This is a genomic window from Nostoc sp. MG11, from assembly GCF_014904695.1.
Taxonomy (GTDB): Bacteria; Cyanobacteriota; Cyanobacteriia; order Cyanobacteriales; family Nostocaceae; genus Komarekiella.
In genome coordinates this window covers 519,045-576,594 of the sequence record NZ_JACXXN010000002.1, presented here as the reverse complement: position 1 = coordinate 576,594, position 57,550 = coordinate 519,045, and the positions used below count along the sequence as shown (strand labels likewise).

Annotated in this window: 59 protein-coding genes and 1 pseudogene (1 of these 60 running past the window's edge); 19 read left to right on the top strand and 41 right to left on the bottom strand. The window is 40.6% G+C overall.

Going from position 1 to position 57,550, the window contains the following annotated elements:
* Positions 1–484: 484 nt before the first annotated feature.
* Together HCR01_RS05175 and polA are read left to right on the top strand one after the other, a co-directional pair.
* Positions 485–1,321, top strand: coding sequence for a DUF4114 domain-containing protein (locus HCR01_RS05175; protein ID WP_193195118.1), 837 nt, complete (start codon positions 485–487; stop codon positions 1,319–1,321).
* Between the two features lie 48 nt (positions 1,322–1,369).
* The gene (polA, locus tag HCR01_RS05170; RefSeq protein WP_193195116.1) at positions 1,370–4,309 is read left to right on the top strand and encodes a DNA polymerase I; all 2,940 of its coding nucleotides are present in this window, start codon (positions 1,370–1,372) and stop codon (positions 4,307–4,309) included.
* A 1-nt stretch (position 4,310) separates the two neighbouring features.
* Here polA and HCR01_RS05165 read toward each other — a convergent pair whose 3' ends face one another.
* From HCR01_RS05165 to HCR01_RS05150, 4 genes are all read right to left on the bottom strand, one after another.
* Complete coding sequence (locus HCR01_RS05165) at positions 4,311–5,810, bottom strand: family 10 glycosylhydrolase (RefSeq protein ID WP_193195114.1); 1,500 nt, start codon at positions 5,808–5,810, stop codon at positions 4,311–4,313.
* Positions 5,811–6,220: 410 nt separating this feature from the next.
* On the bottom strand, positions 6,221–8,572 hold the full coding sequence (gene recJ, locus HCR01_RS05160; protein ID WP_193195112.1) for a single-stranded-DNA-specific exonuclease RecJ: 2,352 nt from the start codon (positions 8,570–8,572) through the stop codon (positions 6,221–6,223).
* Positions 8,573–8,709: 137 nt separating this feature from the next.
* Positions 8,710–9,348 carry a GNAT family N-acetyltransferase gene (locus tag HCR01_RS05155; protein WP_193195110.1) on the bottom strand — a complete coding sequence of 213 codons (639 nt, stop codon included), beginning with the start codon at positions 9,346–9,348 and terminating at the stop codon, positions 8,710–8,712.
* A 75-nt stretch (positions 9,349–9,423) separates the two neighbouring features.
* On the bottom strand, positions 9,424–10,254 hold the full coding sequence (locus HCR01_RS05150) for a PD-(D/E)XK nuclease family protein (RefSeq protein WP_193195108.1): 831 nt from the start codon (positions 10,252–10,254) through the stop codon (positions 9,424–9,426).
* Positions 10,255–11,025: 771 nt separating this feature from the next.
* Between HCR01_RS05150 and HCR01_RS05145 the strand changes: the two genes are divergently transcribed.
* Together HCR01_RS05145 and HCR01_RS05140 are read left to right on the top strand one after the other, a co-directional pair.
* Positions 11,026–12,504, top strand: coding sequence for a DUF2079 domain-containing protein (locus HCR01_RS05145; RefSeq protein ID WP_193195106.1), 1,479 nt, complete (start codon positions 11,026–11,028; stop codon positions 12,502–12,504).
* Positions 12,505–12,602: 98 nt separating this feature from the next.
* Positions 12,603–13,844 carry a glycosyltransferase gene (locus HCR01_RS05140; RefSeq protein WP_193195104.1) on the top strand — a complete coding sequence of 414 codons (1,242 nt, stop codon included), beginning with the start codon at positions 12,603–12,605 and terminating at the stop codon, positions 13,842–13,844.
* Between the two features lie 156 nt (positions 13,845–14,000).
* Here the strand turns inward: HCR01_RS05140 and HCR01_RS05135 are convergent, their stop codons facing one another.
* Positions 14,001–14,204, bottom strand: coding sequence for a hypothetical protein (locus tag HCR01_RS05135; protein WP_193195102.1), 204 nt, complete (start codon positions 14,202–14,204; stop codon positions 14,001–14,003).
* Positions 14,205–14,216: 12 nt separating this feature from the next.
* On the bottom strand, positions 14,217–14,780 hold the full coding sequence (gene def, locus HCR01_RS05130) for a peptide deformylase (RefSeq protein WP_193195100.1): 564 nt from the start codon (positions 14,778–14,780) through the stop codon (positions 14,217–14,219).
* Between the two features lie 279 nt (positions 14,781–15,059).
* Between def and HCR01_RS05125 the strand changes: the two genes are divergently transcribed.
* The gene (locus HCR01_RS05125) at positions 15,060–15,962 is read left to right on the top strand and encodes a cell division protein FtsX (RefSeq protein WP_193195098.1); all 903 of its coding nucleotides are present in this window, start codon (positions 15,060–15,062) and stop codon (positions 15,960–15,962) included.
* Between the two features lie 179 nt (positions 15,963–16,141).
* Complete coding sequence (locus tag HCR01_RS05120) at positions 16,142–16,951, top strand: DUF3598 family protein (protein WP_193195095.1); 810 nt, start codon at positions 16,142–16,144, stop codon at positions 16,949–16,951.
* A gap of 294 nt (positions 16,952–17,245) precedes the next feature.
* Here the strand turns inward: HCR01_RS05120 and HCR01_RS05115 are convergent, their stop codons facing one another.
* From HCR01_RS05115 to aat, 6 genes are all read right to left on the bottom strand, one after another.
* Positions 17,246–17,590: a hypothetical protein gene (locus HCR01_RS05115; RefSeq protein WP_193195093.1), complete on the bottom strand. Its 345-nt coding sequence runs from the start codon at positions 17,588–17,590 to the stop codon at positions 17,246–17,248.
* Positions 17,591–17,818: 228 nt separating this feature from the next.
* On the bottom strand, positions 17,819–18,037 hold the full coding sequence (locus HCR01_RS05110) for a type II toxin-antitoxin system HicB family antitoxin (protein WP_193195091.1): 219 nt from the start codon (positions 18,035–18,037) through the stop codon (positions 17,819–17,821).
* Positions 18,034–18,258: a type II toxin-antitoxin system HicA family toxin gene (locus HCR01_RS05105; RefSeq protein ID WP_193195089.1), complete on the bottom strand. Its 225-nt coding sequence runs from the start codon at positions 18,256–18,258 to the stop codon at positions 18,034–18,036. Before HCR01_RS05105 ends, HCR01_RS05110 begins: the two co-directional genes overlap by 4 nt.
* A 90-nt stretch (positions 18,259–18,348) precedes the next feature.
* Positions 18,349–18,612 carry a type II toxin-antitoxin system RelE family toxin gene (locus HCR01_RS05100; protein ID WP_193195087.1) on the bottom strand — a complete coding sequence of 88 codons (264 nt, stop codon included), beginning with the start codon at positions 18,610–18,612 and terminating at the stop codon, positions 18,349–18,351.
* Positions 18,609–18,839 carry a hypothetical protein gene (locus HCR01_RS05095; protein ID WP_193195085.1) on the bottom strand — a complete coding sequence of 77 codons (231 nt, stop codon included), beginning with the start codon at positions 18,837–18,839 and terminating at the stop codon, positions 18,609–18,611. Before HCR01_RS05095 ends, HCR01_RS05100 begins: the two co-directional genes overlap by 4 nt.
* 206 nt (positions 18,840–19,045) lie before the next feature.
* Positions 19,046–19,621, bottom strand: a complete 576-nt coding sequence (gene aat, locus HCR01_RS05090) for a leucyl/phenylalanyl-tRNA--protein transferase (protein WP_193195083.1) — start codon at positions 19,619–19,621, stop codon at positions 19,046–19,048.
* 95 nt (positions 19,622–19,716) lie between these two features.
* Here aat and HCR01_RS05085 point away from each other — a divergent pair, with 95 nt between their 5' ends.
* Positions 19,717–20,046, top strand: a complete 330-nt coding sequence (locus HCR01_RS05085; RefSeq protein ID WP_193195081.1) for a hypothetical protein — start codon at positions 19,717–19,719, stop codon at positions 20,044–20,046.
* A 62-nt stretch (positions 20,047–20,108) separates the two neighbouring features.
* Here HCR01_RS05085 and rpsN read toward each other — a convergent pair whose 3' ends face one another.
* The 6 genes from rpsN to HCR01_RS05055 all read right to left on the bottom strand — a co-directional run bounded on the left by rpsN (position 20,109) and on the right by HCR01_RS05055 (position 25,283).
* Complete coding sequence (gene rpsN, locus HCR01_RS05080) at positions 20,109–20,411, bottom strand: 30S ribosomal protein S14 (protein ID WP_191758068.1); 303 nt, start codon at positions 20,409–20,411, stop codon at positions 20,109–20,111.
* A gap of 76 nt (positions 20,412–20,487) precedes the next feature.
* Entirely contained in the window at positions 20,488–21,156 is a 669-nt protein-coding gene (gene nth, locus HCR01_RS05075) for an endonuclease III (protein WP_193195079.1), read from the bottom strand.
* 347 nt (positions 21,157–21,503) lie between these two features.
* Positions 21,504–22,601 (bottom strand): RIP metalloprotease RseP, encoded by a 1,098-nt coding sequence (gene rseP, locus HCR01_RS05070; RefSeq protein ID WP_193195077.1) that lies wholly within the window; start codon positions 22,599–22,601, stop codon positions 21,504–21,506.
* A 152-nt stretch (positions 22,602–22,753) separates the two neighbouring features.
* Positions 22,754–24,034 (bottom strand): serine--tRNA ligase, encoded by a 1,281-nt coding sequence (gene serS, locus HCR01_RS05065; protein WP_193195075.1) that lies wholly within the window; start codon positions 24,032–24,034, stop codon positions 22,754–22,756.
* Between the two features lie 175 nt (positions 24,035–24,209).
* On the bottom strand, positions 24,210–24,509 hold the full coding sequence (locus HCR01_RS05060) for a hypothetical protein (protein ID WP_193195073.1): 300 nt from the start codon (positions 24,507–24,509) through the stop codon (positions 24,210–24,212).
* 195 nt (positions 24,510–24,704) lie between these two features.
* Positions 24,705–25,283: a DUF3611 family protein gene (locus HCR01_RS05055; RefSeq protein ID WP_193195071.1), complete on the bottom strand. Its 579-nt coding sequence runs from the start codon at positions 25,281–25,283 to the stop codon at positions 24,705–24,707.
* A 99-nt stretch (positions 25,284–25,382) separates the two neighbouring features.
* Here HCR01_RS05055 and HCR01_RS05050 point away from each other — a divergent pair, with 99 nt between their 5' ends.
* Complete coding sequence (locus HCR01_RS05050) at positions 25,383–25,544, top strand: hypothetical protein (protein WP_193195069.1); 162 nt, start codon at positions 25,383–25,385, stop codon at positions 25,542–25,544.
* A 107-nt stretch (positions 25,545–25,651) separates the two neighbouring features.
* Here HCR01_RS05050 and HCR01_RS05045 read toward each other — a convergent pair whose 3' ends face one another.
* Positions 25,652–25,873 (bottom strand): hypothetical protein, encoded by a 222-nt coding sequence (locus HCR01_RS05045; RefSeq protein WP_193195067.1) that lies wholly within the window; start codon positions 25,871–25,873, stop codon positions 25,652–25,654.
* 77 nt (positions 25,874–25,950) lie between these two features.
* Here HCR01_RS05045 and HCR01_RS05040 point away from each other — a divergent pair, with 77 nt between their 5' ends.
* Together HCR01_RS05040 and HCR01_RS05035 are read left to right on the top strand one after the other, a co-directional pair.
* A complete protein-coding gene (locus tag HCR01_RS05040; RefSeq protein WP_193195065.1) occupies positions 25,951–26,298 on the top strand; it encodes a PadR family transcriptional regulator in 348 nt (115 codons plus the stop codon).
* A gap of 53 nt (positions 26,299–26,351) precedes the next feature.
* Positions 26,352–26,882, top strand: coding sequence for a cofactor assembly of complex C subunit B (locus HCR01_RS05035; protein ID WP_191758062.1), 531 nt, complete (start codon positions 26,352–26,354; stop codon positions 26,880–26,882).
* Between the two features lie 427 nt (positions 26,883–27,309).
* Here the strand turns inward: HCR01_RS05035 and HCR01_RS05030 are convergent, their stop codons facing one another.
* The gene (locus tag HCR01_RS05030) at positions 27,310–27,627 is read right to left on the bottom strand and encodes a DUF3155 domain-containing protein (protein WP_191758061.1); all 318 of its coding nucleotides are present in this window, start codon (positions 27,625–27,627) and stop codon (positions 27,310–27,312) included.
* Positions 27,628–27,909: 282 nt separating this feature from the next.
* Between HCR01_RS05030 and HCR01_RS05025 the strand changes: the two genes are divergently transcribed.
* Positions 27,910–29,259, top strand: a complete 1,350-nt coding sequence (locus HCR01_RS05025; protein ID WP_193195063.1) for an ATP-binding protein — start codon at positions 27,910–27,912, stop codon at positions 29,257–29,259.
* A 115-nt stretch (positions 29,260–29,374) separates the two neighbouring features.
* Here the strand turns inward: HCR01_RS05025 and HCR01_RS05020 are convergent, their stop codons facing one another.
* The 5 genes from HCR01_RS05020 to HCR01_RS05000 all read right to left on the bottom strand — a co-directional run bounded on the left by HCR01_RS05020 (position 29,375) and on the right by HCR01_RS05000 (position 36,372).
* Positions 29,375–32,245: a protein kinase domain-containing protein gene (locus HCR01_RS05020; RefSeq protein WP_193195062.1), complete on the bottom strand. Its 2,871-nt coding sequence runs from the start codon at positions 32,243–32,245 to the stop codon at positions 29,375–29,377.
* Positions 32,246–32,251: 6 nt separating this feature from the next.
* Positions 32,252–33,028 (bottom strand): hypothetical protein, encoded by a 777-nt coding sequence (locus tag HCR01_RS05015; RefSeq protein ID WP_193195060.1) that lies wholly within the window; start codon positions 33,026–33,028, stop codon positions 32,252–32,254.
* Between the two features lie 279 nt (positions 33,029–33,307).
* Positions 33,308–34,549 (bottom strand): S-layer homology domain-containing protein, encoded by a 1,242-nt coding sequence (locus HCR01_RS05010; RefSeq protein WP_193195058.1) that lies wholly within the window; start codon positions 34,547–34,549, stop codon positions 33,308–33,310.
* Between the two features lie 389 nt (positions 34,550–34,938).
* Positions 34,939–35,676, bottom strand: a complete 738-nt coding sequence (locus HCR01_RS05005; RefSeq protein ID WP_193195056.1) for a conjugal transfer protein TrbI — start codon at positions 35,674–35,676, stop codon at positions 34,939–34,941.
* Between the two features lie 441 nt (positions 35,677–36,117).
* The gene (locus HCR01_RS05000; RefSeq protein WP_193195054.1) at positions 36,118–36,372 is read right to left on the bottom strand and encodes a hypothetical protein; all 255 of its coding nucleotides are present in this window, start codon (positions 36,370–36,372) and stop codon (positions 36,118–36,120) included.
* Between the two features lie 919 nt (positions 36,373–37,291).
* On the opposite strand from HCR01_RS05000, the gene sbcC reads away from it, so the two are divergent.
* Complete coding sequence (gene sbcC / locus HCR01_RS04995; protein ID WP_193195052.1) at positions 37,292–40,318, top strand: exonuclease subunit SbcC; 3,027 nt, start codon at positions 37,292–37,294, stop codon at positions 40,316–40,318.
* Between the two features lie 673 nt (positions 40,319–40,991).
* The gene (locus HCR01_RS04990; protein WP_193195050.1) at positions 40,992–43,292 is read left to right on the top strand and encodes a GGDEF domain-containing phosphodiesterase; all 2,301 of its coding nucleotides are present in this window, start codon (positions 40,992–40,994) and stop codon (positions 43,290–43,292) included.
* 73 nt (positions 43,293–43,365) lie between these two features.
* On the opposite strand, the gene HCR01_RS04985 is transcribed toward HCR01_RS04990, so the two are convergent.
* The 9 genes from HCR01_RS04985 to HCR01_RS04945 all read right to left on the bottom strand — a co-directional run bounded on the left by HCR01_RS04985 (position 43,366) and on the right by HCR01_RS04945 (position 50,018).
* Complete coding sequence (locus tag HCR01_RS04985) at positions 43,366–43,902, bottom strand: SH3 domain-containing protein (RefSeq protein WP_193195048.1); 537 nt, start codon at positions 43,900–43,902, stop codon at positions 43,366–43,368.
* A 117-nt stretch (positions 43,903–44,019) separates the two neighbouring features.
* Positions 44,020–45,534: an AAA family ATPase gene (locus HCR01_RS04980; protein WP_193195046.1), complete on the bottom strand. Its 1,515-nt coding sequence runs from the start codon at positions 45,532–45,534 to the stop codon at positions 44,020–44,022.
* Between the two features lie 382 nt (positions 45,535–45,916).
* Positions 45,917–46,432 carry a YceD family protein gene (locus HCR01_RS04975; RefSeq protein ID WP_193195044.1) on the bottom strand — a complete coding sequence of 172 codons (516 nt, stop codon included), beginning with the start codon at positions 46,430–46,432 and terminating at the stop codon, positions 45,917–45,919.
* 106 nt (positions 46,433–46,538) lie between these two features.
* Entirely contained in the window at positions 46,539–47,060 is a 522-nt protein-coding gene (locus HCR01_RS04970; RefSeq protein ID WP_193195042.1) for a protein jag, read from the bottom strand.
* Positions 47,057–48,208 (bottom strand): membrane protein insertase YidC, encoded by a 1,152-nt coding sequence (gene yidC / locus HCR01_RS04965; protein ID WP_193195040.1) that lies wholly within the window; start codon positions 48,206–48,208, stop codon positions 47,057–47,059. The genes HCR01_RS04970 and yidC overlap by 4 nt, the downstream gene beginning before the upstream one ends.
* A 202-nt stretch (positions 48,209–48,410) precedes the next feature.
* The gene (locus HCR01_RS04960; protein ID WP_193195038.1) at positions 48,411–48,803 is read right to left on the bottom strand and encodes a PH domain-containing protein; all 393 of its coding nucleotides are present in this window, start codon (positions 48,801–48,803) and stop codon (positions 48,411–48,413) included.
* Positions 48,790–49,212 carry a ribonuclease P protein component gene (rnpA, locus tag HCR01_RS04955; RefSeq protein ID WP_193195037.1) on the bottom strand — a complete coding sequence of 141 codons (423 nt, stop codon included), beginning with the start codon at positions 49,210–49,212 and terminating at the stop codon, positions 48,790–48,792. Before rnpA ends, HCR01_RS04960 begins: the two co-directional genes overlap by 14 nt.
* A gap of 25 nt (positions 49,213–49,237) precedes the next feature.
* Positions 49,238–49,372 (bottom strand): 50S ribosomal protein L34, encoded by a 135-nt coding sequence (gene rpmH, locus HCR01_RS04950; protein WP_015081067.1) that lies wholly within the window; start codon positions 49,370–49,372, stop codon positions 49,238–49,240.
* Positions 49,373–49,505: 133 nt separating this feature from the next.
* Positions 49,506–50,018 (bottom strand): DUF2808 domain-containing protein, encoded by a 513-nt coding sequence (locus HCR01_RS04945; protein WP_193195035.1) that lies wholly within the window; start codon positions 50,016–50,018, stop codon positions 49,506–49,508.
* Positions 50,019–50,828: 810 nt separating this feature from the next.
* Here HCR01_RS04945 and HCR01_RS04940 point away from each other — a divergent pair.
* The 4 genes from HCR01_RS04940 to HCR01_RS04925 all read left to right on the top strand — a co-directional run bounded on the left by HCR01_RS04940 (position 50,829) and on the right by HCR01_RS04925 (position 54,833).
* Positions 50,829–51,995 carry a Re/Si-specific NAD(P)(+) transhydrogenase subunit alpha gene (locus tag HCR01_RS04940; protein WP_193195222.1) on the top strand — a complete coding sequence of 389 codons (1,167 nt, stop codon included), beginning with the start codon at positions 50,829–50,831 and terminating at the stop codon, positions 51,993–51,995.
* A gap of 59 nt (positions 51,996–52,054) precedes the next feature.
* Positions 52,055–52,348 (top strand): NAD(P) transhydrogenase subunit alpha, encoded by a 294-nt coding sequence (locus HCR01_RS04935; protein WP_162396735.1) that lies wholly within the window; start codon positions 52,055–52,057, stop codon positions 52,346–52,348.
* Positions 52,345–53,751, top strand: a complete 1,407-nt coding sequence (locus HCR01_RS04930; protein WP_193195033.1) for an NAD(P)(+) transhydrogenase (Re/Si-specific) subunit beta — start codon at positions 52,345–52,347, stop codon at positions 53,749–53,751. Before HCR01_RS04935 ends, HCR01_RS04930 begins: the two co-directional genes overlap by 4 nt.
* Positions 53,752–53,849: 98 nt before the next feature.
* A complete protein-coding gene (locus HCR01_RS04925; RefSeq protein ID WP_193195032.1) occupies positions 53,850–54,833 on the top strand; it encodes a GUN4 domain-containing protein in 984 nt (327 codons plus the stop codon).
* Positions 54,834–54,892: 59 nt separating this feature from the next.
* On the opposite strand, the gene HCR01_RS38430 is transcribed toward HCR01_RS04925, so the two are convergent.
* The 7 genes from HCR01_RS38430 to petN form a co-directional block, all read right to left on the bottom strand.
* Positions 54,893–55,033 carry a hypothetical protein gene (locus tag HCR01_RS38430; RefSeq protein WP_226889120.1) on the bottom strand — a complete coding sequence of 47 codons (141 nt, stop codon included), beginning with the start codon at positions 55,031–55,033 and terminating at the stop codon, positions 54,893–54,895.
* 13 nt (positions 55,034–55,046) lie between these two features.
* Positions 55,047–55,211, bottom strand: a complete 165-nt coding sequence (locus HCR01_RS38425; protein WP_226889119.1) for a hypothetical protein — start codon at positions 55,209–55,211, stop codon at positions 55,047–55,049.
* A 31-nt stretch (positions 55,212–55,242) separates the two neighbouring features.
* A complete protein-coding gene (locus HCR01_RS04915; protein ID WP_226889118.1) occupies positions 55,243–55,689 on the bottom strand; it encodes a type II toxin-antitoxin system PemK/MazF family toxin in 447 nt (148 codons plus the stop codon).
* A 100-nt stretch (positions 55,690–55,789) separates the two neighbouring features.
* Complete coding sequence (locus HCR01_RS39845) at positions 55,790–55,921, bottom strand: hypothetical protein (protein ID WP_264299880.1); 132 nt, start codon at positions 55,919–55,921, stop codon at positions 55,790–55,792.
* A 31-nt stretch (positions 55,922–55,952) separates the two neighbouring features.
* Positions 55,953–56,075, bottom strand: a complete 123-nt coding sequence (locus HCR01_RS39840) for a hypothetical protein (RefSeq protein WP_264299879.1) — start codon at positions 56,073–56,075, stop codon at positions 55,953–55,955.
* A gap of 113 nt (positions 56,076–56,188) precedes the next feature.
* Complete coding sequence (locus tag HCR01_RS04905) at positions 56,189–56,353, bottom strand: hypothetical protein (RefSeq protein ID WP_193195030.1); 165 nt, start codon at positions 56,351–56,353, stop codon at positions 56,189–56,191.
* A 4-nt stretch (positions 56,354–56,357) separates the two neighbouring features.
* Positions 56,358–56,447 (bottom strand): cytochrome b6-f complex subunit PetN, encoded by a 90-nt coding sequence (gene petN / locus HCR01_RS04900; RefSeq protein WP_010998401.1) that lies wholly within the window; start codon positions 56,445–56,447, stop codon positions 56,358–56,360.
* A 153-nt stretch (positions 56,448–56,600) separates the two neighbouring features.
* Here petN and HCR01_RS04895 point away from each other — a divergent pair.
* Both HCR01_RS04895 and HCR01_RS04890 read left to right on the top strand, forming a co-directional pair.
* Positions 56,601–57,086 (top strand): annotated as a pseudogene (locus HCR01_RS04895) (hypothetical protein).
* A gap of 33 nt (positions 57,087–57,119) precedes the next feature.
* On the top strand, positions 57,120–57,550 hold the 5' portion of the coding sequence (locus HCR01_RS04890) for a 3'-5' exonuclease (RefSeq protein ID WP_193195028.1). 136 nt of this gene lie beyond the right edge of the window; only the first 431 of its 567 coding nucleotides appear in the window; it begins with the start codon at positions 57,120–57,122; its stop codon lies off the right edge, out of view.

Here is a 57,550-nt window from a genome sequence, read left to right as displayed (position 1 = left end):
AAAATGAATTGACTAGAACATGCAACTGAACTTCTACGGTAATGCTGAAAAAATCGAATACATAGTATAAATAGGAATTGAGGTTATTATAGCAAAATATTGTATAAATAGTATTGATAGCAGCAAGTGTTACTACGAATAAATATGTATGTATGAATTAGTAATTTGTTTTTGGAGGTAATTAACCCTGTAATATTACTCATATCTTTCAGTAATTATCCTTTTGAATTCAAAAAAAAAAGAACAAAATAGGAAATAATTTTCTTTTTTATAATCCAAAGTCTTAACAATATAAAGAGTGTTCTAAACTAGTTAACAAATATAGACATTTAGTTCTTTCTAGAGTTATCAATTAAGTAATCAACCTAACTCACTTCAATACAACTAAGCCTTCAAGGCTGAATTGAGTACTTTTTAAAAGCCCATTTATGGGTCAAATGAAGTGAACAATTCGATAACTCAAGTGAATAATACAAGGATTTTCATGAACAATAAAGGCTTGACTGGACTCATTGCAGCGGCGGCAGCTACTTTAACTAGTGTAATTTCTGTTATGGCTCCTGCAAGTGCGGCTGACTTTACCTGGGGTAATTGGAATGCCACAACTTCCAGCGTTCAAAGCGCAACGACTGATACATCTGGTTTCCAATCTTTGATTCCTAATTTCCAACAATTGGTGCAACCAGAGGGAATAGCATTACAAAATCTCAATAAACTAGACCCCACTAAGCTTTTTTTGAAATCTGAGAGCAATGTTCGCCTTTGGTTTCTCAATGAAGGTGCTAGCTATAAAAATCAGTTAGCTTATCAAGCAATCAATGGTAGTCAATCCCAAAAAGGATTGATTTTTGAAGACGCCTCTTGCAAAACAGGTAATTTATGCGAAAAAGCCAGTAACGATGGAATCTTGAATGTTGGTGATTATGTTGATCTAGGGACAATAGCTGGTGGTACACAAATCAACTTTTGGTTGAACGCGGATGGTGCTAACCAAAACAGAAGTTTTAACAACGTCTACGGTGCTCCTGATGCTGCGAATCCAGACGGATTAGAACACTTAGTTGCTTACGAATATAATGGTTATCTTCTAATTGGGTTTGAAGATTTGTATGGTTCACTAGGTTCCACAGATGGCGGTAATATCAGTCCTACAGATCGCGACTTCAATGACGTAGTGTTTGTTGTGGATTTTGGGAAAGACAACATACTAACTTCTTCTGTTCCAGAACCATCTACAGCAGCAGCGATGTTGGGTGTAGGATCAATTGGGATGATAAAACTGCGTCGCCGTCGCCAAAACAAAGCAGAAAAGTCAGCTTAAATAACACTATTTGTTCATGCAGCGGAAGCCACTGGTTAAAATAGGGCTATGTCCCAAACTTTTTCTAACCAGTTGACTTCCGATTCTGCAACCGTAACACGCCCCACGTTCATCCTCGTAGATGGACACTCCCTCGCTTATCGTTCGTATTTTGCTTTCGCTAAAGGGCGAGATGGAGGACTACGTACAAAAACGGGCATTCCTACTAGTGTATGTTTTGGTTTTCTGAAGTGCCTGCTGGAGGTAATGGCAACACAACAGCCACAAGCAATGGCGATTGCTTTTGATTTGGGCTTGCCAACCTTCCGCCACGAAGCTGACGATACTTATAAAGCTGATCGTCCAGACACACCAGAAGACTTTGTTCCCGACTTAGCAAACCTACACGAATTGCTTAACGGCTTTAATCTCCCAATTTTAACTGCCCCTGGTTACGAGGCAGATGATGTTTTGGGAACCTTAGCACAACGAGCAACTGCTGCTGGGTACAGAGTAAAGATTCTGACTGGCGATCGTGATTTATTTCAGCTGATTGACCCTAATAAGGAAATCACTGTTCTAAATTTTAGTCCAGATGCCCTCAAGCGTTCCACCAATAGCATCACTGAATTTGGGATAGAACAAGTCAAAGAAAAACTAGGTGTTTTACCTTCGCAAATTGTTGATTTCAAAGCTCTTTGCGGTGATAAATCAGATAATATTCCAGGGGTCAAGGGAATTGGCGAAAAGACAGCTGTACAACTGCTGGACACCTATGGTTCCCTTGACCATATTTATGCTGCTTTAGATGAAATTAAAGGAGCGACTCATAAAAAACTGGCAGCAGGTAAAGAAGACGCTGATAGATCTCGTTATCTAGCAACCATAGTTATAGATGTTCCTATAGAAATTGATTTAGAAGATTGTAAATTAAAAGGATTTGACACAAGTGTCCTAGCGTCAATTTTAGAAAAGTTAGAATTCAAAACTTTTTTAAGCAAAATTAACGAACTTCAGCAGCGGTTTGGTGGCAAAGTTGAAGCAACGCCAAAAATAGAAACAGCCGATACAGAATCAGAATTTGAAGGCGAAGATCTTGCGTTTTTTAGTTTTGCGGAGACACAAGCTGCACAACAGCAATCTGCATCGCCAATTCAGCCGCGTATCATCGACACAAAAGACAGACTAACTAAGTTAGTAAAACTTTTACAAAAATTCACCAACCCAGAAACACCAGTTGCTTGGGATACTGAAACCACTGACTTAGAACCAAGAGACGCTGAGTTAGTGGGAATCGGTTGTTGCTGGGGAATGGAACCAGATGAATTAGCTTATATTCCTATTGGACATAAAAACGGGGATAACCTAAACAAAGATGTAGTACTAGAAGCACTACGCCCAATTCTCGAAAGTGCCGATTATCCCAAAAGTTTACAGAATGCCAAATTTGACCGCTTAGTTCTTCACTGTCAAGGAATTAACTTGGCAGGAGTGGTGTTTGACCCCATGCTAGCAAGTTACCTCTTAAATCCAGACGCTAGTCATAATCTGAGTAGCCTAGCGCAGCGATACTTAGGATTGATAGGTAAAAGTTATGTAGATTTAGTTCCTAAAGGTAAAACTATTGCGGATATAGATATTCCTGCTGTAGCTGATTACTGCGGCATGGATGTTTATTCTACATTTGGTTTAGTACCAAAATTGCGAGAGGAACTGGAAAAAATTCCAGCTTTGTATCAGCTATTGGTGGAAGTAGAGCAGCCGCTAGAAGCAGTTTTAGCGGAAATGGAATATACAGGTGTCCGCATTAATTCAGCTTATCTTCAAGAGCTTTCTCAGAATTTAGAAATAGATTTAGCGCAGTTGGAACAGAAAGCTACTGAAATAGCTGGGGAAAAATTCAACTTAGGTTCCCCTAAACAATTAAGTCAAATATTGTTTGAAAAATTGGGATTAAGCACTAAGCATTCTCGCAAAATCCAAACAGGTTATTCTACAGATGCGGCGACACTAGAAAAACTCGGAGAAGTTGATGAAACAGGGTTTGTTGATGCCATCATTGAGTACCGCACCCTATCTAAATTAAAGTCTACTTATGTTGATGCTCTGCCAGCATTAGTACGTTCAGATACCCAGCGGGTGCATACTGATTTTAACCAAGCTGCAACATCAACTGGTAGGTTGTCTTCTTCTAATCCAAATTTACAAAATATCCCCATTCGTACAGCTTTTAGTCGTCAGATTCGTAAGGCATTTTTGCCAGAACCAGGCTGGTTAATGGTGGCTGCTGATTACTCACAAATTGAGTTGCGGATTTTGGCTCATTTGTGTCAAGAGCCGATATTGGTGCAAGCATATCAACAAAATGAAGATATTCACACAGTAACGGCTCGTTTGGTATTTGAAAAAGAAGATGTAACAGCAGATGAACGAAGGTTAGCGAAAACCATCAACTTTGGTGTGATTTATGGAATGGGTTCTCTCAGATTTTCACGTTCAACAGGGATAGATAAAGCTATTGCTAACGAGTTTATTAAGCGGTTTAATGAACGCTATCCCAAAGTTTTTGCATATTTAGAAGGGGTAAAAAAGCAAGCGATCGCCCAAGGTTATGTAGAAACTATTCTCGGACGTCGTCGTTATGTTGAGTTTACTAGCAATAGTTTACGTCAATTAAAAGGGAAGAACCCAGAAAAGATTGAGTTGAGTAAATTGAAGAATTTAGGGGCTTATGATGCAGGTTTACTACGCGCCGCTGCTAATGCACCAATTCAAGGTTCGAGTGCTGATATCATCAAGATTGCGATGGTAAGATTGCATGAGGTTTTGCATAAATATCAGGCGCGTTTGTTGTTACAAGTTCATGATGAATTAGTGTTTGAAGTTCCCCCTCAAGAATGGGAAGAATTGCAACCGCAAATTAAGTCTGTGATGCAAGATGCGGTGCAATTAAGTGTGCCGTTAGTGGTGGATGTACGTGCAGGTGATAATTGGATGGAGACGAAGTGAACTACCTAGTGCGACAGAATTTGCGATCGCCATCATGTTCAGGGTATTGCCAAGAATAGGCAAAATGGCTAACTCCCTTCAACTGGGGGGCAAATTGGCGAAGTGCCTGCATTTGCGCTTCTAGGGATGGACGATTACTGATGGGTTGTCCCCATTTGCCAGCTAAAGCTGGAATTACTTGTGTACCGGGTTTTGCCATACTCAAAACTCGCTGTGCTTGCGCCACAATACAACTGACGTTACCGCAAGTTGCGTACAACATGGGATGCCACTCTAGCTTACTAGGAAATCTATCCCAAGGTTGCAAGCGGGAATCATACCCTTTTCCTAATGTTTGGTTGCCATCAGAAAAAAACACCACCCCTGCGGGAATACCTTGTTGCTGTGCTGGGTAACTAGCTATGGTTACAAAATCTAGGATGCCTTGCATGGCATGAGCAACAGAGAGTTGCCACAACTCCCATTGCAAAAGTGGTTGTCTGTCAGTTGCAGGCAGAATTGACTTTTGCTGTGGTGGAGGAATGCGTCCTTGCCATAGAGGTTCTTGTTCTTGGGGATAAAGTTTATCGACTTCAGCTATATCTCCTGCTGTGATGTATCCCCGACTCAAAAAGCGGCGAATCATGTCCAGCCCTTTGTAATTCAGTGCCCGTCGGAATAAAGCTTCTTGAGTTGCTGGGCTAAATAGCCACAAATCTGTGACTTTGGTGGCAATGGAATTACTTCCTGTCTGTCGCGGATAACGCACATAGTCAAATAGCAATCCATCTGGGCGACGGCGCAGTACTTCCTGTACCATTTGGTAGTAGTCACGTTTTGCTTGCGAGTTGTAGGGATCGATAAATACTTGACTACCGTCATCTACTACATATAGGCTTGTTTGACCCTTGCCATTACGGGCGATCGCTGCTTCCCTATCTCGACGCTGAGCATAGGTATAACCAAAGTTTGTGGTAAACATCCAGGCATAAACCTTTAAACCGCGTTGCCGGCCTTTTTGAATCGCTACAGAAAGCAAATCGATATTTTCGGCTCCTGGGGTGCGAATCACAGAAGGCCAAGCTGTAGGGTTAGCAGTCGTTGGTAATAATACCTGTCCATCGTAAAATACTTCTAAATAAACTTGGTTATAGCCGCGATCGACAATCCGATCCATAATTTGCTCAATTGCACCCGGACGAATGTCGCAGGGATACAAGCGCAACCAGATTGCTTGGATTTGCGGCCAAGTACGAGTGCGGCACTCTTTTAATTCCTGTGCTTGTTCTTGGACTAGCCTTTGATAGCTAGTTTGGGCATCTTGATTACCTTTAATGGCTGACAAACGTAAGTTTTCTTTTTTTTGCGCTGCTGCTGGTGATAACTGACAAGATTGCGTGACTTGGGCCTCTGCTGGTTGACTCCCAAAGTAGGGAATTAACAAATTACTACTGAAAACGACAACCCACAGGTGTCGCCAAAATAATATTGGTTTTGCAACGTTCGATGGACGATTAAACATACGTATAGGTAAATGGACAAGAAAATTGTTGATCCCAAATTCAGATCATTATGGCGTGACGTGTATTAAATTCTTTAGTTCAGTAATCAGGATTTTAAGCTTACTTTTTCACGACTGCCAAACTCCTATTTCTGTTGCCAAATTTTTTGAGAAAAATATAGCAGAAAATGCAAAGTGTCTGAAAAAAAAGCAGGCCTAGCCTGCTTTTGGGAAGATACTACTTCTACTTTGATTTAATGAAATTCCGTCTAACCAAGAATCTCTTTAGCTTGTAGCCCTTATCATTACTCACATCTTCACTTCAGTAGACCAAAACCTTTACTCAGTTTTCTTTGAAATATTTTAGCTATTAGCCTCAAAATGAATTTTGAGACGGTTGTGAGAACTTATGCAAAATCTGCATAAACTGACTACTGACTATTTATCATCGCAATAATGGTAGATAGAGGCACTTCGGCAAAATACTGTTGCTGAAATTGTTCTTCTCGTACAGCGGCTAAAAATTGTACAATGGCAGCATCAGCAACGTTTTTTGGGATATCAATTTCACACCAGCTAATTTGTAAACAACGGTCTTGTCGTTTAACTGTAAATCCCAAATATTTTAAAGCTTTGAATCCCAAAAGTAAGCTTTGGTTGCCTATGCCGAGTTTCTTCAAAAGCTGTACGCGAGTAACTAATTGATTAGTGCGACTGAGATATTTAGCAACTCCCACAAGAGTTAGCCAAATTTGGCTGGGTGGTTGCAGGTTGGGTTTAGACCAGGCGATCGCTAATTGTTGTTGATTATATTGCGTAGACGCAGAGCGATTTGTCGCTAGACATCGCCGCAACCATGCACGTAAATCATCCCAGCTAGTGGGACACTCTTCAATAATTAGTGCTGAGTGCTGAGTGATGAGTCTTGAGTATTCTTGATTTCGCCAGTCTATTATGAGTTCTGAATTCTGAGTTTTGAGTTCTGTGTTAGCAGCAGGACGCACGGCAATTAATCTGATTTCATAGCGTTTTTTGAAGGTGTTGTAGTCTAGTTCGGCTATGCAATCACATCTTCCTATTGGTAATTCATCTTTGTAGTGTCCCCACCAGATACCAGGAAAGGCACTTCTGTTAGAGTCATCTCGGATCTCAAACTCAGTTTTAATATACTGTACCTTTTTGCCCTGCCAATCTTGCTGATTGCGATTCCAAGCATTTTCAAACCAGCAATTTTGGATTAGCAATTTCGGGACAGGATTGCCCATACCACAAGGTTCTAGCAATTTAAGTTCCAAAAATAATTCTTTTCCTAAATCTGCAACAGTTACCACCAAGTCTGCTTGAACTGTTGGCGTTAGGTTTGTACCACCCAAAGATTGCCGTAACTGCTGATTAATAGCTGCCGTAAATAAAGGAATATTCTCCGCTAACAAACTCAAACCTGCTGCAAAGGGATGTCCACCAAAGCGATGCAACAAATGTGCTTGGTCTTTTACTAATTGATATAAATCGACGGAATTCACTGAACGGGCGGAACCCCTTGCAAGAGTAGAGAGAGAATTCTCCTTATCTCCTTGAGTCCCTATTCCTTCGGTACTCAACAAAATTGTGGGGCGGCCTGTTTCTTGTGCTACTTGCCCAGCGACTAGACCTAAAACGCCTGCTGGCCATTGGACATCTTCTAGCACAATCACGCTGGTGGTTGATAAATCTAATTGAGTAAGTTTTTGTACTACTTGCTTTTGCACATCTTTCTGTAAAGACTTGCGGCGGGCGTTGGCTAGTTCTGTAATTTCAGCTAGTTGGTTACAACGTTTGCTATCTTGACTAGTCAGCAATTCAACGCAGAAACTAGCATCGCCTTGAATACGGCTGACGGCATTGATTCGCGGGCCTAAACCGAAGGAAATATCTGTGGGGCGATCGCCACTTTTCTGGCATAATTCCAATAATCGCCCTACCCCTGGTCGCCGTCTTGCTGTTGCTGGCTGTTGAAAATCTGCTTGCAATCGTTGAATTCCCAACTGCGCCAAATAACGACAATCTCCACTTAACTGTACTAAGTCGGCAATTAGCCCTACCGCCACTAAATCTAATAAATCCTCTAACGGATGTTGCGGCACATCAGGCAGACTTTGATACAGGGCTTCGACCAACTTATAAGCTACTGCCACCCCAGAAAGATGAAACAGTTGATGTTCACTAGACAAGTAGCGAGGGTTGATAATCGCTGAGACTGATGGGCGTTCTGCGGGTAAGGTGTGGTGATCTGTAACTATGACATCTATGCCTAGCTGTTTAGCATAAATAATCTCATTAATATTTGTGCTGCCTGTATCGCAAGTGACAATTAACTTACAACCTTGTTTTTTTAAGTTATTAATCCCTTGATTATTGAGCCCGTGAGACTCTGTAAGGCGATTAGGAATGTAGTAAGTTAACTGGGTATTTTGAGCAAAAAACTCTCCCAAGCCATCCCATAATACAGCTGTGGCTGTGATACCATCAGCGTCGAAATCTCCCCAGATAGCAATCTTTTCGTTAGCACTGCGAGCCTGTTTTAACCTTGTCACCGCTAAATACATTTCTTGCCCAAACTCAAACGGACTAGCTGGTTGATAAGATTTATGATTGATAAAAGCTGCTAGTTGTTTATCATTTTTAATTCCTCGTTGCCACAACAATTGTGCCGCATACAATCCATTCGATGCGGGTGTATGTTGTTTCACTGCTTGAATGAAGCACTCTGGTGGTTGTTCTATTGCTGATAAAATCCACTGCATTTAAAATATTTTAAAGTTTAAAAACTTTCTAATGCTATATTTGCTAGTAAATCGTCATTAAATTGAAGTTGACTTGTGCGTTATTTGGTTATAAGCCCAGCACTAGGTTGAGCATACGTCATACATTTAATCAGCGCTTAAATTGGGGATTCTTCTTCATTAGTTTGAGATTTAACAAGGGGATTGAGGACGATTTCATTAGCAGCACTATCGGGTTTGCGGGCGCGAATTGCTGGACGCGATCGCCTATAACCTGCTCTTTCAGCTTTTTGGTGTTCGTAGTCAATTAGTCTGCCATAATATTCGTGCTTACTTAAATTCATTGACAAGAAAATATGCTGACGAACATTACCAAAACCTTTACGATTAAAAAACTTTAATGCTGAAGTATTGGTTGGGTCAGTATCCACTAACATAAACCTTGCCCCGTCTTCAATCATCCGGGCAACAACTTTATCAACTAACTTATCTGCTACTCCCCGACGCTGAAACTTCGGACTAACTCCTAGCCATAAAATGTATCCATAAGTCCAGGATGTTTTAGTGATAATGGTTCCTAAAATAAATCCTGCTAGTTCCCCATCTGTTTCAGCAACAAGGCAATATTCTGCATCTGTGTTGTAAAGTCCAATTACCTCCCATTCGTCCCAGGTACGGTACAAATAAGGATATAAATCACTAGTAAATAGTTCTTCTCCCAAGTGGTAAACGGGAGCAATGTCATCAATTCCTAATTCACGAACATAAACCATGTCATTTCCATCATAGTTTGTCATAGCTGTAGAAGTTGTGATTTTTTAATATGAAAATCTATTTTCAAGTTATGAGTATCAAGTCGTTGGGTACTAACATTAAACTGATACTTCTTGAATGTTAGCCAGATTTGGTAACAAGCTTGTGCCGTCTACACTTATCTGATTGTCATCAGAAATGTCTTGTTCGGTAGCTTGTTTACGTTCGCATCGTGTAGCAAACTGACAATAATTACAAGCTTTACTATCTTCTACCACTTGTGGAAATTGCTCGTTATTTTGATAATGTTCTAGCCAATTTGTTAACTTGCTTAATAGTTGATTAAGTTTCCTAGCTGTGTGTTCATGCTGGACAGCATTGTAATTAAATTTAATACTTTGTGGTTTGCCTTCAGACTGGACAAACCAGTAAGTCATCGAAATTTTTTCTGGTAAGTATTCGCTAGTTTCCGCTAACACGTACATATAAAGACGTGTTTGCCAGTTCTGTGCTAACTTGCTTTTATTTGGTGGCTTAGGATAAGTTTTCCAATCAAGAATTTGCGCTTGCTGGTTATCTGCAATTAATAAATCATAGATAACCGTCAGTAAATAGTCTTGAACTTGCAGGGTGCGATAGTGTTCACTTTCACGGAAAGTTTGGTTATTGGTTGCAGGCGTTAAAACTTCTGGTGCAGCATTGGCAAAAGCTGACATCCATTTTTGTAGTTGAGCATTTACTTGCAGGAAACTATCAATTGGCAAACCCATTTCTCGCTGCTGCATCAGCAAGTGAAAACGACTACCCAAAGTCTGTCGTTCCTCGTGTTCGGGATCTAAGGGAGAACTGAGTTTTTCTAAGTAGGTGTGTTGGAATTTACGCGGACAAGCTTCTAACAAGTTCAGCTGTCCTTGAGACAGTCGCAATAGTTGAGTTGTAGTTGATAGCATTCTTATATTTTAGAAGCGCTATCAAAAATATAGGCAAATTGAGGCACTAAACTAAATAGTTTCTATAGCTCGGTAAGCATTACACTGCTTGTATTCGGAACAAAGCAGAAGTACTTGGAGTTTAAAAAAGCTGAGCCAGTCCTAGGCGAGTGCATTACTCAGTATTGGCGATTTTGCAAGGGTCAGGACTTGTCAAAAGCATTGATTATTTGCAGATGTTTCAGTGTATTATATGCATTTATTGTTTTAGTTTATATCTTGGTTACTTTGTTAGTGCGTAAATCCTAAATGCTAGGCTTTATTGAAATTTTACACAAACGAAGTGGCTGTAAAAACTATCAGCTTCCCGTAATATTTTTTTTATAAGTAAAAAATTTATTGTGTTTTTCTGATGAAGAACTCGAATAGTAGTTGCTTTTTGAGTATCTTACAGGCATATTAGTATACTGTGCAACGTAACACAGTATTTTTATTGAGAATTAACCAGTAATAGTCAGTAATTGGAAGACATTTATGTATACTTAGGTACAAATGTTTTCTATCGCTCTACTCATCCCCAGCAGTGCCTTATAGGTAAAAAAGAACCCGACTTAGTGGCACTAAGTTGCAGATATGTACGTATGACTTAGTTGTGGCTTAGTTCAGTAACTAGTTTGAGTTTTGATAACTCCAATAAAATATCCAATTATTCCGGCACGTGCATAGACAAGGTGAGCATGACCTATGACTTAGCAGAAATCCCCTAAGCAAATCAAAAGATAGTGCAAGACTATGCCTAGCTTAATCCCTCAAGAACTAAAACTCTCTCAGGAACTACAACCTAAGACTGTGGGTTGGATAATTGGTTTGAGCGCTTTGGTATTGTTCACTTTCAGCAGTTTGAGACATGCGTTTTTTCGTTCCGGCGCTTGGGACTTAGGAATTTTTGATCAAGCGGTTTACTTAATTAGTCAGGGGCAAACACCTGTTTCATCTTTACTAAATGTTCATATCTTGGCGGATCACGCAGCATTAATCCTCTATCCGTTGAGTTTGCTATACAAAATTTTCCCAGATGTTCATTGGTTGTTAGCTGTGCAAGCAGTGGGTTTAGCTTTGGGAGCTTGGCCAATCTGGGGTTTAGCTCGCCAAGCTGGGTTAAAGCAGGAACAAGCAATAGGTTTAGCAGTAGCCTATCTGATGTATCCGGTAGTTCTGACTAGCAATCTGTTTGATTTTCATGCAGAAGTTTTAGCAGTTCCCGCACTTTTGGGAGCAGTTTGGGCTGCGCGTTTGGGTAAGACAGTATGGTTTGGATTAGCTATTGTTCTTACTTTAATCTGCAAAAGTGTATTGTCACTGACTGTATTTGCAATGGGGATCTGGCTTTTCTTCTTTGAAAAAAAGCGTTTATACGGCGCGATCGCATTATTTGCGGGTGTAAGCTGGTATTTAATTGCTACTCAGGTAATCATCCCATTTTTTAGTTCTGATGCAGTAGGGGATGTGACTATAGGTTATCTAAATGGATTAAATCGTTATAGATATTTAGGTGAAACTCCTCTAGAATTTGTCCAGAATTTGTTCCTCAGACCTAACATAATCTTGAGCAAAGTTATCTCTCTGGACACACTCAAATATTTAGCTTTGTTGGTGTTGCCAATAATCTGGGGATTATCACCTCGGCATCTATCTCCGTTAATTGGAGCACTTCCCACACTGGGATTAAATATCCTCTCTATCTATTCTTCTCAACGAGCAATAGACAACCAGTATTCTGTACCCATCATCCCCTTTCTATTTTTGGCCATAATCTCTACTCTGGCTGCTAATAGAGGATGGCTAAAACAGGGGCGGAAAATAATCTTATTTATGTTAATGATTTTGTTATTAGGTCTGGCAACAAGGTTATCCCGAATAGATTTTAATAACTCTCCTTTTGATTGGTCAAATTGGCAAGCAACAAACACCGTAATTACACGAATTCATACTCAGGGAGGTATTTTAACAACTCATGAAATTGTTCCTCATGTCAGCCACCGTGCCTTGGTTAATTATTATGGATCTTGGGGCGGTAATCCTGATCTTGCTAAGGATTTAGATAATTTTGAGTATGTATTACTCAATTTGAATCATTCAAGTTTTAGGAACAATTTTAAAACCAATGATTCTGTAAATAGCTTTATCAATCAATTAAAAGATAATCCACGTTTCAAATTGAACTATGAGCAGCACCAGGTTTACTTGTTTGAAAGGAGATCACAGGAGTAAAACAAAGTATTCAATTTGAGTAAAAATATGTATAAGATTTAAACCTATTAAAGCAATATTGACAAAAAATTACTCTTTTACAACCTGGATTCTGCTTTATGAGTAACGACCAACTTACTTCATTGTTGTCAGTACCATCTGGCACTTTGCAGATTTCTGAACTGACTCCTACTAGAGGTGTAGGTAGTAAATTTATCCATCTTTCTCTAGTAATTCCCACTTATAAAGAACGAGACAATATTAAAAATGTTGTCAGAATATTGAGCCAGTTGTTAGATGAAGCTATTCCAGGAAATTACGAACTGATTATAGTAGACGATGATAGTCCAGACCGCACCTGGGAGGTAGCACAATCTCTGATGGAAGTGTACCCGCAGTTGCAGGTGATGCGAAGACAACAAGAGCGAGGGCTATCCTCAGCGGTGATTCGTGGGTGGCAAGCGGCTAGAGGACGTGTGCTAGGGGTGATTGATGGGGATTTGCAGCATCCGCCAGAGATATTGACGCAACTATTCAGTGCAATTGAACAGGGAGCAGATTTGGCTGTAGCCAGTCGTCATGTAGAGGGAGGCGGTGTTAGTAGCTGGAGTGTTGTTAGGCGTTTTTTATCCCGTGGCGCACAGGTGTTGGGATTAACTATTTTACCAGGGGTATTGGGCAGGGTTTCTGACCCCATGAGTGGTTATTTTATGGTGCGTCGGAGTGCGATCGCAGGTGTAATACTTAATCCAGTCGGATACAAAATCCTCCTTGAGGTAATTGGACGGGGAAAGGTAGGCGAAATTGCCGAAGTTGGTTATGTGTTCTGTGAGCGTAAAGAAGGCGAAAGCAAAGTGACATGGAAGCAATATGTGGATTACATACACCACTTATTGCGGTTGCGTATTTCTACAGGACGACTAGGCAAAATTAGTCAAAAAGTCGATTTTCCTATTGGTCGATTCCTGCGCTTTGGTTTAGTAGGATTGAGTGGCGTATTTGTGGATATGACAGTACTTTACTTGCTTAGCGATCCAACAACCTTAGCTTGGCCTTTGACACGCAGCAAAATTATTGCTGGTGAAATTGCGATTTGCAATAATTTCTTATGGAATGATGCTTGGACTTTTGCTGATGTAAGTGTAAACCAGCAGGAATGGCATCATCGCCTGAAGCGCTTTTTAAAATTCAACATCGTTTGCCTTGCTGGACTTGTGTTGAATGTGCTGGTCTTGAATTTGGTATTTAATTTTCTGATTCCTAATCGCTATATAGCTAACTTAATTGCGATCGCAGTTGCTACTATTTGGAATTTTTGGGTGAATTTGAAATTAAGCTGGCGAGTCACAGACGTGAAATAGTTCGTCTTCGCGGGCTAGGTTTTTGTAGCCGCGACTTCAGAGTACTTTTGTTGAAAGCTCTAGAGGCGATGGAAGATGAAAAGCAAAAATAAAAGGTAATAAGGATGAATTTTGTATTTTTAATTCATCCCTTTACCTTTTTTATGTACCTGATGCTTATTTAATGTTAGCCCTTGCGTCCCTTACTGCGGCAAAGAAAAATAATCCTGTAAGTGGAATGGTCAATCCCAGGATAATGGCAGTTACTTGGACGCCCAAATCCGGTTGTCCATAACTAAGTTCAAAAATTGAACCTACAGCCGCGATCGCACTTACACATGAACCACCTAGAAGTAATCCGCTTTTTGGAGTTAAATACACTATTAGACCACCCTATGCTACTGGTTTCACCGCTTGATACGAGAAGCCATTCTTAGATAACTCTTGCGCCAAAGTCAAGGAATTTTCTACACGATCTACAAATACCACCCCATTGAGGTGATCCATCTCATGTTGAATGCAGCGGCCAAGCAGATCATTAGCTTTTAATGTCCGAGGACGCCCATACTCATCTTTGTAGGCAATTTCTACAACTTCAGGACGCTTTACATCCATGTAAACATTGGGAATGCTCAAACATCCTTCTTGAGCAACGCCAATATCGCGGCTAACCTGTTTAATTGTGGGGTTAATCAGCACCAAGGGCTGATTTACTGCGTTATCTGGTTCTAAGTCGATAACAATTAGTTGTTTATGAATTCCCACTTGGGGTGCAGCCAAACCAATGCCATCTTTGCTGTACATAGTTTGCAGCATTTCGCGCACCAGTTGGCGAATTTCGTCATCTACTTTCGCAATCCGCTTGGCAGCTTGACGCAATACGCGATCGCCTAAATAGTGAAGCTCCAAAGGCGGATTTTTTAACTTTGTTTTTTCTACAGCAATTTCCGAGGGCATGATTCTTGATAGCTAAATTGTGAAAATTCCTAGTTTAATTCTATCAATCTCAGTTAGACCCCAGTTGAGATGCAACAATCTACCTCATAGCAATTTCTGACTTGCTCCATATACTAGGCTTTTAGGTAGTCTAGAGAAGCAGCAGACTCTCACCTTAGATACAACATATAATCGTCAAAACTTTACACTATCGAGTATAAATAGTGGTGTTATTCCACGCAAAGACGCAAACTGTGAACCTAGTGCCTTAGCGTTAAGTTCACAGTTTTAGGGTGAGCTGTGTTTAAATCTCTTACGAAACTTGATTACTTGCTCAAAGAAACTTTCCTGGGTTTAATGCGGGGAGGTTGGATGAATTGGGCTGCCGTTAGTACTGTGACGGTGTTACTATTTTTATTCGGCTTGAGTCTGCAAACCTCTTGGCAAGTAGAAAAACTCCTTAACCAGTTTGGTAGCCAACTGGAAGTATCAGTTTACCTCGAACCGGGTACGCGGGCCGAAACCATTGAAACACTGGTGGCAAAAATGCCAGAAGTAGCCGCGATACAAACCATTACTAAAGAGCAAGCTTGGGCTAAATTAGTTAAAGAAATGGGCATTTCGGATATTGAAGGTGCTACCCAGCAGTTAGAGGAGAATCCTCTAGTTGACGAGATGAAGGTGAAAGCGCGTAATTCTCAAGTTGTACCAACTTTAGCGACGCATTTGGCCAAGTTGCCAGGAGTTGATGCGGTGCAGTATACAGATGAAGCAGTCAAACGCATTGCCCAATTGCACCAAGGTTTGAACAAGATTACTTTGACAATTACGATTATCTTGACTTTGACCGCGATCGCAGTTACTACCACCACAATACGCCTGATCGTCATGGCGCGACGCCAGGAAATTGAAATTATGCAATTAGTGGGAGCAACTTCCGTTTGGATTTATCTGCCATTTATTTTACAAGGAATTGCTTTTGGCTTAGTTGGTGGTGCGATCGCTTGGAGTTTCATTTTTGTTATTCAACAATTCTTGGGTAAGTTGCTAGCCAAGCAACCTGAGTTTATCCAAGTTATTACCAACGGGGTGCAACTCACTCCAGTACAAATTTTACAACTACCCTTAATTCTTTTAAGCTTTGGTGCAGCTGTAGGATTAATGGGAAGCTTATTTGCTGTCCGGCGTTTTGCTAAGGGTTAGTCATTAATCATTGGTCATTGCAAAGGACAAATGACTAGTGAAAAAGCGCAAAGTATGAGCCAAGGCTTCTTTGGAGCAGACGCCAGTGACGCTCCTGCGTCGCTACCGCTACGCTAACGCACTAGTCGGGAACGCGCCCAAGCGACTGGCTCAACTTTGTAAGAGAGGACAAAATCGCTATGAAATCCCAATGGGAATGTTTTCTGCAAAATCTCGGTGTGTGGGAAGGTTCATTCACCAATTTTTCTCCCCAAGGTACACTTCTGAAAGATGTTCCTAGCCGTCTTTCTTTAGAAGGTTTCAACAATAACCAGACAGTACGCTTAACTCTGTGTCGTTTGGGACGAGATGATTTGGTTCTAGAATATAGCTCTCTGGGGCGAAGTATCTTGTTTTTTGAAAATGGGGCATTTTCTGAAGGTTTAATTCAGCTAGGTCCATTTTCGGAATTCGGCGCAGAACTAGCTTTGATTCATCAAAATCGCCGCTTGCGTTTAGTGCAACTGTTTGATAAAAATGGTCAGCTAAATGAACTAGTTTTAATTCGAGAACATCTAGCTGGAACCCCAACAACAGAACGTCCACCCTTGCAGGTAGACGACTTATTGGGAGAATGGCAAGGTGAAGCAGTAACAATATATCCAGATTGGCGATCGCCTGATACTTACTCTACAACTCTGCAATTACAACTTGATGACGCTGGGCGATTAATTCAAAGTACCTCTTTTGGCGATCGCACAATTACCTCAACTGCTACCATCAAAGACTCCATCGTTCTCTTTGATCAAGATCCGCAAAAGCAAGTACAAGTATTGCTGCTACCTGATGGCGCTTCTGCAACTTCTCCTCTCAAGGTGCAATTACGTCAACCTTTATTCTTGGAAGTGGGTTGGTTAATCCAGCCAAACCTACGCCAACGGATGATTCGCAGCTACAACGATAAAGGCGAATGGGTTAGCCTGACATTAGTTACTGAAGAAAGGGTGTAAAAAATTGGTTAGCTTGCGCTGCTAATCTCCGCTGATTTCGACTAACGCTTCGCCTGTTCGCAAAAGCTCTAGTGCTTCTAGCCGTGTTGAACTCAAAATCTCTTTCAATCGGTCATTTGACGTATTTCCACACGTCAACCAGATAACTTGTGGCGGTACTCCAAAATTTAATATTGTTAGTAGAAAAAGATGTTGTGTTGAAACTAGGAAACCCAACCTACAAGATCAGCGATCGCACCTTGTGCCCATTAGTAATAGGTTTTTGGGTAAAGGCAAATACTTCTATTCAAGTTTCTACGCTTGACGAACATATTCACGTAGTTGAGAACGTAAACCATTAGTAATCATTGGGAAATTGTTGATTTCTTGAATAATAGAAGCCTCTGATTTGCCACTCTCCTTAAGCTTTTTAATTACAGCCTTTGCAAGAGCTTCAACTCCGAACTTAGCAATTACACTTGAGATTGCTGCAATTAAAGTGAGAGCAACTGCACCACCAATCATTCCGAAGGGGCCACCCAAAAAAGCTAAGGAGGTTGTAATTGCTACAGCTCCCGCATAAGATGAAGTTGCAACAAGCCCAACCAAAACTAAACCAGCAACTCCCAGACCAGCTAACTTGTTTACTAGCTCATCCATAATGACTGACTCCATTAAGCTTTAGATAAATATGCTGTTAGTATTCCCAACAATAACTGGGCAAACTACATCTGTTATGCTTCTAAATATCAAAGCTGCCGGATCTGATGGGCAATGCACTTTAACTCAAAGTGTCAATGTATAAGAAAATGTGCTTCTCCTACACATCTATCCCAAAGAACAGCATGGGAGTAGAGTTCATTTTGACAAAGGGTTTAAGAATGCTAATCAGACAATTTGAAGTGTGCTGGGTTCAGGGATAGATTCACCTTCTACCTGCCAAGCTTCCAAGTACATTTCAATTACTTCTTCGCCATTACGAATAGCTTCCTCACGAGTTCTGCCATGAGTGCAAGGCATAACAACACGCTCAGCAAACTCTGGAATCGTAACTAGGAAAAGCTGATCCTCATCAGACCATTGAACAATCATGGTGTATCGATTCATGAATCCTCTTCCTCCCTTAACTCTTCCAGTTCAGTTAATAACTTTGCTAACTGCTTTTCTAGGTAGAGTGGCACATCATCCCCATCCTTGCCAGGAATTGTCAGTGTTTTTATAAGCAAAGAATGCCGCCATCGCTCATGGCTGCCTTTGCCGCGCTTGGGCAGATAAATAAACCCTTCACGCGCAATCTGGGCTTTTAACTCCCGAATTTTCCTGGGCATGGGTTTTGTCTATTTCTCTGCCTTATTTTCTCACTTCCTTATCTATAAACCTTTAGAAGCTACTATCTATCGTACCTACTTCAAAATCACTTACGAGAAGAACCGTTCATAATCATCATGACTACCAATCCAAAACCATGTGACCGTATCACCTTCTAGCACGCCAAGTGCTCGATAACTCCTCGTCACTCTTACAGACCAAATTCCTTCTTCGCTGTTAATGCACTTGAAATGCAAAGACGGGTGAAATGGATTCTCTGCCCACAAACGATAAGCCTTCCTAGCACTTTGCCTGATATCATCATCTAATTGCCGATACTCAGCCCAAAATGAGGGAAGAACTGAGGATTTCATAGTTGGTCGTAGTCCAGTGCAGTAGCTTGCCCCTCAGCTATTTCTTGTTTGGCAAGTTTGGCAGCAGCCACAAGTTTTTGCTGTGTTCTCTGAAATGACTTGTTCCAGCGGACTTCATCTTGGAAGTCGTCGATATACTCTCGAAGATGCTCTGCAACTCGCTCCTGTACATCAACAGGTAAAGACTCCATCATTTTTACTACTGTAGTAATCGCTGCGGATGACATAATTACTGCTCTTATGCAACATTCTGCTCTTAAAGCTAGCACCAATTTCAGTCTGACTGCTCGAGTAGTTTAATTTGCCAATCATCAGATAGGCTTGGAATACAGTCATAAATGAGCGCTCTTTGCCAACAGCCGTAAACTTCAATATTTGGTTAAAAGATAATATTTATACTGATATTTATTAATTTAACTCAACACACATATCTCTAGAATAAGGAACAGCGACGTTGCAATGCTTTGTTGAGTAAAGCTTGATATTCTTCATCTTTAACGCGATGAGCGCCAAATCTTTCCAAATGAGGATTCATCATTTGAGCGTCGAAAAACACAAATCGCCTCTGACGTAATCTTTCTACCAACTTTACCATAGCCACTTTTGAGCCTTCGGGAATGCGGTAAAACATCGATTCGCCAATGAAAGCACCGCCAATGACAATCCCTAAAATTCCCCCAGCTAGTTCGTCACCCTGCCAAGTTTCAAAACTATAAGCATAGCCAGTCTGGTAAAGTAACCAGTAAATCTTTTGTAATTCTGGTGAAATCCAAGTTGTTTCGCGGTTAGCACAACCAGCCACCACAGCTTCAAAATCCCGATTAATCGCCACACTAAAACGTTCTTGGTTAAGGACGCGCTGCAAAGACTTAGGATAGCGAAATCGTTCATCCAAGGGTATGAAAGTCCGATCGCTACTTCCATACCAATTCAGGCGATCGCGCTCATCAGCCATGAGAAAATAACCTTGAGCATAACCTTGAACAATAGCGGCGATATCATATTGCATAAATATAAAAAAGACCAGAGGAACGCAATTTGCTGCTAACAGTCATTCTCTGCGTTCCTCTGCGTTTGCCTCAGCGTTCCTTTGCGTTTAAAAACATGACTCAACCAATCCCACCGATCACCTTACCACCGCCCGAAAATCCTCAACTCGAAGGTCAATGGTTGCAAGAGAGTCTATTGCGGTGGCTAGATACAGAATTCATCCCCGAAGCAGTCAATCAAAATATTGCCCAACGCGCAGCACAGATTTTTATGCGCCAACGGATGGAAGGAGAAAACGACTTAGGCTCTCTGGTAATTGCCATCGTCACAGAGATGCAGTCGTTTGATTTTTCCAAAAGCTTCTATGGAGAGTTTGCGATCGCCAACGCCGTCAGCGATCTACTCTTAGAAAGTCTGGGAATTGATAAGTGTTGTGGTCAATAATTTTTGTCATTTGTCACTTGTCATTTGTCTAAAACTAATGACTAATGACCAATGACTAATGACTACCAGCTAGACTTAACCACTCCAGGCAAAAGACCTTCATGCGCCCATTCTCGTAACACGTTCCGAGACAGCCCAAAGTCGCGGTAAACACCTCTAGAACGACCAGTTACCCAGCAACGGTTACGGCGGCGGGTGGGCGCACTATTCCGGGGTAGCTGTTGAATTTGTCGGTGGATTTCTAGCTTATCAAGGGGAGATTCTGCACTTTTGAAATCATCCAGCAGAGCTTCTCGCTTATCAGCATACTTTTCTACCAACTTGGCGCGTTTTTTCTCGCGCTCAATCATGCTCTTTTTTGCCATACATTTTTTAGTTTATTTAAAGACAGCATTTTCTATTCTACAGTCTACCCGTCAATTCTAGGGCGACTTATGTTCTCTACCCCATCACAACTGGCTTATTAGCAGCAGGGCATAAATCTGCAAGCTCACAAGCAACACAAGCGGGAGAGCGGGCTTTACAAATAGCACGACCATGATAAATTAGCCGAATTGACCAATTTTCCCAATCAGTTTGTGGCAATAGCTCCATTAAATCTTGTTCAATCCGAACGGGGTCTGTATGTTCAGTTAAACCCAAGCGATCGCTCAGACGCTTAACGTGAGTATCTACTGTTACCCCAGCATTAATGCCATAAGCATGAGCCAAAACTACATTTGCTGTTTTGCGCGCTACACCTGGAAGCTGCAACAGTTGCTTCATTTGGTTGGGGACAACAGAGTCAAACTCGGTAACAATCATCCGACAAGCGGCTTGAATATTCTTGGCTTTATTGCGATAAAACCCCGTCGAACGTACCAAGTTTTCTAACTCTACCAAATCCGCGATCGCCAAACTAGCTGCATCGGGAAACCTACTAAATAAAGCTGGTGTCACTTTATTCACTCGTTCATCAGTACACTGAGCCGAGAGAATTGTTGCTACCAGCAGTTGCACCGGCGTTGAGTAGTTCAAAGAGCAAGTAGCGTCTGGATAAAGATATTTCAAACGAGCTAAAATTTCTAGCGCCCGTTGCTTTTTAGACAGAGATTTACGGGTAACGCTCACTGGATTTTTAGTTAAAATGCCTTAAAACTGAGTCCGTTTCGATAACTTGCACCAATGCCAATCAGCACCCTTACCCACACTGCAATTTATTGCAGCGGCTCATAGCTCAAATTCACGCAAGCGTGGATTTAACCGTGACTCAGTCTTCTTTAGAAGATTGCTACTAGCCTAGGAATGATTCCTAGGCGGTTGTTGAGAGAAGTGCAAGATCTCAGTTTCAAAAGACTTTAGCTATTAGCTTTGGAACTTAATTCCCCAGCGTGATAGCAACGAAGTCAGAGGTTAAAAAGATGTGGCTAATGATCAGGACTTCAGTCTGATAGCGTGAAGCAAATTTTGCCAGAGGCTCACTGGAACAATTTTTGCACCCAATCTAACTGGGTAGTTAATTGGGTGGTTTCTTTAACTATCAGAAAAATTCCTAATCCTAACAGTAGCACCAAACCAGTTTGCATAACACCTTCTTGAATGCGATTGGGCAAGGGCTTACCACGCAAACCTTCAATCAGCAGAAAAGCAAGTTGTCCCCCATCCAAAGCTGGTAGCGGCAAAATGTTAATAATTGCTAGGTTAATGCTGATCAGTGCTGCAAAAAAGAATAAGCTGCCTGTATCATTTTGGGCAATATTGGCACCAATTTCCACAATTTTAATGGGCCCAGCTACTTGACTAGCTGTTTCGCCAAAGTTGGTGATTAATTGTCCAAAACCTTTAAAAGTCGTTGTTACAAGTCGCTGAAATTCTATAGCACCAAAATTCAAAGCTGCTACAGGATTAGTAATACGACGACGCACAATTTTTCCATTGGGAGCAAGTCCGATACCGATACTGCCTCCACTGGACTTAGCTTCAGGAATCACATTCACCGATAGCTTTTGGTTGCCACGGGCAATTTCTAATTGAACGGGCTGATCTGGACTAGTTTTAATGATGTCCCTTAAAGTCTCTATCTCTTGCAGCGATTTACCAAATTCTCTTTGATTAGCCGCTATAATGACATCTCCCGGCTGGATTCCGGCTTTAGCTGCTACAGAACTAACATCTGGTGCTAGCTGTTGGATTAATACTCCATTTTGGCTGGCTTCTCCTATGCCGATGAAACTAACCTGGGCCACCAGCAACATGTAGGCAAATATTAAATTTGCTATTACTCCGGCACTGATGACAATCGCCCTGTCTAAAATTGGACGGTTACGCAGCAGATTCGGGTCATTGGGTGGAACATCGCTATCGGGGTCATCATCGGGAAAGCCCACAAAGCCACCCAAGGGAAATGCACGAACAGCATATTCGGTCTGCGATCCTTGGTACTTCCAAAGAACTGGACCAAAACCCAAAGAAAAGCGGTTAACGTAAATACCTTGAGAACGTGCTGCAACAAAATGTCCCAACTCGTGAACCAAGATCAGAACAGCCAAGACTGCGATCGCTGCTAAAACTGACATAGAGCAAATTAGTGAAGATATTAAGCTATAGACTTATCTCCATTTTAAGATGTGTCACAAGATAGGACTTCTCTCAATGGGATATTTCCGTCGTCTATTGGTCATTAGTCATTGGTAAAGGACAAATGACTAATGACAGAGGACAACTAGAATTACAATACCTCACGTCCTAAATAAGGTTGCAACGCTTCTGGTATCTTTACTGTGTCATCAGGTTGTTGATAGTTCTCCAGAATTGCTGCCATTGTTCGTCCAACCGCCAAACCAGAACCGTTAAGGGTATGCACGAACTGAGTACCTTTTTTCCCTGCTTCTTTGAAGCGAATATCAGCCCGTCGCGCCTGGAAGTCCATAGTATTAGAACAGCTGGAAATTTCGCGGTATTTGCCAGAGGATGGCAGCCAAACCTCTAAATCATAGGTTTTGGTTGAAGAAAATCCTAAATCCCCACTGCATAAGCTGACTATTCGGTAAGGCAGTTGCAACGCCTGTAAAATCGCTTCTGCATTCCCTACCAATCTTTCCAATTCCTCAAAAGAAGTGCTGGGATGGACAAATTTTACCAGTTCTACCTTATTAAATTGATGCAGGCGGATTAATCCTCGCATATCGCGCCCATAACTCCCAGCTTCACGACGAAAACAGGGAGTATAAGCACAGTGGTAGATAGGCAAGTCTTCAGCGGCGAGAATTTCACCCCGGTAGAGGTTGGTAACAGGCACTTCCGCTGTGGGAATCAACCATAAGTCATCATCAGCACATTTAAAACTTTCTTCAGCAAACTTGGGTAGCTGACCAGTCGCCGTCAAAGACGCAGTATTAACTAATAACGGCGGACTGACTTCTATATACCCAGCTTCAGTCTGGACAGAAAGCATAAATTGAATTAATGCCCTCTCCAGTGCTGCACCAGCACCTATCAAGGTTATAAAGCGACTTTGAGCAACTTTTACAGCCCGCTCAACATTGAGAATACCCAGCTTTTCGCCGATTTCCCAGTGTGGCAGAATATTCGGGTTTTGGGGAATGTACTCATCACCCCAACGACGCACTTCGACATTCTCTTCCTCACTCTTACCAATGGGTGTGGAGTCGCTTGGTAAGTTAGGAAGTGCCAGCAAAAGTTGTGCAATTTCAGCTTTGAGGTCTTTTTCCTGCGGTTCCAGTTCACTCAATTGAGTTCTAATGGAATTGCCTTCATCCCGTAGAGTCTGAATTTCTGAGTCTTGAGAATCGATACCAGATTTGATCTTTTGTCCGACTATTTTACCAATTTCGTTGCTACGAGCTTGGAGTTGGCTCCGCGTCACTTCCAGTTCCCGTTGTTGCCGATCTAGCTGTAATATCGGCTGGATGTCATATCTACCACTGCGACTATCCAACCGTTCCTGAATTAATTGTGGATTTTCCCGTATTTGCTTAATATCCAGCACAGATTTTTCTCAGTCTTTCGCCTAGTATCTTCCTGCCAACACATCAGCAGCATATAGTAATTTTGCCTTCCTGTAACTGGAAAAACAAAATTTGTTAGAACAATCAGTCTTGGTTTAAAAATTTAGCCCTAGCATCGTTACCAAGGCTACGAAAATAGATAATTCGCCAAATCAATCAGTTTTGAGGTTCTTTAGTAACTGTTGTATTAGTAACTTGAGCAAGACCCTGACCTTTCCCATTACCGTCATTAACAGCTGCAAAGGTCTTTTGATTTACAGTCATTTGTTCCTTCTCATCTCTAACTTGTCCAGCAGGCGAAGGCAACCAGTATGCAAGTACACTTGATAACCCACCCCAGTAAAGTGCAAGATTCTCCTTGTCCCGTACTGAGCCGATTTGGAAAACACACAGTCCAAGCACAATGGTACTAAAGAAAACCTGTATACCAAATTTCCATGCTTCTTGATTTTTCATGGTATTAAGACTTCCAATAAAGTTTAATCTCGTCCCTATGCCAAGTGTGGCATTACCTATTAAAAGGATGTTACTCCAGGAACTATTAATAGAAGTCTTCACACCTAGGATTGATTGTTTCGCAAAAGTTAGGATAAACCTTTTTTATTTATCGGGAAGCAAGTCAAAATTACTCCCACTTTGCCACTCCTGCTGCTAAGGTCGGTTGATGCGATTGAGTAGCCAAAGTGACCCTACAAGACCTGCAAAATGCGCTGAGACAGTATTAGTGTTGGCTTGTACCACAAGCATATCTAAACCACTAATAATTCGGGTAGGGTCAAAAAACTGGGTAGTTATGGCTTGGGGAGATATAGATCTTGCTACCAGAGTACCAACGATCGCTTGCGCCCCCAAAAGAGTCACTAGCGTTCCCGCTAAATTCACCCACAGGCCCAAACGCAATACTTGCACAGTCTCGCTTTTACGAGGTCGGTTACTGGGATTGGAGGATTGCAGTTGTCTGCCGATTCTAGTGTAGCGATAAGCCAAATAAATACCTCCACCCAAAACAATCAGTCCACAAACTGCTAAAAAGACACCAAAACCAGTTCCAGGGTTATTACTAGGACTGCCAGATCTTTGACTAAAGATGGCGAACAGCAGCACAATTATGCCAGAAACAACGCCTAGTACTAACTGAATCCAAAAGCTAATCCAACCTATAAGGCGAAAAGTTTGGGCAATTGCTCTGAGAGTAGAGGAAGACGATGGAGCGTCGGGGATTTGTGACATAACTGATCACCAAGATACTAGGCGCTTGATAAGTTTACTATCACACTTACCAGATGAACCAATAGGATCTCAAGTCCAGAAAGTTAGAAGTACTGAAGAATGGTTGGACAGTACAACCCGCAGAGCGATCGCTCTGCTAACGCCTTTGCTATGTGTATCGTAGAGAAGGGCGAACTGAATTTTGGTAACTCAGTACTGAATGCTCGCTTGTGTGTGTTCACTAGCAGAAAGGTTATAACCAAAACATCTGGTTTAGCTTAATCTTTTAGAATCGACATTGGGAAAATCACTGTCAAACAAAGTGTTTATTAAGTTTTACAGACAAAACGGCATTTTACCTGTAAAATTTCTTCGATAGCATCTTATGCTTAAGCAGTTCTAACCCGCTCGGCATCGCTTAACACTAAGACTCTGGCTTTGCCATTGTCTAAATTGCTCCTCACAACACCGTATCGAGCTTGGGTAGGGGTGTAATATGTTGTACCCCTAAAACTCGCAAATTTTTCCCACAACTTTACAGAGGCGTGGGTAATCATTGTGTTGTTTGCATTTTGAAAATCTGGCCCAAGTAGCATTATATACTTACTCATTTTGTAGTAAAACTATATACTGACTACAATCCTTGTAGACCTTACCCTAAGGCAGTTTTTTTAGCCATTCACTAACCATGAAACTTGAGGATATATATCAATTCTTTGAGAATCCTCCGCCAACTTACCTCTGTCAGGAACTAGCAGTTTGTTACATACTGTATGTTTTGCTACAAGGTGAATCCTACGGAACCGAGTTGATCCAGCGACTAGAAACTGAATATTCCACATATAGACTTTCGGACACTGTGCTTTACAGTGCGATCAAATTTCTTGAAGACCAAAGGGCAATTACTGGATACTGGAAGAAACTCGAAGGGCGAGGACGCCCTAGGCGGATGTACCAAGTTTCTCCAGAATGGCAAGTTCAATCACAGGATTTGGCTTTTCTTTGGCAAGATTACATAAACGGAAGGACAAATTAAGGAATATATTGATAATGAATAAGTCTCCTCCAGTCGCACAGTAACAAACAGTTATGGATACTGCTATTCTGCCATCTACGTTGCTGCTAACCTTGTTGTTATCGGTTGGACTGTTTTTCTTTATTCGTGCTTCGACCAAAGACCGTACACAAACAGTGCAACTAGTATCTCAGCAAGATGAAGCTACTTTAATGTCTCAATTAAAGGAGTATTTTCGCTTGCGGTCTTACCGAGTGGCAGCGGTAGACCGAGAACAAAACCAAGTAACTTTTGAAGGGTTTGTTAGACCCAGCTGGTTCTTAGCTATATTTTTGACTGTGCTGGCATCCACTGGCTTTGTTTGCTTATCACTAGTTCTGTCGCTACTTTTTCCTGGTCTCAGTAAGCTTTCTCTCGCTATGGTGCTACTGTCGCCTTTGAGTGGTATATTTTATTGGAAAAAAGCTGGAAGACTTGAGAAGGTGTCTCTCAAGGTAGAAGCAACCCAGAGCGAACAACCCTCCCCAAGTAAGATAACTGTAGTTGCTCATCGAGATGAACTCATTGAATTGCAGAGGAACCTACAGTTAAAGGCTGGTGAATAATTGCTGGTTTTATTCACTATCCTCTATCTTCTGATATGCAGACTTCTGACTTACTCCTTGAGCAATGAACAGTAGGGAGAAATAAACAACTAGTGCTTTCTTTATCAATTTTCCCCACAACGCGAGTCGTGGGGAAAAATTTGATGTTGAAAGAGCGTATTTAACAATCTACCTGGATGCAAACGCAACTTCACTAGCGTTTTATATCCTCACTCCCTTCTGTATCATCTGACTAGTAATAATCAATTCATGCAATTAACCTAGTGTGGTTGAAGACGAGTTGATTTTCCAAATACCTGGACTAGCCTGACTGGCAAATTCAGTTACAAACTAAAAAAAAAAGAACTTTTTGCATAAACTGAGCAAGTTTGCCAGTTAAATGATTGTCAGAAGCCACACTATAATTTGTCAGATGACCATTTATGGTTCACCTACTAGCCAATGCAAGGGGTTCTTGACTAGATGAAGGTTCTAACACCCTCAGGCTAGGAAACAAGAAATGGTTTTCCTCTACGTATTGAGCACCAAACAGTCCCTTTTCTGCCCAGAAATAACGGTCTGTGGTGTGTTCGTTTCGCTTTACGAGTAGCAACGCCGGTGGCAAAATACCTTCAGCTTGAATGAATTTTCTCGCTGCTGTCACAGGTTTCTCTTCGCCACTTTCGATGCTATATTGAGGCACATGTTCCAGAATTCGCCGTCCTTCTTGGCGACGACGACTTTTCCTTTTACGTCTCCTTGCCAACCTATTGTCCTCCTCTTTCAAGCTATAGATTGTAGTGATAGCTACAAAATCCGTCGTCATTATATAAGTTCTAGTTCAAAATATCAATAGTTATTAACCTTTTGATACAAGAAAAATAATATCTTTTGAAGATATATAAATTAAAAGTAGCTAAGGATATAATCCCCTGGTACAAAGCATCACTAAAAAGATTCAGTTAAGCTTTATTAAATGAGTGAGGGAAAACGAAGTGTTCTTTTTTATCATCCCTCAAAGTCTGTAATTCTGAGCAAATGCTAAAAAATGTTAATGTCTGCCAGTTCTGATTTTCTTGCTCTGTGCCGAGAGCAAATATCACTGCTCACCCAAGGGTTAGGAGCATCTTTGAGTGTTGTGTACTTAACACAAGAATTGGTAGAGTCGAGTTCAGGTGAGGCGAAACTAGTTCCTGTAATGATTTACCCGGAGACAGCAGTATTAGGGCAAGGAGAAGAGACTGCTGAGTCAACAGTACGCAAGCAACTGAAAGTAGGAAATGTATTGGTATTACCCAACCATCAAGGAAGATTGTTGTTAGCGGGGTCAGATCCCATCTCATCACGGGAGTATAAGACACCAGATACTTCTCAACCTCATTTAAGAGAAGAATACTTGCTTGGTGGCAACCAAATTGTCTTACCTCTAATCTATGAAGGTGTGATGATGGGGTTACTGGTGACAGGTAGAGAAGACCGCGTATGGAATGAACACGAGCAAAGTGAAATTCAACGGATAGCTCAAACATTGGCGATCGCCTGCATTTTAGATCAGCGACGAGCATGGTTGCAACAGCAATTACATGAACAACAAATTATTCAAGAAAAACAGCGAGATTTGCTAGATAACTTATTGCACCAGTTTCGTAACCCACTAACAGCATTGCGGACTTTTGGCAAACTACTATTAAAACGACTGCGACCAGCAGATGCTAACCGAGATGTGGCAAATAGTATAGTGCGGGAAAGCGATCGCCTAGAAGAATTGCTGCAACAATTCGATAAAGTAATTGACTTGACAGAGGCAGATTTAGCACCCCTCTCACTTCCTGGACATGAAGTATTTGTAGAAGCAACTGTCCAAAAAAATGCCAAACCAGCGCTATTATTGCCGGGAACGGGAGACAAAGAAACTGATTGCTCGTTAGCAGAGATATTAAAGCCATTATTAGTATCAGCCAAAGCAATAGGGCAGGAGCGAAATCTCAAACTAATAGCTGAAATTAAGCAAATGCCACTAGTACGCGCCAATGTCAAAGCGTTACAAGAGGTATTGAGCAATATCATTGATAATGCATTGAAATACACTCCCGCTGGTGGTAAAATTTTGATTCAAGCGGGGCAAAAAAAAGCTAACTTCCAAGGAATTGTCATCAGTGATAACGGGCCTGGCATTCCACCCGAAGATTTAGAGCATCTTGGAGAACGACATTACCGGGGTGTACAAGCGCAAACAGAAATTCCTGGTACAGGTTTAGGGTTAGCGATCGCCAAACAATTAATAGAGCAAATGCAGGGCGAAATTGAAATTTTCAGCCCTGGTATTAACTCAGTAATCACTTCACCCGATGCACCAGGAACTACATTTATTATTTGGTTGCCGGAAGTTAAAAGTTAGTCACAAATCAATGCAGTTTCTTTTTTCAGACAATTAAGATATACAGCAATATTATGCTTTCCTAACTAACCTGACGATAAAAAATGCTAATTAGATGTGTCAAGATTTATTCATTTCAAGATAGCATCTCAGCTAAGCGCAACCTCGCTCCACCTGAATCTACTTCAACTAGTGAAGAAGTTAACTTATCAAACTGCAAAGGTACTTTTATCTGGTCACTATCACCTATTAAGTCAGAGAGTTTAGGTAGTTCATCTAATAACTTATCATCAGGATACGATCTAAGAGCAACATGGTTAGTATTTTTGTCATTGATAAAATTGGCAATTTTACCTTTAAGAGTCTCAAGATCACCAAGAAGTGAAATAATTCGGTATCTATCAAATTTACTATCGCCTTCATGACTGCGATAGTAAGAATTCTCACTTTCATGAAGAGTCAGCTTTAAATACATAGAAGCAAGAGCATGGATAATTTCTACAAATTCAGATTGTTTGACAAACTTAGGCGACTTTTTATTGAATAAATCAAAATATCCACTCGGCTTATGATTATTATATTGGTCTAATATTTTTATTTTGATAGAATCATTTACATTAAGAATATTATTAATTATATCTGTAATTATTGGTTTGTTGTATGTATTGTCTTCAATGCCTGCAAAGAAGATATTATATACATATATTCCCAGCATATTTAAATAATAGACACAAGGATCAATATCTTTGTAATAAACACCCTCCGAGCTTGATATCTGAGTCATATCTTCAAAGTTTGGAGATTCTAATTCTCTAACATCATTGTTCGGCTCAAAAAAGTCACTTTTAAGAGTCAAATTAGAACCTACAGAAGATTCAACTTGCAATAATACATTTTTGGTATTATTTTTAGACTTTATTATAATCCAATCTCCCTTTTTAATATTATCTTTATAAAGTGACGAATCTAGAAATTGGTAGCTACATTTATAAAATGGAGTGTTACCTATGGCGTTATTACTAATTGCTATATTTTTTAAAACAATCTTCCGACGCACAAACGCTAAATAATTTGGGACAAATGGATTCCCTATATCTCGATTAATTTTTGTGTATACAAAGTCTCCTCTCAAATCTTTCTCATAAGAATCTCTCATCTTATATACTTGAAACCTGATATTGAGAGCATTTGGCTCACCATTTCTCTCAATTACAGCTAAGTTTGTTGGATGTAGCTCACTAAATGAAAAAGATGATGAATTAAGAGAACGGCTAACTAAGTCAGAGATTTGATCCAGATACCAAAATCCTTTTACAAAGCGATTATGTAAATTATTTTTATCTAATGTTTGTAGTTCTTTGAGTGTTTCTAAAAAGCTGGGAGTGGTGGAACTGTTGCCGCTTTTCCATGTGCGATCGCAAAGATGATTTTTGGCTTTTCTAAAACCGAAACGTTGGCTTTCGTGCAGTTCCATTAGACGATCAAGCACAAGATTTACAGATTTATTAGCACTACCATCACTATAGCGACTTAAGGAATAAAAAGTATTTTCTGCCTTGTAAAGCATACACTTCAGAATAATTTCAACAATTTCGGCAGGAGCATAAATTGTTGAACTTTTATGAAGCTTAAAAGGTTCAAATACCTGAACTAGACTTGGTTCACTAGATTGAAAATTAGAAACCATGAGATAATCTTCCATTATCTCATCAACTTTTTTATCCTTTTTGTCATACATTCGGATATTATCATAAAAGCGTTCTGGCGACTCTCCACAAGTCAGCAAGTCAAATAAAATAGCTCCAAAACCGAACAAATCAGTTCGTTCGTCTTGCCGTTTGTACAAAATAATCTGGGTTTTTTTATCAGGTCTAAAATTTTCCTTTGCTTTTGAATTTAATTTAAGAGTAATAGTTATTGATGAATTTTCACTTTGTTCATCAATCACAATTGACTTAATGTTATATATCTCTGTGTTATTATTACTAAACACTACAACATCAGTATCCTCAATGATTGTATCTCGAAGTTTAGGATCATAAGCAATGAGCTTGACATCATTAGTATCTACTTGAACTTCTACATCACAAATATCAAAAAAGTCTTTTTGCTCAGGCGAACGATAATGACGTGTACCAAGAGGTAACTCTGCATTTGCTCCCGGTAAAGCTGCGGGTGTTGGCTTTTCTCCTGGTAAAAGGAAACCTAAATCACCAATTACAGCCTCAACAAAAACTCCCGGTTTTCTCACGAAGATGTTTGCAGGTTTCAAATCAAGGTGTAATAGTTTAGCTTTATGAAGAGTTACAAGACCTTCGGCAATATCGACTAAATAGGGAAGTATATCAGCTATACGATCTTCAAAATTCATTTGTCTGAGGATATCGTATCCTGTCAGCTCATATATTTTTTCCTTAAGTGCTTGTTTATTTGCATCAAGTGTCTGTTTATTTGCATCAACTGATACTATTCTATCTATTACATCTTCTACTTCTTGGCGAGATTCTAACGGTTCAGGTAAGAAAATTTTACTAGTAGTAGCGTTTTGTTGAATCGTATATTTTTTAATACCTCCTTCTAAAAGGTCTTTAAGTGTCGCATCATATTTCTCTGTTACAAGAGCATAATTTGATATTCTAAATGGTGCAAAGAAGTTCTCTAGCTTCTTATATACTTGTGATTTTTGAAATTCTCTAGTCCAACCTACTGTCCTAATAACACCAACAAGGTTTGTATCTCTTTTAATCTGCGTAATTAGTTGTGTCGAGTTGATTTCATTATCAAAACGGGATTTTACAATATCTGCATCAGAATGTCCATAAAGGAGTTTAACGGCAAATCTATCTTCTCCGTTACTATCATAGACTGCAAATACTACACCAAAAGTCCCATCACCAAGTTTAATAGGCTGATGATTTTGAGCATCAAGTGTAAAATAAAAAGTCTGACTATTCACATCTCCGGTTTTAAACGAATAATTAGGGTCAAAATTTTGTGATTGAAACATAGTAATTTACTCCTGAGCCAAGATAAATACAAAATATTCCTTGAGAGAGTTTTTGGGATGGTACTCAACCAGTATTGCTTTTTTAACTACATTTTCATCTAATGAAACGACTAATTCAGAAAGTGTTTCAAACTTCATAATTTCACCAGCTTTATATTCCGTAAACTCGAAAGTTTCCGACAACCCTGGCGACAAATTATTTATATCTATTGGTGGTAAATTACCTATCCAAATTTCTACTTTTACAACTCCATTTTGATTAATAGATAATCCAAATTGTTGCTCACTTTCAATTGTTCTAATATATCCCCACTCATTTTCGCACAGTGGTATTAACTTGATATCGCCAATTAAAATTGATTTCTCTTCTGGTGTCTCATCATTTTTCCACCAATCTTTTTGATTAATAATTAGATGAAAGCCACTACTGAAAGGAATATTTTTAATATCTAATTTAAATGTTTTTCCTGATTCTGTCCTCTGATTTTTTGGTGTATTTTTTGGCAGAAAAGCGAGGGATTTTTCTAGATTTTCTGTCGAACCTTCGAGACTGGGATTTTTAAATTTTATAGGAGTAATGATAGCTAGAGGTCTATCCTGCTCACCTATTATCCCAAAATTAATATTTATTGCATTATAGGTATTAACGTTGTTTGTGTTTCCTAGTTGCAATTTTAGTTCTTCAAGTGAAATACCTGTAAAACCTGAAAACTCAAATTTAACCTTGGGTATAAATCCCTGAATTAACTCAATTATGTTTAATAAGTCTTGACTTCCAGGCATTATTTTTTGTCCCTATATGCGATCGCTTTAAGCTAAAATGCCAGTGCTGTATAGTCTATTGAAGTTATTTTCAATAAACTACGGTAAATTAGGCTTGTCTTACCTCTAGAGAGCTTCTATCAATTTGCAGAAGAGGGAATACTGTCAATATACAGCACTTACGTATGTGTTACAAGTGCTATTGCGGCTATTCCTGAAAGCAAAAAAAAATTTGGGAGTATCCCAAATTTGTAATAATAGTAGAACGTGAGTTTTAACCTAGACTAATAACTATTTTGACTATCTGGTTGAAACCAGCAAATTTTGATTAATCGTCATTTGTAGATCGGTATCTGGGTCAATTGCGATTAAATCAACACTATTTTTACCAAAGAACAGACCAATTAACGCACCTATACCAGCGCCACCCAAAACTTCTTCTGTGGCGATCGCGCGATCGCCAGTAACAGCAGATACCGCTGCTGCTGCTCCTGCACCTAATACAGTATTCTTCAGAATTGCACCAGTACTAGTCCCCTTTTTCACTGTTTCAGTTTTGGTAATTACTTCGGAAGTAGCGTTAATTTGATACTCTTGACCTGTAGGCAAAACTAGTTTTTCAGCAACGAATTGAGAACCGCCTTGAACTGGTTTAAGTTGACCAATCACCTGAGTACCAGCAGCAATCACCACACTTCCTTGTTGAGTAACTACATTTTGGTTTACTGTAAGTGTCAAAGGCGCTGTTTCATCTTTAGTGACAAGAATTTTTTCAGCCTTATCGTACTTCACAGGAATGGTAGTTCCTTGTGGAATAGTTACAGCTACCGGGGTTGGTGTTGTAGGCTGAGTAGCCACGATATAGGGTGAATTAATTGCTGAGGCTTGATTAGAACTGACCAACGCTTGGTAGATAAAAGCAGCTACCTGTGCCCGTGTGGCGGTTGTGGCTGGATTTAAAAACTTCACATTAGGATAGTTGACTACAATTTGCTTCTCAATCGCCGCAGCGATGGGGCGACGGGCATAGTCAGCAATGCTAGAGGCATCGTTGAAGTATTGCAGAGTGCTTGCGGTATCACCGCTAGGAGTATATCCCAAACCGTTGGCGAGAGAAACCAAGACCTGCTGACGGGGAATAGCCTCGTTAGGTCTGAAGAGATTGCCAGGATAACCTGACAAGAAACCGATGGTATAAGCTTGCTGAATTGCACTGGATGCCCAATAATTACTTGGCACATCAGCAAAATTGATTCCTTGCCTTTGCTGTGCTTTTTGGAAAGCTTTGTTAACCATAGCGGCAAATTGAGCGCGTGTTACCGCTTGTTCTGGGCGGAAGCTACCATCAGGAAATCCGGCAATTACACCTCGCCCAGATAATTCTTGAATAAATTGTGCTGCCCAATAGTTAGATGAAACATCATAAAAAGTAGTTTGAGCCAAAGATGGTGCGGCTGTAATAAAGGGCGCTACAGTACCTACTGTAATGCTCAAAGCCATGAGTGCAGATGTTCCAGATTGCCAATTTTTTAAAGCAAACATTAGTTTGTTATTTCTCTACAATTATTTTTTCTTCTGTTAATTAACTAGACATTAATAAAAGTATGAAGTTCCTAAAAGATTAAGCTGATTATTGGCTAATTTTAAAAGTGAAAACATTGAATATCCTAATTAGACAATTAGAGACGTTGTATTGCAACGTCTCTTCAAAGATTATGGGTCACGTAAATTGTTTTATTCCAAGCTTATTACTTTATATTTAACCAGACGAGACATTAATAAAGCAGTTGCTTGAAAATGAATATTTTTTACTATTAAGTAGCATTTAAAAAGAATAACTCTTATCTAAAAATGAAGCGATCGCACACTCTAGTTGAAGTAGCGATCGCTATTCAGGGATAATTAAAGTCACGACTTAAAAAGAGTTAAGCTTAGTAGCGGTACGGTACTAAGTTCAAGTTAGAGTTCAGTGTTAGTCTCAAATCTTGTTCAGGTCTGAGGACAAAAACAGTTGCTTCTTTTTTCCGCAACAGCACACTTGCGGCTGCACCCGCAGCACCACCAATAATAGGTTCCAATACCTCAATTCTGCGGTTGCCTGTAATTAAGGAAATGACACTAGCAGCACCAGCACCAATAGCTGCATCAGTTAATATACTACCAGTATCAGATCCCTTGGAAATTTTTTCAGTTCTGGTATATGTCCTAGAAGTTGCATTAATCTGCTGACGTTGACCAGAGGAAAATACTAATTCTTGGGCTACAAATCGCACACCTTGTCTATTGTTATTATTGTTATAATCCCTATCTCTGTTGCTATCTCTATTGTTATAATCCCTATCTCTGGAATAACTGTCCAGGTTTACAGGTTCTAGCCGTCCCACAACTTCAGTCCCAGCAGGAATTAATACATTTCTGTTCCTATCGATAATGTCATTTGCTATTTTCAGCGTTAGGGATAAACTTTCCCCAGGAGTAACAACAACTTTATCTTTGTCGTAGGTAACAGGAAAAGATACATTAGCAGGAATAGTAACTGTTCTAGATTGCCCAATATTGTATTGTGCATTAGCAGGAGCAAAGGCAATCATCGGGGTAATAGCACTTGTAGCAACTGCCATAGTCATGAGTGCAGCGGTTCCAGATTTCCAGCGAAGAAGGTGTGTCATAAGAGGCTTTCCGTGAGTGCGAGTGATGTATTTAATGACGATGAGTCACTGAGATTGTTTCTGATTGTTTTTGAACCTATCTATAGATATATTCCGAAAGTGAAGGTGTTTATATGACGTCAAATATGTGCGGTCGTTCCTAAAGATTTTTGTCTTGCTAATGTGCGTCACTCAATAAGAAGTAAGACATTTATATGACGCATAATTACTGTAACTGTTCCTGAAGCTTGTTCTAATGCTTACGTCCACATATTTATAGCCACCGAATAGAAGTGAAGGGACTGACTGTGAACTCTTACTTAATATTTTAGGTTTATTTGCTATGACTTAGGAAATACTTTCGTTTTCCTTTAGAATTGCTAAAGTCAATTTATAGAATAACTATTAATGGAACCGAGTGAAACACAATACTTGATTATCAACGCACTTACTACTCTAGATTTACTCGGTAATACGTTCTATGATGAAGAAAGTGGCAAATGCTAAACACAAAAGCGTTAGCAGTAAAAGACTAGCGGCGAGTTGTTTGATACGGTTGCTTTCTTCGAGAAGATTAATAAAAGTCTCTGGTTTTATAGCTTTACTTTTAAACCAGTTGTTGGCAAAGTTAGAAATTTGGTCATCGTCAAAATCAGCAACTTCTACCTCTGTAAATTTCTCAAAGGTATACTCCCGTGCTGCAATTCGGTAGGTCATGACAAACTGATGACTTACGAGCTATCTGCGTCAAGAAGTTACGCGATAACGGTTGCATTGGCTAATCTCACAATCACCTAAAAGCCAGTCTCTATCTAAAGAGTACAGATATGTAAGGCAATGTTAGGGTATGTCAGCCTAAGTTTGAGCGAAATCTCCCAGTCACAGTTGAGAGAGTGGATTTAGTCAATCAATAGATTTTAGGAATACGTCAATATTATTCAAAAAATTTACCTCTAGAGATGAAGTGCTGGCTACTGTAACGTTGATTATAGTGATTGGTTCTCTCATGCTTGCAGTTATCGATGAAAAAATTCGTCCGCAATTTATGGATTTAACAAAATTTGTTGTAGGTACATATAGTGGACTATTAATACCTCGGTCAGGGTCAAATGATCGCGATACTCCATAAGAGTCACTTCTCTACGAGAGGCTGCGCCAACGCGATCGTAATTAATCAGACTAAAATTATGTCTTGGTGGCTACAAGTCGGGGAACCAGATAAACGAAACCTGCCAGCGCGGGTTTTAATGTTTTACGACTATCTACAAAAAGCGATGTCTCCTCTTATTTAGATAGTCATGGCGAAGAGAATTTCTGGCTACCCCTGTTTTGGAAAGTAGCGAAACCTGGAGAAGTTGAGTAAAAATCATCTCTCTCAACTCCGAGAACAACTCTTCTTGGCTTGTTTTCGTCTCGGTCAACTGGGGTAAATAAGCGAAAGCCTCCGGGTGAGTTTAATTTTTCTCTGAAAATAGCAAAAATTATTCATGCAACAAGAAAAAGGCAGTCATTTTATTGTTAATTTTTGTAAAATTGAAGTCTTCAAGACTAGAAACCTGATATTTAGATAGCTAAACTAACAAACAGTGCATCTGTACTCTTAATTATTAAAAGTAGATGTGGCGCTATAGCCTGAATGATCCCAGTACAACTTATCCTCAAAAACTTTCTCAGTTACCGTGATGCAACTTTAGATTTTCGGGGTTTGCATACGGCTTGTATTTCTGGTTCCAATGGTGCGGGTAAATCTTCCCTTCTGGAAGCGATTACTTGGGCCATTTGGGGCGAAAGCCGCGCCACAACCGAAGACGATGTTATTCATTCTGGCGCGAAAGAAGTTCGGGTTGATTTTACATTCCAAAATAATCAGCAAAAATATCGAGTGATTCGTACCCGAATTCGGGGTGGAACTGGCGCCCTAGAATTTCAAATAGAAACCGCCTCTGGGTTTCGTCCCCTTACTGGCAAAGGAGTCAGGGCGACACAGGATTTGATTTTAGAACACATCAAGCTCGATTACGATACTTTTATTAATTCTGCCTACCTACGTCAAGGTCGTGCAGATGAATTCATGCTCAAGCGCCCCACCGAACGCAAAGAAATTTTAGCAGAGTTGTTGAAACTCAATCAGTACGATGATTTGGAAGAACGGGCCAAAGAATCTTCCCGTCAGTTTAAAGCACGGGCGGAGGAGTTAGAACGTTCTTTAGACTCAATTAAAACTCAACTGCAACAACGTGAGACAACCGAGACGCAAAGAGCCGAGTTAGAAGCTGAACTTAACCACCTGCAACAGGGGCAAGCTTTTGACAGTATTCAATTACAAAGTCTGCAAGTTGTCGAGCACCAGCGACAAAATTGGGAACAACAACTCAGCTTTGTTAAACAGCAATACCAGAATCTTACTCAAGATTGCGATCGCCTCCAACAAGAGCGGTCAACTACTCAAAGCCAGCTATCAGATCTAGAAAAAATATTAAATCAACAAGCTGAAATTAAAGCTGGATACGCTCAATACCAAAGTCTGCAATCTCAAGAAGAAGCTTTTGCCACTAAATTTGAAGAATACACCCGCGCCCAACAGACTCGCCAACAAAAGCAACAACAGCTTACCAAACAAATCCACGAAATTGAACGGCAACTGCAACAAGCCCAAGCCCAACTCGAAGCTTTGCAGCAGCAAGAGCGAGATATTCAGCAAACTCTCACTAAATCAGGTGAAGTAGAAGCAGCTTTGGCACAACTGACAGCAGCGCGTCACCATGTTGCTCGTCTAGATCAACTGCAAATGCAAGTAACTCCCTTGTTGCAACAACGAGCCACTTTACAAAGCCAACTAGATCGCACTCATGCTGGTTTAGTAGCACGACTCGAACAACTGCAAAGTACAGAAAACCAACTCCAACGCTCCTCACAACGCCAACCACAACTCCAACAAGCGGTGATGGATGTGGCAATACAGATTGAGGAGTTGGAGAAAAAACGGGTTTATCTGCAAAGAGTGCAGGAAAAAGGACAAGAGAGGCGTCACTTTATTGAACGTCTGCAAGCTCACCAACGTGACTACGAAAAACTACTGGGAGAACTAGAGCAAAAATTACAAATGCTCCAGAATCCCAATGCTCTTTGTCCTTTGTGCGAGCGTCCTCTAGATGAACATCACTGGAGCCGTGTGGTGGAAAAAACCCAAACTGAGTTACAAGATACTCAAGGGCAGTTTTGGGTAGTTCGAGAACAAATGGCTGTATCAGATCGGGAAATTCAGGTACTTAGACAAGAGTATCGAGAAATATCTCAGCAGTTAGCAAGCTACGATGGTTTACACGAACAACGGGGACAGTTAGCAGCACAGTTGGAAGCTACAACTGATGTGCAACAACAGCTACAACAAATTGCTGCCGAAAAGCAACATTTAGAGCGATCGCTCCAAGCAGGTGATTACGCTCCCGATAAACAAGCCGAACTCCAGCAGCTAGATCAATATCTGCAACAAGTTAATTACAATGAACAAGACCACGCCCTCGCGCGGAGCGAAGTTGAGCGGTGGCGGTGGGCAGAAATTAAACAAGGGCAGATAAAAGATGCTACCAAGCGACAAGCGCAACTAGCAGCCCGAAAACCAGAACTACAAGCCACTATTGCTCAATTACAAACTAGAATTCAGCAGTATCAAACTGATTCTGACTGTGCTAAACAAATCGCGGCTCTTGAGCGTCAAATTGTCGAAATTGGCTACAGTTCAGAGCAGCACAACAACCTACGCATGTCTGTACGTCAAGCTCAATCTTGGCATTTGCGTTATCAACAACTGTTATCAGCCGAGCAGCAGTATCCTCAATTTCAGACGAGATTACAAGAGCTAGAAGCATCCAGAAACGCCAGATTAACCGAGCGGCAAAACCTTGCTAACCAAATTGAAAGCATCATCCAGAAGTTAGAAGCAACAGCCAACCCATCTGCTCAAATTCAAGCTTTAGAGCAACAGTTAGCAATCCGCAGACGGCAACTTGATGAGCAAATAGCAAAGTTAGGGCGTTTGGAACAGCTAGCTCATCAACTAGAAACACTGCAAATTCAGTATGAACAACAGCAGCAGCAATTGCAATCTTGCAAGCAGCAATATCGTGTTTATCAGGAATTAGTCCAAGCATTTGGTAAAAATGGCATCCAGGCACTAATGATTGAGAATGTGTTGCCTCAACTGGAAGCCGAAACTAATCAACTGCTCTCACGATTGAGTGCTAATCAGTTACATGTACAATTTATTACTCAAAAAGCTGGACGCAGTGGTAGGTCAACGAAGAAAAATGTCAAGCTGATAGACACCCTGGATATTTTAATCGCTGATGCTAGAGGAACGCGAGCTTATGAAACTTACTCTGGTGGTGAAGCCTTTAGAATTAACTTTTCTATCCGTTTGGCTTTAGCGAAATTATTGGCACAGCGGGCGGGGGCGGCGTTGCAATTGTTGATTGTGGATGAAGGATTTGGCACACAAGATACAGAAGGTTGCGATCGCTTGATTGCGGCGATTAATGCGATCGCTCCTGATTTCGCCTGTATCCTCACCGTTACACATATGCCCCACCTCAAAGAAGCTTTCCAAGCCAGGATTGAAGTCAATAAAACCCAGCAAGGTTCGCAGTTACATTTGTTAGTTTAATCAATTACTACAGTTTGATTTGAAAGATAAAACAACGTTGAAAAACAGAAAATTTCTGAGTAAGTATCAGACTACTCAACAATAATAATATATTATTTGATTTCTTCTGAAACTCAAGTTTTTAATCAGATTTTTGATTAGAATTTACGATAAAGCAGTGTATTAAAATACAAACTTTTACAAAATATAGTTTCCCTAATAAATTTAGTTTTTGGGATTGGGAATAATTTTCTCTACACTCAATTTCCCTTAGCCAAAAGCGTTGTAGATTATTTATTTAATCATTATTTTTTTGTTTGCATCTGTCTTAAGGCATAAAAACACTTTTTAAAATAAAAATTATGTTATGCATTTGACATATATATAGAGTAATCTAAAAATATTAGAAAATTTTTGAGTAACTATTATAAAATTGTCATGCATAGCTAAAACTACACATTTAGATAAACTAATAGAGGTAAAACCAAATACTTAAGCCTAGAAAAAATCAATCAGATATTGAGAAAATTAGGTGTTTAGCATGAATGAATAGAAATAAAAATATAAACATACAAACAGTACATTACTTGCTATAGCAAAAACCACCATGATGTTGTTGATGCTTAGTTTATTTACCTACTTAGGGGCAAAATTAGTCGCCTTATATATCTCAAATTTTTTCTTGCCAAGGTTCATGAATATAAAAGCAAATGTTGACAAAAATGCTGAACATTTACTAGTAAAAAAAATACTACCAGGAAGCGAGATTGAAGATCGTTCGCTAATGCGAAACAGCGAAAAAATCGTATTCTGTCAGGCAGATACTTCTGGTATTTGGATATTCCTCAATCCAGTATGGACAGAAATCACTGAATTTACGATTGTCGAGAGCATTGGTAAAAGTTTTTTGAATTATATTCATTTTGACGATCGCCAACACAACTTATATTTATTGCAAATTCTCAATCAATACCAAACAAAAGATTATTTACATGAAACTCGCTATTTACTTAAAGATGGTGGTTATTGCTGGTTAGAATTGTATTTCCGAGTACTATTGGATAGAGAAAGAGAAATTATTGGCACTTCTGGCACACTGAGAGAAATGAAATCTCACAAAGCAGATGGAAATAATAAGAGCGAAGAGAATAGGCCTAGTAAGTTTGTAGAAAAAATAGCTTTCAATTCCAGCCGTTACCAAGATGAACTTATGGAAGTGCAACGCTTTTTATTGCAGAGAGAGATTGCTGAGCGCAAGCGTATAGAGGCAGAACTAGAAAAACTCCTTTCTTTACAACAGGCGACGTTAGAATCTACTGCCGACGGCATTTTAGTGGTAGACAGTAAAGGTAATATTACAGACTTTAATCAAAAGTTTGTCCAGATGTGGCGCATCCCTGAGTCGCTAATCAAGTCAGGCAATTACAGACAAGCGCTGAGAGTAGCGATAAAACAGCTAGAAAACCCAAGAAAATATCTTGCTACAGCTAAAGAACTATATCTTCAAACGGATGCACAAATTCATGATGTTAATGATGCAATCCTATTTAAGGATGGCAGAACATTCGAGCGTTATTCTCAACCGCAACGTATTAACGGCAAAATCGTTGGTAGAGTCTGGAGTTTTCGCGATGTCACTGCCCACAATTTTGCAGAAGCCAAAATTCGTTATCAAGCTTACCATGACCTTTTGACCAATCTCCCTAACCGAGCGTTATTTAATGAGCGGCTTTCTGAGACATTAATACAAGCACATCAAAATGGCAGCAAATTAGCTGTGTGTTTTTTGGATTTAGACCGCTTCCAAAGCATTAACGATACACTAGGTCATGCTATTGGGGATCAATTGTTGCAAAGTGTTGCCCAACGTATTACAAAATGTCTGCGATCGCATGATACTATTGCTCGTTGGGGAGGCGATGAATTCACCCTACTTTTACCTGAAATTAGCGATGCTAAGAATGTTGCCTGTATACAAAAGCAAATATTAGCAGCTTTCAAAGCAGGATTTGATATAGAAAATCACCATTTACATATTAGCCTCAGTATTGGGATTGCTCTGTATCCCATGCATGGAGAAGACACAGAAACTCTAATGAAACATGCTGATGCTGCATTATCTCGTGTTAAATTACAAGGACGAAATAACTATCAATTTTATCATTCAGCTATAAATTCCCAAGCTTCAGAATTGTTAATTTTGGAAAATAGCTTACATTATGCTTTAGAGCGGCAAGAATTTCAAGTCTACTACCAACCTCAGGTTAATATCAACACAGGGGAAATTTCAAAAATGGAAGCCCTACTGCGTTGGCAACACCCTGAACTAGGTTTAGTTCCTGCTGAGAAATTTATCCCACTGGCTGAAGAAACCGGATTAATTGTACCAATTGGGGAATGGGTTTTAAGAACTGCGTGCACTCAGAATAAAGCTTGGCAGGAAGCTTTAGATTTACCATTATTAACAGTAGCAGTTAACCTTTCTGCAAGACAATTTCAGCAACCAAGTTTAGTCAACATAGTAACGCAGATTTTGTCCGAAACAAAATTAAAACCTCAGTATTTAGATTTAGAAATTACTGAAAGCGTTGCTATGCAGAATGTTGCCTTAACCAAAGTTATTTTGAGAGAATTATATAATATGGGGATCTCTATCTCCATAGATGATTTTGGCACTGGTTATTGTTCTTTGAGTTATCTAAAATATTTTCCTGTCCATTGCTTAAAAATCGATAAATCTTTTGTACTCGATCTGGCTAGTGATCCTCATGATGCTGCCATAACAGCTGCGATAGTTGCCTTGGCGCATGGACTTAACCTTACAGTTGTCGCTGAAGGAGTAGAAACTGAAGAACAATGCAATTTATTGCGAGTTATTGAATGTGAACTAGTGCAAGGTCATCTTTTCAGTCATCCTGTATCAGTTGAAGATGCTACAAAATTAATGAGAAAGTGCAAATACCGCAGAGTTACTACCTCTTTTTTAGTTGCATAAAATTCATTTAAATGAAACTCAGAGTAAGGATCACAAAGGCTACTAATTATTGGCAGTCTGCTTTACACTGCTATTATTGCTGTGGTTTTTCAGGCTGTTGTTCGTCAACTTTTTCAGTATTACCTGCTTTCACCCAACCTTCTTGTTCGCTAGCTTCCACACGAATCTTTTGCCAAGTTTTATCCTCGCTTTCTTCCAAAATGATAATTTTTTGATTAAAACCAACTCCACCAATACGTTGGGCTTCTTGATTTGGTTCTGCTCGTAAGCTCAAGCCTTCAGCCCAACTCACACGTCCTCGGTACGTTCCTGGTGGCAATGGCTTTGATGATTGAACAGCCTTGGGTGATTCGGTAGGACTAGGAGTAGAGGTTGAGCTAGGAGAGGATTTAATTGCAGCCCCAGATGTCGCGCTGGGATTGCTTGCTCCCGTCTCTGTTGCTTTTGGAGCTTGGGCTTTCACCGCCGGGCTATCATTGGCAAAAATGGGTTTAGCAGGGGGTATGGCGGTTCGATTAATGAAATAGAGAGCAGTAGCAACACCGCTACCGATTAATACAGCGATCGCTAAGAAAAACCCAAGGGTAAACTTTAGTAAGCCAGACAACATAGTTAAAACCTGATCACCAATGGTCAATAGTCAAACGTCAAGAGTCAAAGGCAGTTTTTCTAGACTATAGACTATTGACTCTGGACTAACCGATTATTGTAGCTGCCGTTAAATATGTTAGCGTAGCTTGCCGAAGGCATCGCTTAAAGGGCTGTGTTTCGATGCTAGACGCGCTCTCCCCGCAGCCGCCCATTCTTGGAGTTGCTGAATTTGCTCTACAGCGGTTCGCGCTAAAGGTATTATTTGACTGGCTGCTTCTAAAATATCGTCGGTAGCAAAGTCTCGGTTTTGGCTAAATCCAATATGCATTGCTTCAATCAAAGTTTGTTCAATCTCTGCCCCAGAGAAATCGGGTGTTTCATAAGCTAACCTGTCGATGTCGTAACTTTTCAAGTTATGAGGACGCAATCGGGATAAATGAACATTAAAAATTGCTTTTCTCTCATCTTGGGTAGGTAAACCCACAAAGAAAATTTCATCAAATCGTCCTTTACGGAGCATTTCTGGCGGTAGGGCTTGGATATTGTTGGCGGTAGCAACGACAAATACGGGTGAAGTTTTTTCGGCTAACCAGGTAATAAAAGTACCAAAAACGCGGCTGGTTGTGCCGGCATCACCTTTGCTACCAAGTCCAGAGAAGGCTTTATCTATTTCATCAATCCACAAAATGCAGGGAGCAAGAGCTTCAGCTACTTGGATCATTTGGCGGGTGCGAGATTCTGATTCACCCACCAAACCACCAAATAACCTTCCCACATCTAAACGTAGTAGGGGTAAATGCCAGTGATGAGCGATCGCTTTTGCTGTTAAAGATTTACCAGTTCCCTGAATACCCACCAACATTAAACCACGGGGGTGCGGTAATCCGTACTGTCGCGCTCGCTCAGTAAATGAGCCTCCCCGGCGAAGGAGCCAGTCTTTGAGGTTATCCAATCCACCAATATCAGAAATTTGCTCAGTGGCGGGGTAAAAGTCCAGGATTTGGGTTTGGCGGATAGTTTGGCGTTTTTCTTCTAAAACTAAATCTACGTCTTCTGGTTGTAATTCACCGTGGGTTGCGATCGCTCTTGCCAAAACTCGGCGAATGCGCTCCATAGAAAGTCCTTGACAAGAGCGCACTAGATCATCTAGTACTTTGGCAGAAAGTAAGGTGTTACCAGTACTTTGTAGCAGACGTTCCACCTCCAGTTTAATTTCTGGGGCCGCGGGTAAAGGAAACTCGACAACCGTCAAAACTTCGGTTAAGTCGTCAGGAATAGCAATGCGCGGCGACAGCAACACGATATTTTTCGGTTGAGACTTGAGAAGTCGGGCGAGGTTGCGGAGTTTGCGAGCGATCGCTACATCATCTAAAAAGCGATGATAATCTCGTAGAATTAAAACTGCTGGCGCTGAGGCTGGTAATTTCTCAATAAATTCCAAAGCTTGCAGGGGATTACGCCGCCCAAATCCGGCATCATTGGGGTTTCCCTGATAACCATCGACAAAATCCCAAGTATATACTGGGCGAGCGCCTTGATTAGTTGCTTCTTCCCGAATAGCTGCTTCTACCCGTTCTTCCTCAAAGGTAGGAATATAAATCAAGGGGTAGCGGGCACGTAGCAGCAGTTTAAACTCGTCACGGAAGTTCATAAGTAGCTATTAGTTATTTTCTCATTATTCAGGCTTGTATTGTCTCTAACAACTAAAACCAATAATGAGAGTTAATTAGTATCGCTTATTGCTAAAATTTACTCGACAGTGAGAATTAAGTTGTCGAATACAGACCGAAGACTAGACAAAAAACTAGGGACTTTTATTTTCATAACTCCTTTGCTATTTTTTCCGTCCAGGATTAGTCTATTTCACAAGCGATCGCCTTTCAAACAAAGTTTTTATTTAATAAAATAAATATAAAGTAAGGTTTTATAATCTTAATTTGGAGATATTTGTGAGGTGCGTTAGACGCTCTAGCTATGTACTACTAATTGCGTCATAACGCACCAAATGGCACATTAACGAAGTTTAAAGTTACTTACAATCCTGGAAGTTGCTTTTTTAGTGCTTCCAGAGAGGCCCAACGGTTATCAATTGGATTTTCGGAACTATCGCTATCGATAGTACTGCTAATGATACCTGGACAATTGCGATCGCATAGTTGGCGCTGAGGCATTGCTAAGCACATTTGCTCATACAACCATTCGCTAGGATAAAAATAACCATCAGGTGATATGGTTTCTATCAAATCTTCCATAGCCACCTCCCTCTCTAAGGGCAAGTCTTGTACTTGATTAGCGGCTTCATCTAACCAGATAACTTCTTTAGTATCAACACCTAAACGTCGATTGTATTGCTGTAAGCAGCGGTTACAGGTACAAGTAATAATTGCTTCTGCCTGACCGGACACTTCCAGATAATTGCCTTGATGCTGCACACAAACGCGACCGCGAACTGGTGTCAACGTTTCCAGACCAGGCAGAAACTCCTTAACCTGAACTTCCGCTGTCCGCTCCGGGGCTTTAGTTAGCTGCGGAATATAAATTGCGTCCATAGGACTTGTGAGACATCCTCACGAATATGGTGACTATCAGCAATTATGCTGACACTACATCTTTATTTTATTAGCGACAGGAGACATTTTATCCTGAGCTAGCTTCTCATGATTCAACTGCTACCGCCGGTCGGACAACTAAATGACGATGCGGCTCTTTACCGCGACTGAAGGTTTCCAAATCTCCAAAGTCTTTCAAGAAGGTATGGACTTGACGCCGTTCAGCTGAACTAAGGGATTTGATTTCCACTTCTTGACCAGAAAAGCGTACTTCATCGGCTGCTGCCTCGGCTAATGCCCGAATTTCAGCTTGTCTTTTAACGCGGTAGCCATTCAACTCAATTGTGTAAGAAGCTTGTTCCTCCTGGGGTTGGCTCAGATTTAGCACCGAATTAGCTAGATACTGTATCGCATCTAAGACAGAACCATCAATACCAATTAAGAGTTGAATTTGTTCTGGCGTCAAATTAGTTTTATCAATTGTCAACCAGTAATTATCTGGTTCTGGGGAATCACTGTCTTGAGATTGGGCAGTTTCTAAATCACCCTGAATTTCAGCAGATATCCCAGTGAGTTCAAGCAGTGATTTTAACCACTGCTGACCTCGCTGCATGGGGTTGTTGCTCATGATCCCCCTGTAGCTTTTTTCTTAGAACTTTTTGGCTCAAACGGCAATGCTTTTTGTTCTGTGATTGCTGCTTCCTTCTCCTGAGTTGCGACAATTTTTTGCAGTTCTTCTGGCAAGGGTTCACGGGAGAGAATATAGGTTTGCAGTGTTTGGAAAATATTACCAATCACCATATACATCAGCACCCCAGCAGGTAGGGGGAAAAACAAAAACATCCCAGAAAAGATAACTGGGGTGATTTTGTTCACTGTGTCCTGCTGCGGATTGCCACCACTGGAATTTTGCCCGGAAAGCAATTGGCTAACGTAAAGGCTGATTCCAAAAAAGACGATCATTGCAACAATATCCCAGTGGATTGTACCGTCTGGATCAGTTGCGCCAACCCTGCCTAGGGCATCAATGAATAGAAAGCCTTTTTCTGCTGCTAGTCCAGGAATTGTTCCTTGAATAGTCACTTCTCCCGGTTGCAAGGCTTCTACATTGCCTTGAGCATCAATTTTTACCCTATCTTCCCCTTTAGTGACTTTCCATTCAGGAATCAGCTTATTTTCTGGGTGTTCTGCTAATAGCACCTGAAATGGTTTGCCCTCAACGGTCTGATACTGTATCTTTGTTTGTTCTCCTACCGCTAGCTTGTTTCCGCTAGGAAGGATTGCAGCTACTTTAACGTGTTCTCCATCCGCAACATAAATATTTTGAGGAGCTGTGGCAAAGGCTTGCGGTTGAATTTGTTCTATTTGTTCTGCAGGAAAGATTTGCAGGTTAACGCTGTAGTTTGCACTTGAAAAAGGCGAACCCCGCAAAGTGGCAAACAGCGCTAACAAGACTGGCATTTGTACTAGTAATGGAAAACAGCCTGCTAAAGGGTTGCCAAATTCTTTTTGAACATTGACCATTTCCTCCTGCTGCTTTTGCGGATCATCCTTATAGCGCTCTTTAATTTCTGCCATCCGCTTTTGCATTAGAGGTTGTACAATTCGCATTTTCCGCATATTGCGAATTGAGCCAGCACTCAGGGGATAGAGCGCAAAGCGGACTATCAGTGTCAAAGCAACGATCGCCAATCCATAGCTAGGCACAATGCCATAGAAAAAATCTATGATTGGCAACATTACGTTGTTCGAGAGAAACCCGATACCAAAATCCATTATTCTGAATTCAACCTGAGGTACTGTAAACTGACTGAATCTAATTTATCTAAATCGTACTTTGTCGGCGACTATCTTTCGCTACGGATAGCCGCACATTTAAAGTGCTGAGTCAGGAGTCAAGGGTCAAGGGTCAAAAATTCTTCCTCTGCTCCCCTGCTCCCCTCTTCCCCTCCTCCACTCCCTTTGTCCCTACTATCCATCAATTATTGGCAGTAGTAGTATATTGGGGATTTTTAGCAGCTACTTTTTCGTTGATGTAGTCATAGACTTCGCGAAACTTGGGAACTGCCCGCAATTCTAGACGACTACCATTTCTGAGGGTTAGCACCATATCTCCCCAAAAGCCAATTCCACGAGGGACTTTGACGATTTTGACAATTTCTGAGTAAATCACGTCAGTGCGATCGCGCCCTTTCCAGCCTCCCGTCACAGTAATCCGGCGATCTGTAATCCGGAAACGCAGCCACAACGCCCTGACAATTGCTCCGACTGTCAATGGTATCCCAACTATAGTTAGCCCAATCAGCAGGTTGAGAATTAAATCCCCAATATGAGGGCCACCCTCATAATAAATATCTTCACGAATGCCCATCAAACACCTCGGCTTGTGCCAACAACTGCTCTAATTCTTGCAGAAATTGTGGGCTTACGCACTTAGATTCTACTGCTGTGGGTTTCACAACAACCACTAGCCGCCATCCTGGTGATAATTTGGGCAGTAAATTATGCAAAGCAGCAGTGATCTGCCGTTTAATCCGGTTGCGAACTACTGCCCTCTTGCTAACTTTTGTACTAATGGAAATGCCAATTCGCGTGCTGGCCAGATGTGCTGAGTCCGTTGCTTGTGTATTCTTGATGGCAGCATCCAAAGAAGGTTGTTTTACATATAGCGGCTTTAAGGCTCTCAATGTTAAATAAAAGCCATGACGCCGAGTTCCTTCCCGGAAAACTGCCTGGAAATCTTTTCGAGATTTTAACCGATTTGCTTTGGGCAAAGCCACAGTTGTTGTTTTGGCTGCAAGTGCCCTAAACGCTCAGACGATGACGACCCTTTTTTCTCCTAGCACTAATCACGTTTCTTCCGTCTGGTGTCCGCATTCTAGCCCGAAAACCAGAAGTTCTTTTTCTCTTACGGCAAGTGCCGCCCAAGGTTCTCTGCATACTGTTCTCCTCTTAGGTGATTTTTATAAAAAGCCACAATCTATTATTGTATCACTCTAACGGAAAAAATAGAGATTACGTGAAATAATTCAAGAGTCAAAGGTCAAATATCTCATGACCCTTGACCTCTAACTTAACTAATGCTCAAAATCCAAGTTCCTAGGTAACGCAGAAGTGGCACATCGCCAGGCGAAAGAATCTGACAGTTAAAATAGTAAACTCCTCCAAAGGCTGGGTTTCGCACATTAGATAAAACTAACTCAACCTTGCTACCCGCTGGCACTGGCTCTTGGGGATAGATGTTAATTAGCTTACCTTCTTTATCCCACTTCACTTCTGAAAGCGGAACTTTTTTGCCTTTGACGCGTACCTCAATTTTTTTGGGATCAAAATTTCCTTTGTAATAATCAGGGTAGGTAATGGCAAATTGAGCCACTGCCAACTTCATCTTTTGTTCTGGAATTCTCAGTATGTAACGATCTGTGCTATTGGTTTGCCCACCAAAATCTAATCGGAAGGGTAGCTGATTTTCGCTTTTGACGCCGCTAAACAGCGTAAATCCAGGTAAGCTCTGCGCCCAGGTGATTACGGGAAATCCAGTCAGCAAACAGCTAGTCACAGCTAAAGTTGAAAGTAAACGTCGCATTGTTCGGCTCCTCTACCAAAATATAAATCTGTTATCTAAAATAATTGTGTTAGTATTCTTAACTAAACTTTACTACTGACTTCCTGACAATGGACGCTCAATGACAATAAAAAGTGCCACTTTTCTTAGAGGCTTGGGGGCAGAAAGATTACTTAGTGATTTATCTTACTTGAATAATATTTGCCGCATTGCCCTTGCGGAATGCTGATTGTAGTATTAGCAGTTGGTCAAATTTGAACTAGATAGAAACACGGTTGGGATTCGATTGTGTTTCTGAATATGTATAAGTGTATCTAAATTTAAGATTTTTGTGATAAAACTTGATCCATGCCATCAGCGATCGCCAGTTAAATTGGGATAAATTGATTAAAATAAGCTTTGAATCTAAAAGTAGTGATCATTAAAATTTAGTTTGGAAATTATCAAGCTTAAAAAATTTGATGAATATTGCACTATATCAACAAAGGAATACCAAAATTTTTCAATCCCTAAAATAAGCTGAAGACAAAGATGCAAAATTTGGGAATCACTTAGGATGTGCAATATATAATCCTGTTTGCAACTATCTGAAACTGTGACATCTGCAAGCGGCAAGCAGAAAGTTCCACGAAGGGAAACCTTCAATCAGAACTTTACAAGAAAGTAAGGCTTTGCCTGAAGTGCTAAGAGTGGGATAGGAAAGGTTCATTCAATCTACTAGTAATCATGGCTGATAGTTCCCGCCTAGGCACTATGGAAAGGGTGGGGCGTCCTTCATCTGGACAATCGCTTACTTGGCAATTAGGTATTTATCTCCAGGAGATTTCATTCATGAGAATAGCAGTTGCTAAAGAAATTGAAGTTTGTGAACGTCGTGTGGCATTGATTCCTGACACCGTTGCCCGATTGGTAAAACAAGGTTTGGAAGTTTGGGTAGAGACGGGTGCAGGAGAGCGAGCATTTTTTAGTGATGCTGCCTATGAAGCAGCAGGAGCCAAAATTATTAGTGATTCTGTCACATTATGGGGCGAAGCAGATATTTTGCTCAAAGTTAGCCCCCCGCAAGAGCGAGAAGATGGACGCTCAGAAATTGATTTGCTCAAAGAAGGATCTGTTTTAGTCAGCTTCCTCAATCCTTTGGGAAATCCCGTGGTGGCGCAGCAACTAGCAAATCGCCAAGTCACAGCCTTGAGTATGGAAATGATTCCCCGCACTACCAGGGCGCAAAGTATGGATGCTTTGTCCTCGCAAGCTTCATTGGCAGGTTACAAAGCAGTATTGATTGCCGCTGCGGCATTACCGAAATATTTCCCAATGTTGACTACAGCCGCAGGGACGATCGCCCCAGCCAAAGTATTTATTATGGGTGCTGGTGTGGCAGGATTGCAAGCGATCGCCACTGCTAGACGCTTGGGAGCAGTAGTAGAAGCCTTTGACATCCGTCCCGCCGTCAAAGAAGAAGTACAAAGCTTAGGGGCTAAATTTGTTGAAGTCAAATTAGAAGAAGAAACCGTCGCAGCTGGCGGTTACGCTAAAGAAATTTCTGAGGCTAGCAAACAACGCACCCAAGAAGTTGTTGCCGAACATATCAAAAACTCTGACGTCGTAATTACCACCGCTCAAGTACCTGGCAGACAAGCACCACGGCTCGTTACAGAAGAAATGGTGGCACAAATGAAACCAGGTTCCGTAATTGTGGATTTGGCTGCCGAACAAGGTGGTAACTGCGCCTGCACCGAACCCGGCAAAGATATTGTCTGGAATGGCGTGACAATTATTGGCCCGATCAACCTCCCATCATCGATGCCAATCCACGCCAGCCAACTATATTCCAAAAACGTAACATCGTTGATCCAACTGCTGATTAAAGACAAAGCTTTGCAGGTGGACTTTAGTGACGATATCGTTGATGCGGCTTGCGTTACCCATGCTGGTGAAATTCGTAATCAACGAGTGCGGGATGCGCTACAAGCTTTGAGTAGTGTAGGCGCAGGTTAGTAGGGACACAACATGTTGTGTCCCTACTAACCGAATTAATCACTAGGAGTTTTTCAAGCATGACAGAAGCATTACTTGCTGCTTTGTTTGTATTTGTTTTGGCATCTTTTATTGGCTTTGAAGTCATCAACAAAATACCACCGACTCTGCACACACCCTTAATGTCAGGCTCAAACGCGATTTCTGGGATTGCGGTACTTGGGGCAATAGTAGCCGCTGGCGCGAAAGACACAAGTGTTTCGGTAATTCTCGGTTTGATTGCTGTAGTACTGGCGACAGTCAATGTAGTGGGTGGTTTCTTAGTCACAGATAGAATGCTGCAAATGTTCAAGAAAAAGGAGATTAAGGCGTGAGCGACTTTTTACCAACTGGCATTCAGCTGACGTACTTAGTCGCTGCATCCTTATTCATCTTAGGTTTAAAAAAGCTAGGATCACCTGCTACAGCGCGGAATGGAAATGTCATCGCGGCTGTGGGGATGCTGTTGGCGATCGCAGCTACAATGCTGGATCAACATGTGTTGAATTACGAGATGATATTGTTGGGCTTGGCGATTGGTTCAGGGATTGGTGCGATCATTGCCTACAAAGTCCAAATGACCGAAATGCCCCAAATGGTGGGTTTACTCAACGGTTTGGGCGGTGCTGCTTCGGCTTTAGTAGCCGTTGCGGAATTCTGGCGGTTACTAGATAGTTCTCAACCAATACCGTTAGATGTCAACATTTCCATGTTGTTGGACGTGTTAATCGGCGGTGTTACCTTTACAGGTAGTTTTCTCGCCTTTGCCAAATTGCAAGGTTTAATCAGCGGTTCCCCGATTACATTTCCTTTCCAGCAACCATTTAACTTGTTGCTTCTGGGTGCTTATGTGGTAGGTAGTGCCTACTTAATCATCACACCCGATAGCTTACCTATATTCTTGGGAGTAGTTGGCGTTTCATTGCTGCTGGGTGTGATGTTCGTTATCCCCATTGGTGGCGGCGATATGCCGGTGGTAATTTCGCTGTTGAATTCCTTGTCAGGTGTGGCTGCGGCGGCGGCTGGGTTCGTGGTGATGAACAATATGTTGATCATCGCTGGTGCTTTGGTAGGAGCATCTGGGTTAATCCTTACCGAAATTATGTGTAAGGCGATGAACCGCTCTCTATTTAGTGTGCTATTCAGCGCTTTTGGCACGGGATCTGGTGGTGGTGCTGCTGCTAGTAGTGGTGGTGCAACCGATCAAACCGTCCGCAGCATCGATGCTGAAGAAGGGGCGATGATGTTGGGTTATGCCCGTTCTGTGGTAATCGTACCTGGTTATGGGATGGCAGTTGCCCAAGCGCAACATAGTGTGCGGGAATTGTCAGATCAGCTAGAACGGATGGGTGTTGATGTCAAGTACGCCATTCACCCCGTTGCAGGAAGAATGCCGGGACACATGAATGTGTTGCTGGCTGAGGCGAATGTGCCTTATACACAGTTGTATGATATGGATGATATTAATCCCCAGTTTGAGCAAGCGGATGTAGCTTTAGTGATTGGGGCAAATGATGTAGTAAATCCAGCAGCGCGTAGCGATACCAATAGCCCGATTTATGGTATGCCAATTTTGGAAGTAGATCGGGCAAAGCAAACAATTGTGATTAAGCGCGGGATGAGTACGGGTTTTGCCGGTGTAGATAATGAGTTATTCTACAAGGATAAAACTACGATGCTCTTTGGTAGCGCTAAGGATATGGTGTCGAAGTTGGTTTCGGAAGTGAAGCAACTCTAAAAAATTTAAAATTTTATTTTAGCCATTACTGGCTATAACTTCCCTACCTAGTTTATAACTGGTTAGGGTTTTGTTTTATTATTGTAGAAATATTATTTATGCCGATTGTAAATAGAGAAAAATGGCAGCATGTTTTATTTTTTAGTGAACGTGAATTTTTAGAGATAGGCTTGAGAAATGATGGAGTAAAAATAATTCAAATTGGGATGGAAGGCGATGCTCCTATCGTTGCATTTGTTTATACAGATGATCTAAGCAAGGAAGATTTAGAGCCGATAGAACTATGGTCATTAATGAAATTTTCTTATGCTGCTGATGAATATCAGTTCTACGATCAACCTAAAAACATAAATTATAATTCAAAAATTATTCAAAAATATAAGATTATTACAGATAATCAATTTTCTCTTGATTTAGATATTGAATCTCATATTTTATGTATTCAATTCCAAAAAGACAGTCTTTGCATGTGGGTATTAGAAAGCAATAATGAATTTAAAAGACGCAAAAAACGAAACTTTTTATGGATTAGGACAGGTGAAATTATAGAACATCAAGATTACAAATATCTCTTTACATTGCAATCACAAACGAGAAACCATGTTACTCATTTATTTGAAATATTCGATACTGATTTTAGTGAATTAGAAAAATTACTAGCTGCTCAACAATGGGAAAAAGCCGATAAAGAAACTTTTGCTATCTTGCTAAATTTATGCGGTTCAAAAAATTCTCCAGATGGTTATTGGATAAACGAAGCAAATATAAAAAATAGCCAATTATCAGACTTAAATCATATAAATTACCTATGGTACAAGTACAGTAATGGGCGGTTTGGATACAGCATTCAAAAGTTTATTTGGCAAGATATTACAGATAATTGTGAGATTGATATTAATAACATTCAATATGAGAAATGGCAGAATTTTTGTGAGCATTTAGGATGGAATACTGGTTTCGCCGCACTAAATTTCACTGATAGTGCAATAAAAGGTCATCTACCTGCTATCGTTGGTTGGGGAATGCCATTTGGCCCAATAGGTTTTCCTAAAACGTTTCTTAGTATTCTGTCTTGGTTTTGATATGGCTGCTGTAGTGAGATCGCTCTCTTCTTCTCGTGTCCTCTGCGTCTCTGTGGTTTTTAAACAAAGCGTAGGCAAAGCCCACCACAGGCATCGCAAACTTCACATTCATCTAACTGATTCCAGGAATCAAATAGTCTTTTAATTTTTGTTTTCCTTTCTTGTTGTTTAACGACATCACTATGATTAATTTCATTCATAGCATTTTCCCAATTATTTATTGAATGATGTCTGCTTCATCGTCACACTTTGACTAAATAGACGTACAAGTTGTAGTAATTCTGGTAGATATTCTTCTAGAGTTTGTTCAATTTCTAATAATAAATCAGTGAGGGGTGTACTTGATGATTCTGGTGTGATAGATTGATTATTGTTCATAATTAGTTTCTATATTAATTCATAGAGGCTATTATACTACTAATTTCCTCTTCCTCTGCGTTCTCTGCGCCTTTGCGTGAGATAAAAAAGCGATCGCTAAGATATTGGATAATAAATATTTTAAGACAACAGCTAATGCTTGAGAAACAAGTTGCATTTCTGAGTCGGAGAGTTGACCTAGTTTTCTAACTAATCTTATTTCTGAAACTGAACGTATTTGAAAAGTATCTACATCAGAAACTTTAGCTAAACTGTTCTCTGTGCTTGGTTCCAGCCGTACCATCCAAGGTCTAACAGCATATCTTTCTTTCCAATCTATAACTGGGACAATAATCTTCAAAGGCAAAATCCCAATAGCATCATCATTGACTATAATACAAGGACGTTTTTTGCTAATTTCTGTCCCTACTGTTGGATCTAAATTAACTAACCAGACTTCACCTCTGTACATAAGTCCCTGAGTTGTAGAAGTCTTCATCTGAATCATCGCAAAAGTCTTCTCCCTATAAATCTGAGAATATATATAATTCACTACCAGGTGTATAATCTGCAATAGCTGTCATTGCGGCTAGTATTAATTAGCGTTTTGGCTCATCTTTGGTAAGTGAGTGTTTTTCTTGAATAACCAATTGCAGGGCTGATTCAGCTATCTTTAGGCGATCGCTTATGCTCAAACTTGGAAGTGCTTGGAGAATTTCTTTGATTTGCATATTAGTTTATAGAGTCGATCTATTATTAATCCTAGCTAGTTAAAGTGTCTTCAATCAGAGATGCCAGATAATTTTCTACCGATAAACCTTGTGCAGCAGCTTCAGCAATGAGACGAGCCTCTATCTCTGGTTTCAGTTGTAGCTGTATGGTCATTTGTTGTCTTTTAAAGTAGGCATGAAAATCACCTGCTTTTTAGTAGTAAATAAAATAGTGTAGGGACACAATATTATCATGTCCCTACAAAAGATTGTGTAACCGCGGGCGAATTATCGCCGCTTAGGAGTGCTGCGTCGTGTTTCGCGTTTTTCTTGTTCTAGACGTCGGCGATCGCGCCAATCTGCCAGCGTCAAATAACCAATACCACCAGTAACTACTACCAGCAGCACTACGGCAACTAAAGCCAAAATACTCAGGAATGGATTTTCCGCCATACCTTTATAGTCCGTTACGTCCCCAAACTACCATTGCAATTGACCAAGTGAACACAACTAACAGTGATACCCAACCCAGTGTCAATATTGCCATAGTCCCAATTTTGAATTCATTTACAAAACGTCTCTAATATTTATCATACTGGGGATTGGGTACTGGGGATTGAGTATTGTGAATTGGGTACTGGGCAATTTTTTTCATCTTTAATCCTCTATTCCCATTCTTTAAATAAATACGAGATGTCAAATGAATGGAACGTCAGATATTCAACTAATGGCAGAACGCCTCGAATCCCTCAAAGCTGGAATTATCGGGGGTTTATCTCTATGTTTCGCCTTCATCATTACCAGTTTGGTGAATGATTTAGTACTGGCGAAGTATTTTCAGACACTCGCAAATCTGCAAACTGGCGTTAATTGGCACTGGTGGGTAAGTGGTGTAGTTGCTTGTTTTTCTGGTTTACTTTTTGGTGTCACCTACCGCTATATCATCCGTTCAGACAAAAATCCCCAACTCAAAGCTGGCGGTGTACTAGCTTTTGGCTTGGTGCGGGGATTAACCCAGATAGAACTTGGCTGGAATGCCGACACAATATTGCCTTGTATAGTACTGGCTCTTGAAAGTGTATTGTGGTTTGTAGTCGGGGCGTAGACGCGGAGCGGCTTGTCGTCAGACATCGCTCTCGATACTGCTATTCAACTTGGCTGGCTCAAACCTTTTCCATCAGCCTAAATTATTTATATTTAAGCAATCCCACTTTTTAATATGGAAACTAAAAGATCTCACTATTATCTGATAGTCGATCTGGAAGCTACTTGCTGTAACAATGGAACTATTCCCAGGCACGAAATGGAAACTATTGAAATTGGTGCAGTAATGCTCAATCAAATCACATGGGAAATTGATTCCGAGTTTCAACAATTTATCCAACCTGTGAGACACCCGCAGCTAACAGCTTTTTGCACTGAATTAACTACTATTAAGCAACAAGATGTTGACCAAGCATCACGATATCCAGAGGTAATTTCTGATTTCAAACAATGGATTTACTCATCATTTCCCCATCATGTTTTCTGTTCTTGGGGTAATTACGATAAAAAGCAATTTATTCAAGATTGTGCATTTCATCATGTTCCTTATCCTTTTGCCTCAGAACACATCAACATCAAAGAAGAATTTTCAGAATATCTTGGTGT

Coding starts and splice junctions, on each gene's coding strand:
- petN (WP_010998401.1), bottom strand. CDS start 56,447: ATGGCAATATTGACACTGGGTTGGGTATCACTGTTAGTTGTGTTCACT.
- rseP (WP_193195077.1), bottom strand. CDS start 22,601: ATGTCAGTTTTAGCAGCGATCGCAGTCTTGGCTGTTCTGATCTTGGTT.
- HCR01_RS05005 (WP_193195056.1), bottom strand. CDS start 35,676: ATGACACACCTTCTTCGCTGGAAATCTGGAACCGCTGCACTCATGACT.
- HCR01_RS05085 (WP_193195081.1), top strand. CDS start 19,717: ATGACTCAACCAATCCCACCGATCACCTTACCACCGCCCGAAAATCCT.
- HCR01_RS05045 (WP_193195067.1), bottom strand. CDS start 25,873: ATGAGTAAGTATATAATGCTACTTGGGCCAGATTTTCAAAATGCAAAC.
- HCR01_RS05100 (WP_193195087.1), bottom strand. CDS start 18,612: ATGAAATCCTCAGTTCTTCCCTCATTTTGGGCTGAGTATCGGCAATTA.
- HCR01_RS05165 (WP_193195114.1), bottom strand. CDS start 5,810: ATGTTTAATCGTCCATCGAACGTTGCAAAACCAATATTATTTTGGCGA.
- HCR01_RS04935 (WP_162396735.1), top strand. CDS start 52,055: ATGACAGAAGCATTACTTGCTGCTTTGTTTGTATTTGTTTTGGCATCT.
- HCR01_RS04945 (WP_193195035.1), bottom strand. CDS start 50,018: ATGCGACGTTTACTTTCAACTTTAGCTGTGACTAGCTGTTTGCTGACT.
- HCR01_RS05060 (WP_193195073.1), bottom strand. CDS start 24,509: ATGAAAAATCAAGAAGCATGGAAATTTGGTATACAGGTTTTCTTTAGT.
- HCR01_RS05015 (WP_193195060.1), bottom strand. CDS start 33,028: ATGCCTGGAAGTCAAGACTTATTAAACATAATTGAGTTAATTCAGGGA.
- HCR01_RS05105 (WP_193195089.1), bottom strand. CDS start 18,258: ATGCCCAGGAAAATTCGGGAGTTAAAAGCCCAGATTGCGCGTGAAGGG.
- HCR01_RS05040 (WP_193195065.1), top strand. CDS start 25,951: ATGAAACTTGAGGATATATATCAATTCTTTGAGAATCCTCCGCCAACT.
- HCR01_RS04970 (WP_193195042.1), bottom strand. CDS start 47,060: ATGAGCAACAACCCCATGCAGCGAGGTCAGCAGTGGTTAAAATCACTG.
- HCR01_RS38430 (WP_226889120.1), bottom strand. CDS start 55,033: ATGAATGAAATTAATCATAGTGATGTCGTTAAACAACAAGAAAGGAAA.
- recJ (WP_193195112.1), bottom strand. CDS start 8,572: ATGCAGTGGATTTTATCAGCAATAGAACAACCACCAGAGTGCTTCATT.
- HCR01_RS05115 (WP_193195093.1), bottom strand. CDS start 17,590: ATGGATGAGCTAGTAAACAAGTTAGCTGGTCTGGGAGTTGCTGGTTTA.
- aat (WP_193195083.1), bottom strand. CDS start 19,621: ATGCAATATGATATCGCCGCTATTGTTCAAGGTTATGCTCAAGGTTAT.
- HCR01_RS04985 (WP_193195048.1), bottom strand. CDS start 43,902: ATGTTGTCTGGCTTACTAAAGTTTACCCTTGGGTTTTTCTTAGCGATC.
- HCR01_RS39845 (WP_264299880.1), bottom strand. CDS start 55,921: ATGCAAATCAAAGAAATTCTCCAAGCACTTCCAAGTTTGAGCATAAGC.
- HCR01_RS05000 (WP_193195054.1), bottom strand. CDS start 36,372: ATGACCTACCGAATTGCAGCACGGGAGTATACCTTTGAGAAATTTACA.
- HCR01_RS05155 (WP_193195110.1), bottom strand. CDS start 9,348: ATGACAAACTATGATGGAAATGACATGGTTTATGTTCGTGAATTAGGA.
- def (WP_193195100.1), bottom strand. CDS start 14,780: ATGCCCTCGGAAATTGCTGTAGAAAAAACAAAGTTAAAAAATCCGCCT.
- HCR01_RS39840 (WP_264299879.1), bottom strand. CDS start 56,075: ATGACCATACAGCTACAACTGAAACCAGAGATAGAGGCTCGTCTCATT.
- sbcC (WP_193195052.1), top strand. CDS start 37,292: ATGATCCCAGTACAACTTATCCTCAAAAACTTTCTCAGTTACCGTGAT.
- polA (WP_193195116.1), top strand. CDS start 1,370: ATGTCCCAAACTTTTTCTAACCAGTTGACTTCCGATTCTGCAACCGTA.
- HCR01_RS05110 (WP_193195091.1), bottom strand. CDS start 18,037: ATGAATCGATACACCATGATTGTTCAATGGTCTGATGAGGATCAGCTT.
- rpmH (WP_015081067.1), bottom strand. CDS start 49,372: ATGCAGAGAACCTTGGGCGGCACTTGCCGTAAGAGAAAAAGAACTTCT.
- HCR01_RS05140 (WP_193195104.1), top strand. CDS start 12,603: ATGAGTAACGACCAACTTACTTCATTGTTGTCAGTACCATCTGGCACT.
- HCR01_RS05055 (WP_193195071.1), bottom strand. CDS start 25,283: ATGTCACAAATCCCCGACGCTCCATCGTCTTCCTCTACTCTCAGAGCA.
- HCR01_RS05095 (WP_193195085.1), bottom strand. CDS start 18,839: ATGTCATCCGCAGCGATTACTACAGTAGTAAAAATGATGGAGTCTTTA.
- HCR01_RS05175 (WP_193195118.1), top strand. CDS start 485: ATGAACAATAAAGGCTTGACTGGACTCATTGCAGCGGCGGCAGCTACT.
- HCR01_RS05025 (WP_193195063.1), top strand. CDS start 27,910: ATGTTAATGTCTGCCAGTTCTGATTTTCTTGCTCTGTGCCGAGAGCAA.
- HCR01_RS04940 (WP_193195222.1), top strand. CDS start 50,829: ATGAGAATAGCAGTTGCTAAAGAAATTGAAGTTTGTGAACGTCGTGTG.
- HCR01_RS04925 (WP_193195032.1), top strand. CDS start 53,850: ATGCCGATTGTAAATAGAGAAAAATGGCAGCATGTTTTATTTTTTAGT.
- HCR01_RS05020 (WP_193195062.1), bottom strand. CDS start 32,245: ATGTTTCAATCACAAAATTTTGACCCTAATTATTCGTTTAAAACCGGA.
- HCR01_RS05010 (WP_193195058.1), bottom strand. CDS start 34,549: ATGTTTGCTTTAAAAAATTGGCAATCTGGAACATCTGCACTCATGGCT.
- HCR01_RS05050 (WP_193195069.1), top strand. CDS start 25,383: ATGGTTGGACAGTACAACCCGCAGAGCGATCGCTCTGCTAACGCCTTT.
- HCR01_RS04980 (WP_193195046.1), bottom strand. CDS start 45,534: ATGAACTTCCGTGACGAGTTTAAACTGCTGCTACGTGCCCGCTACCCC.
- HCR01_RS04990 (WP_193195050.1), top strand. CDS start 40,992: ATGAATATAAAAGCAAATGTTGACAAAAATGCTGAACATTTACTAGTA.
- HCR01_RS38425 (WP_226889119.1), bottom strand. CDS start 55,211: ATGAACAATAATCAATCTATCACACCAGAATCATCAAGTACACCCCTC.
- HCR01_RS04915 (WP_226889118.1), bottom strand. CDS start 55,689: ATGAAGACTTCTACAACTCAGGGACTTATGTACAGAGGTGAAGTCTGG.
- HCR01_RS04960 (WP_193195038.1), bottom strand. CDS start 48,803: ATGGGCATTCGTGAAGATATTTATTATGAGGGTGGCCCTCATATTGGG.
- HCR01_RS05150 (WP_193195108.1), bottom strand. CDS start 10,254: ATGCTATCAACTACAACTCAACTATTGCGACTGTCTCAAGGACAGCTG.
- HCR01_RS04905 (WP_193195030.1), bottom strand. CDS start 56,353: ATGGCGGAAAATCCATTCCTGAGTATTTTGGCTTTAGTTGCCGTAGTG.
- yidC (WP_193195040.1), bottom strand. CDS start 48,208: ATGGATTTTGGTATCGGGTTTCTCTCGAACAACGTAATGTTGCCAATC.
- HCR01_RS04975 (WP_193195044.1), bottom strand. CDS start 46,432: ATGGACGCAATTTATATTCCGCAGCTAACTAAAGCCCCGGAGCGGACA.
- HCR01_RS05120 (WP_193195095.1), top strand. CDS start 16,142: ATGAAATCCCAATGGGAATGTTTTCTGCAAAATCTCGGTGTGTGGGAA.
- HCR01_RS05145 (WP_193195106.1), top strand. CDS start 11,026: ATGCCTAGCTTAATCCCTCAAGAACTAAAACTCTCTCAGGAACTACAA.
- HCR01_RS05035 (WP_191758062.1), top strand. CDS start 26,352: ATGGATACTGCTATTCTGCCATCTACGTTGCTGCTAACCTTGTTGTTA.
- rpsN (WP_191758068.1), bottom strand. CDS start 20,411: ATGGCAAAAAAGAGCATGATTGAGCGCGAGAAAAAACGCGCCAAGTTG.